The sequence below is a fragment of the Streptomyces sp. NPDC001002 genome, assembly GCF_053599215.1.
The window spans coordinates 1-52060 of the sequence record NZ_JBSFLV010000064.1; the positions used below are offsets into that span (position 1 = coordinate 1).

The window sequence follows — 52060 nt, forward strand, 5'->3', positions numbered from 1 at the left end:
CGCGAGGTTGGCCTCCAGGTGCTGGAGTGTGCGCGGGCCGATGAGGGTGGAGGTGATGCCGGGGCGGTTCTGAACCCAGGCGACGCCCGCTTCGAGAGCTTTGGTGACGGCCGGTGTCAGCCGACGCCGGCGTTGAGGAAGATGCCGCCGTCGACGACGAGGGTCTGCCCGGTGATCCAGTCGGACTGGTCCGAGGTGAGGAACGCGGCGGCGCCGCCGATGTCGGAGGGCACGCCGAGCCGGGCCAGCGGGTAGGAGGCGGCGGCCTCCGCCTCGCGGCCCTCGTACAGGGCGGCGGCGAACTTGGTCTTCACCACCGCAGGGGCGATGGAGTTGACCCGCACACCGGGCGCGAACTCGTGCGCCAGCTGGAGCGTCAGGTTGATCATCGCGGCCTTGCTGACACCGTACGCGCCGATGAACGGCGAGGCGGAGACACCGGCGAGGGACGCGATGTTGACGATGGCGCCGCCGTTGTCCTTCTGCCAGGCGTGCCAGGTCTTCTGGGCGAAGCCGAGCGCCGAGATCACGTTGGTCTCGAAGACCTTGCGCGCCACGTTCAGGTCGAGGTCGGCGATCGGGCCGAACACCGGGTTCGTACCGGCGTTGTTGACCAGGAAGTCGATGCGGCCGAAGGCCTCCATCGTGCGCTCGACGACGACGGCCTGGTGGGCCTCGTCGTGGGCCTTGCCGGCCACGCCGACGACACGGTCGGCGCCGAGGGCCTCGACGGCCCCCTTGAGGGCGTCCTCGTCGCGTCCGGTGATGCAGACCCGGTCGCCGCGGGCGAGCAGCGCCTCGGCGACGCCGTAGCCGATGCCGCGGCTGGCGCCGGTGATCACGGCGACCTTGCCGGAGAGTTCAGGCAGTTCAGTCATGTTCCCGCGTTCCCTAGTCGAGCGGTCCGCCGGCGACGTACAGGACCTGGCCGGAGACGAAGCCGGCGGCCTCGTTCGTGAAGAAGGCGATGGCGTTGGCGATGTCCTCGGGCTCGCCGACGCGGGCCACAGGGATCTGGGTGGCGGCGGCGGCCTTGAACTCCTCGAAGCCCATCTTGACGCGCTCGGCCGTGGCCTTGGTCATCTCGGTGGCGATGAAGCCGGGGGCGACGGCGTTGGCGGTGATGCCGAACTTGCCGAGCTCGATGGCGAGGGTCTTGGTGAAGCCCTGCATACCGGCCTTCGCGGCCGAGTAGTTGGCCTGCCCGCGGTTGCCGAGCGCCGAGGAGGAGGAGAGGTTGACGATGCGGCCGAAGCCCGCGTCGACCATGTGCTTCTGGACGGCCTTGGCCATCAGGAAGGAGCCGCGCAGATGCACGCCCAGGACCGTGTCCCAGTCGGCGACGCTCATCTTGAACAGCAGGTTGTCGCGGAGAACGCCCGCGTTGTTGATCAGGATCGTCGGCGCGCCCAGCTCGTCGACCACGCGCGCGATCGCGGCCTCGACCTGCGCCTCGTCCGAGACGTCGGCACCGACCGCGATCGCCCGGCCACCGGCCGCGGTGATCTGCTCCACGGTGTCCTTGCAGGCGGCCTCGTCGAGGTCGATCACGGCGACCGCGCGACCCTCGGCGGCCAGTCGTACGGCGGTGGCGGCGCCGATGCCGCGCGCGCCGCCCGTCACAACGGCGACCCGCTGCTCAGTGGTGGACATTGCTGGTTCTCCTCGCCCTGGGGAAAGTACGCCGGCCGGGGTGCCCCGGGTCGCGCTTCGGTGAGCGACCGCTTAGTACCTTCGGCAGACGTGACGCTAGAAGCCCTGGCACTCGGTGTCAACGGCACACGAGGCAGGTGTGATCCATTACCTCACCAGCAGGTCGAGCAAGCGCTCCGTGTCGGCCACCGGATCGACGGTGAGCCCGGTGTGCACCGGCCCCGGCTGCACGACCGTGGAGCGGGGCGCGGCGAGCCAGCGGAACCGCTGCCCGGGGTCGTCGCCCGCGGCCTGCCCCGCCGCCTCGCCGCCCCCGCAGACGCGCTCCACGGCCCCCAGGGCGGCCCGGATCCCGGCCACGTCGGCGTCCGGGTCGAGAGCGAGCAGCCGGGCCTCGTCGAGGTGGGTGCGGGCGCCGACGTAGGCCTGGGCACGGCAGTACACAAGCACCCCGGCGTTGATGCACTCGCCGCGCTCGACGCGGGGTACGACACGCAGCAGGGCGTACTCGAAGACGTCCCGGCCGCCGCCCTGGCCGGCCCGGGTGATGTGGCGCTCGGTGACGTGTCCGGCCATGTAGATGCTGGTCTCGCTCACTTGCCCTCCTCGGTGCCGGTGCCGGGGATGCCGGTCACGCGCGCGTGGATGTCGGCCGCGCGGGTGAGCAGGGGCCGCGCGTAGGCCCGTCGCAGGTCGTCCGGGGTGTCGAAGCCGGGTTCGCCGGTCAGCCAGGCGTCGGGGATCTCGGCGGTCACCTCGGCGAGGAGCTCCTCGGTGACCAGCGGCGCGAGCGCTGCGGCGGCCGCGGTGACGTCCGGCGCGAAGCGGGCGAGGGCGTGGTCCGAGGCGTCGTAGGGGCGGGCGGCGGACTTCTCGACGCCGGGCCAGTTGTGGTGCCAGATCATGGTGGCGCCGTGGTCGATGAGCCACAGCTCGCCTTGGTGCATCAGCAGGTTGGGGTTGCGCCAGGAGCGGTCGACGTTGTTGATCAGCGCGTCGAACCAGACGATCCGGCCCGCCTCCTCGGGGCCGATCGTGAAGGCGAGCGGGTCGAAGCCGAGGGCGCCGGACAGGAAGTCCATGCCGAGGTTGGCGCCGGCGCTGGACCTCAGCAGCTCCTGCACCTGCTGCTCGGGCTCGCCGAGGCCCAGCACCGGATCGAGGTCGATCGTCACCAGCCGGGGCATCCGGAAGCCCAGCCGGCGGGCCAGCTCACCGCAGACCACCTCGGCGACCAGCGTCTTGCGGCCCTGGCCCGCGCCGGTGAACTTCATGACGTACGTCCCGAGATCGTCGGCCTCGACGAGCCCCGGCAGCGAGCCGCCCTCACGCAGTGGCGTGATGTAGCGGGTGGCGGTGACTTCCTTGAGCATCGCCCCAGGTTACTGGGGTGTTGGCGGGCCCCGGAGACGGCCCCTGGGGCGCGGCGCGCCGACACCGACAGCAAAGCGACAGCGCGGCTTTACCCACCTCTGGGCCCACCCGCGTCAGGATCGCGACACCCATGAACAACGGGTGGTCGACGCCCGTACCCCTGTACAGATCTACGAAACATGCCATGGAAGGGAACGTCCGCATGACCAGCGAATCGCTCCACACCGCCCCGACCCCCACCCGACGAACAGTCGTGGCGGCGGTGGGCGCGGCGGGTCTCGCCGCCGCGCTGACCGCGTGCGGATCGAGCGACGACTCGTCCTCCTCCGACTCCTCCAACACCCAGGCCGGAGACAACGCGAGTGGCGGCTCGGACTCGAGCAGCAGCGCCTCGTCGGGCGCGGGTGGCGCCGCCCTGGCGAAGACGACCGACATACCCGAGGGCGGCGGCAAGATCTTCAAGGACCCGGCCGTGGTGGTGACCCAGCCGACGGCCGGCACCTACAAGGCCTTCTCGTCCAAGTGCACCCACCAGGGCTGCGCGGTCACCCAGATCACCGGTGACGTCATCGTCTGTCCGTGCCACAAGAGCGAGTTCTCGGTGGCGGACGGCAGTGTGAAGAAGGGACCCGCCACACAGCCGCTGCCCGAGCAGACGATCACCGTGACCGGGGACTCCATCACGCTGGCCTGACCCGCGCGCGCCGGGGCCCGAGCAGACAGCCCAGCACCTCGTCCGTGGTCGCGACCGTAGCGACCAATGCGAGGGTGTGGCGGATCATCGCGGGGGTGTAGTCGGAAGGCACTCCCGCGATGGCGTCGGCGGGCACGACAGCGGTGTAGCCGCGGTTCACGGCGTCGAAGACGGTGTTGGGGATCGCCACGTTGGCGGAGACCCCGGTCACCACCAGCGTGCGGCAGCCGAGGTTGCGCAGCAGCGCGTCGACATCGGTGCCCTGGATCGGAGACAGCCCGTGCAACCGTCGTACGACGAAGTCCTGTTCGGCGACCTCGATCGGGGCGGCCACCCGAACCGCCGTGGTGCCGGACAGCTGTTGGACGGGGAGCCGTTCGACGGCCCGGAACAGCCGTGCGTTGTGGTTGGCGCCGCGGCCGTCCGGACGGCGCTCGGCGATCGCGTGGATCACCTGGACGCCGCTCTCGTGGGCGGCGGCCACCAGCCGGGCGACGTTGGCGAGGGCTCCCGACGAGCGTGCCTCGTGGGCGAGTTGGGGCAGGGCACTGTCCGGTCCGACGACCCCCTGCTGGCACTCGACGGTGAGCAGCACCGTGGTCGCCGGGTCGAGCAGTTCACTGAGCTGTTCGTGCGACGGCACGGTTCCCCCTCGACGCGGCGGGCGGTGTGGAGCGAGCGGTGTTGAGCGGGCGAGACTAGCCACCATTGCGCATGGACGGAAGACGACCCATCCTTTTCTGACGTGATGTCAGAGGATCACTGGAGTTCCTCTGACACGACGTGAGAGAAGAGGGGGCCGCATGACCGTCACTCAGCGTCGGGGCCGGAAGATCATGATGACGCCTGGGGAACTGGACGAGTTCCTCACCAGCCAGCGCACCTGCCGGGTGGCCACGGTGTCGGCGGGCGGGGCACCGCACGTCAGCACGTTGTGGTTCGCCTGGGACGGGACCTCGATGTGGCTGTACTCCGTGGTGCGCAGCAAGCGGTGGACCGACCTGCGCCGCGACCCCCGGGTCGCGATCGTGGTCGACACCGGCGAGGAGTACGACGAGCTGCGCGGCGTCGAGCTGTCCGGGGCCGTGGAGTTCGTGGGCGAGGCCCCTCGCACCGGGGAGCTGCGCGCCGAACTCGACGTCCCGGAAACCCTGTTCGCCCGCAAGAACTTCCGTCTGGAGGAGATGCCGCACGACGGCAGGCATGCCTGGATACGGCTGACGCCGGACAAGATCGTGTCCTGGGACTTCCGCAAGTTGGGCGGGCGGTAGGGGACTTGCGGCGCCGGGCCGTCCCGAACGACAGCCCCGGTCAGCCCACCTTCCGCGCCGCGTCCTGCAACGCCCGTACCGCCGCCCTGATCGAGGGGCGGCGGTCGGCGTCCGCCCGCCAGACGACGTACACATGCCGGCGCACCCGCTGGACGAGCGGGACGGTGACGACGCCGGCCGGCATCGGGTGGCGGCCGAGCAGCGGGGCGATGCAGACACCCAATCCAGCCTGGACGAGGCCGAGTTGGGTGTGGGTCTCGGCGGCGCGGTGCGCGACGATCGGCTCGATCCCGCGCGAGCGCAGGGTGAACATCAGCCACTCGTGGCAGAACTCGCCCTCACCCCAGGTGATCCACTCGTCCTCGGCCAGCTCCCCGAGGTCCACCTCGTCGCGCCCGGCGAGCCGGTGCCCGGACGGCATCGCCAGGTCGGCCGGGTCGTCCAGGACGGACGCCTTCACCAGGCCGTCGGGCAGCGGCATCGGCTTGTTGTACCAGTCGAGACAGACCGCGAGGTCGAGGTCGCCGCGGACCACCCCGGCGATACCGGCCTCCGGCTCCAACTCCGTGGAGCGCACCCGCAATCCCGGATGTTCGGAGCGCAGATCGGCGAGCGCGAGGGGGAACAGACCGCGTGCGGCCGTGGGGAACGCCGCCACCCTCAACTCGCCGACCACCTGCCCCCGTTGTGCCTCCAGATCGGACTGGGCGAGCTCGACCTGCGACAGAATCCGCGCCGCGTGCTCCGCGAGCAGCCGTCCGGCATCGGTGAGCCGCACCCCCCGCCCGTTCTTGGCAAGCAACTGCTGACTCACCTCTCGCTCCAGCTTGGACATCTGCTGCGAGACCGCGGAGGTGGTGACATGCAGCGCGTCGGCCGCCCCGCTGACCGAGCCGTGCCGGGCCAGGGCGTCGAGGGTGCGCAGGCGCTCCAGATTCAACATGTAAGCGATACTACGAGATACCGATGCCGAAATCTCGATGGTGCTACGAGATCGGGTGCGGCATCGTTACGGCCATGACCACCACCGCCACTGCCAAAGCGACCGCCACCGGACCCCGCACCGACTGGCGCCTCCGCTTCGGCGTCCTCTCCCTCATCTGGGGCTTCAGCTTCCTCCTCATCAAGGTCGGCACGGACGGCTACGCCCCGTTCCAAGTGACCCTGGGGCGGCTGGTGTTCGGTACGGCGGTCCTGGCGGCGGCGATGGCCGTGAAGCGGGAGTGTCTGCCGCGCGGCGGGCGGACATGGCTCCATCTGACGGTCGCCGCCTTCCTGTTGAACGCCCTGCCGTTCTCGCTCTTCGCCTACTCCGAGCTGACGATCCCCTCCACGCTCGCGGGTATCTGCAACGCGACCTCACCGCTGTGGGGCATGGCCCTGTCCCTGGTCGCCCTCTCCGAGGACCGGCCGACCCGGGTCCGTGTGGCAGGTCTCGGCATCGGTTTCCTCGGCGTCCTGACGGTCCTCGGAGCCTGGCAGGGCTTCCATGGCCTGGACGCCACCGGCACGGCGATGGCCCTGCTGGCCTCGCTCAGTTACCCGATCGGCTGGATCTACGTCCGCCGCACGCTCGCCGGCACGGGCCACTCGCACCTCTCCCTGACGGGCGCCCAGTTGCTGCTGGCGACGGTGCAACTGGCCGTCGTCACGCCCCTGTTCACCTCGCTCCCGGACCACTTCTCCCCCGGCCCGCTCCTCGCGATCGCGGCCCTGGGCGCCCTCGGCACGGGGCTCGCCGTCCTCATCCAGTACGGCCTGGTCGCCGAAGTCGGCCCCACCACCGCGCAGATGGTCACGTACTTCATCCCGGTCATCGCCACGGCCGCCGGCGTCACGCTCCTCGGCGAGTCCCTGACCTGGTCGACACCGGTCGGCGCGGTGGTCGTGCTGGCGGGGGCGGCACTCACGCAGGCGCGGCCACGGCCGCGGGGACGCGGGCGGAGGGCGGGCCTGGCCGGAGCGGGAGGACCGGCCGGGGCGGGTGAGCCGGCGAGCGCGGCGAGCAATGCTGATCCCGTGGCCAGGGCTGCGGCCACTGCCGGTCCGGCGGTCAAGGCCGCGGGCAATGCTGGCGGCGCGGTCGACACCACGGGCAATGCCGGTTCCGCTGTCGAGGCTGCCATCTCGGTCAACACCGGCGAATCCGCGGCTACTTCGAAGGCCTAGGCACCTCCGCGCCCGCCCCCGCTACACGTACCTCCGCCCATACTCCGCCCCCTCCGCCGGCCCCACCGCCGACGCGATCGCGTCGGCCAGCGGAGCCGTCTCCGCATCCGTCAGGGTGGAGACGGTGACCCGGATGCCGGGAGGCGCGTTCAGGCGGAAGCGGGCGCCCGGGGCCACCGCCCAGCCCGCGTGCAGGAGTCGGGACACCGCACCGGTCTCGTCCGGTACCGGGATCCAGACGTTGAGCCCGCTGCACCCGTGCGCCGCCACTCCGCGTTCCGCGAGCGCGTCGATCAGCAGGTCGCGCCGCCGCCGGTAGGCCTTCGCCACCGCCGCCGTGTCGAGCGCGCCGTCGGACCACAGCCGCACCACCGCCCGCTGAAGGATCCGGCTGACCCAGCCGGGACCGAGCCGGTGCCGCCCGTTGACGCGGTCGACGGTGACCGCGTCCCCGGTGAGCACGGCGAGCCGCAGATCGGGCCCGTAGGCCTTGGCGACCGAGCGCACGAAGGCCCAGTGGCGGGTGATGCCGGCCAGCGGGTGCAGGGGCAGGTCGACGATGCCGAGTCCGTGGTCGTCCTCGATCAGCAGGACCTCCGGATGCTCCCGGAGCACGGCACGCAGGGCACGCGCACGCGTGGCGGTCACCGCGGCGCCGGTCGGGTTCTGCGCGCGGTCCGTGACGATCAGAGCGTGCGCCCCGGCGCCGAGAGCCCGCCGTACGTCGTCGGGCAGTGGCCCCTCGTCGTCGACGCCGACCGGCACGACCCGCAGCCCGAGCGCCGGGACCAGGTCGAGCAGGCTGCCCCAGCCGGGGTCCTCGACGGCGACGGTGTCCCCCGGCTTGAGATGGGCCGCGAGCACCCGCTCGATGACGTCGAGCGAGCCCGAGGCGACGGCGATGGGCCCGTCCGGCACCCCGTCGGCGTCCAGTTCGGCGCGCGCGATCCGGGCCAACTCCGGTTCCACGAGGGCGTCGCCGTACAGCACCGGCTCCCGGTCCCCCTGCGCTGCCGCCGCCGCGAACGCCTCGCCCAGGGGCGGCAGCAGTGCCGTGTCCGGGTTGCCGTTCGCCACGTCCCGGACCCCTTCGGGCACGTCCGTGCGGACGTACTCCCGTCCGGTGGTGGCCGGCTTCGACCGCACCCGGCTGCCCCGGCGCCCGGCGGTCTCGATGACCCCGCGCTCGCGCAGGATCCGGTACGCGGACGCCACGGTGTTGGGATTCACCCCCAGCTCGACCGCCAACTCCCGCATGGGTGGCAGCACTTCACCCGGCTCCAGCGCCCCGACACCCACCGCACGCTCGACGCTCGCCGCAATATCCGCTGCGCGTCGCCCTTCGATCCGATATCCTTCTAGCACAAAGCAGATTATGCACTAGCGCAATATCGGACGCAACACGCCACGAACGCCTACGGAGAACGCCATGCAGGGGACCGCCCAGCCGACGACGTCGCAGCCCGCCGCCTACACGCCGACCGACCGCACCGTCCCCACCCGCTCCGCGGACCGGGCGTCGTACGACAAGGAGTTGGTGCACTCGATACTCGACGAGGGGTACGTCTGCCACCTCGGCTTCGTCCGCGACGGCGCGCCCGTCGTGCTGCCCACGCTGTTCGCCCGCGTCGGCGACCGGCTCTACGTGCACGGTTCGACCGGCTCGCGCCCGCTGCGGATGACCGGTCAGGCCGACCCGGGGCTCGCCGTCTGCCTGACGGTGACGCACGTGGACGCGCTGATCCTGGCCCGCTCGGCCTTCCACCACTCGATCAACTACCGGTCCGTGGTCGTGCACGGCATCGCCTACGACGTGACCGACCCGGAGGAGAAGCGCGCGGCCCTCGACTCCCTCGTCGACCACGTCGTCCCGGGCCGCGCGGCGGACTCCCGGCCCGCGAACAAGAAGGAGCTGGCCGCCACCGCCGTGATCCGCCTCGACCTGAACGAGGTCTCGGCCAAGCTCCGCACCGGCGGGGTCAACGACGAGCCCGAGGACCTGTCACTCCCCCACTGGGCCGGCGTGGTCCCGCTCCGCAAGGGCTACGAAACCCCGGTGTCCGACGGCGACTTGACCCCCGGCATCGAGCTGCCCGACTACTTGACGACGCCTGCCGGGTGACCGGCCCGAACGCCTTCTCGGTCGCTCGGGAGAGCTGACTCCGCAGTCCTCCCGACTGGTCGGGGGAGCTGACTCCACCGTCCTCCCGACCGCTCGGGAGAGCCGACTCCGCCGCCCTATCGACCGCTCGGGTGGCCGACTCGACCACCCCATCGGCCGCTCAGCGACCGGTTCCGCCGCCCCCTCGACCGCTCAGGTGGCCGTCCCCCTGGCCGACAGCTCCCGTTCCGGGCCGCCGCTCGCCACCGGGTCCGGGGAGCCCTTGGCCGGGGCGGTGGACTGGGCGATGAACGCGCCGAGGAGGACGATCGCGCCGCCGATGATCTGCGGAGCGGACAGGTGCTCGCCGAGCAGCACCCAGGCCAGCACGGTCGCGATGACCGCTTCGAGACACGCGACGACGCCCGCGACCTGCGGAGAGAGCCGGCGCACGGAGACCACTCCGGTGACGTAGGCGAGGACGGTGGCGATCAGGACGATCCAGGCCAGCAGGACGGCGGCCGAGACGGAGGTGCCGTTCATGTCGGCGGAGCCGCTGAGCAGGGACCAGTCCATGGTCCACGGGCGTGCCACGACCGTCAGGACGAGGGCGCCGATCAGCAGCCCGAACGCGATCACGCCCAGCGGGTCGGGCGCGTCCTCGCCGGCGTCGCTGCCCTGGTCGGACAGGACGAAGTAGCCGACCTGGCAGCAGGCTGCGGCGAGGGCGAGCAGCAGGCCGACCGCGTCGAAGCTCAGGCCCGACCAGACCTCGACGACACAGGCGAGGCCGCCCACCGCGAGGACCACACCGAGTGCGGCGGCGCGCGTCACCGGCCGTCGCTGCACGAACCGCACCCAGCCGAGGACGAGGGCGGGCGCGAGGTACTCGACCAGCAACGCGACCCCGACGGGTATCCGGGATATCGCCGCGAAGTAGCAGGCCTGGACGCCGGCCACGGCGAGCAGTCCGAACCCGGCGAGCAGCGCGGGGCGGCGGCGCACCAGCGCGCGGTGGCGCACGGCGACCGGCAGCATCACCAGGGCGGCGCCCGCCACCCGCAGCCACACCACGTGGAGCGGGTCGAGGCCCGCCTCGATCAACGGTTTGGCCGCGACCCCGGATCCTCCGAAGGCGATCGCGGACCCGACCGCGAGACCGAGCCCGACGCCCTTGCCGGGACTGCCCTGACTGCTCTTCGACGTCTGCACCCGGACATGATGACAGGGCACGACAGGAGCGTCACCCCTGATGACTCCTGTCTCACCGGCTGGACGAGCCGACCCGCCATCACCGGCTGGACGATGCGAACCGCCGTCACCTGCTGGACGAGCCGGACTGCGGCAGGAAGTCCTCGACGCGGGCGGCCACCTCGTGCCGGTCGATCCCGGCCCGGTCCAGCACCTCGACGGCGCGCGCCTGCGGGTCCACGACGAGCGCGGCGAGCAGGTCGACCCCGCAGGCCGGTGCGTCGCCGCGACGGGCGGCTCGGTCGCAGGCGTACCCCATCGCACCGGCGGCCAGCGGCGACAGCCCCTCGCTCTCCTTCACCACGGGTACCGCGCCGGAGTCCTCGACGCTGCCCTGCCAGCGCAGTCCGTAGCCGATGCTGCGCTGCACGAGGTAGCCGAGCAGCCGGGCGATCTCGGGGCCGTCGTCGAAGACGGCGCGCACGTCGGGGTCGTACTCCAGGAGGGAGTGCAGCAGATGGGCGGTGTCGATCTGGCGGTCCCCGTCCCGCACCGCGCGGCGGCGGGCAGCGGTGACGACCGCAGCCAGCTCCGCGGTGAGCGTGGCGGCGGTGTCCGCGCGAGGGCCGAGGGCCTGCTCGCCGACCGACTGCCGAGGGATCCGGGGTTGCACATCCCCACCCCATCAGTCCCAGGGCATTCGGTCATCCCCGGACGGAAGCATCTTCCCGTCCCACGCAGAGTGGACTCAGGCGGCCGAAATCTCCTCCTTACGGATGAGATCAGGCCGTTCCCCACCCGGGGGCGCGCGCCGCTGTACCGTGCGCCGGTGCGCAACCACGGCGCCCGGGTCGCTCGTCCCCATGGGACGTGGAGAGCAGGTGCTGGCTGGTCGCGCTGCCGGCCGTCGACGGCAAACAGTACGTGTACCGGGTGTACGCCCCGGAGGACGCACTGCCCGCCGACCTGTTCTGGGACGCCTGGCACTGCCACGACGAGAGCGCACTCCCGCGCGCGTGGGACCTGTTCGACGCGGCGCTGATACGACGGGTCGGCTGAAGCGTTTCCCACGATCTCCTTTGTCCGGTTCATTTCTGACGGTTCATCAGTCTTGAACATTGCGGTCCGTGCGGCTACGTTCCGCGACACCGGAGCCCGAATCGAAGGGGTGGTCGCATGGCCGAAGTCAGCGCGGAGGCACGCATCGGTGCCCCCGCCGAGAAGGTGTGGGCACAACTCACCGACTGGTCCGCGTACGGCGAGTGGAACGCGACCCACACCAACTTCCCCAAGGGCGGCCCCGAGACGCTCGCGGTGGGCGGGACCTTCCAGGAGAACATGAAGCTGATGGGCTTCCCGGCGGAGGTCGACTGGACCATCGAGGAGCTGGAGCCGGCCCGGGTGTTCGCGATTCGCGGCAAGGGTCCGATGCAGGTGACCGTGGCCACGCGCTACACGCTCATCCCGGACGGCGACGCCACGACGGTGCGCATCGACGGCGAGTTCACCGGTGCCGCCGTCTCGTTGATGGCGGGCAAGCTCAAGGACTCGGCGACGGCCGCGCTGGACGAGTCACTGCGGAAGCTGGACGGGCTGGTGGCCTGAACGATGGCCGGGCCGGCGACCTGACTGTCGGCCTGACCGGCGCCGGACACGCGAAGGCGCCCCGCGGATCACTCCACGGGGCGCCTTCCTCACGGCGGGGAGGCCGTCAGCACGTACCGGTTCTCATCGCTTTCGTAGACCTTCGTCAGTCCTCGTCGGCGAGGATCAGGTACAGCTTCTTGCGGGCGTCGTTGATGACGCTCAGCGCCTTCTCGCGCTGCTCCTTGCTGCCGGTCTTCCAGACCTGGCCGAAGGCCTCCATCAGGCCGAATCCGGCCTGCCGGATCTCGCCGAGGGCCTCCCAGTCGACGCCGCGGGAGGCTTCCTCCCAGGGCGCGTCCGGGCCCTCGTCGGCCGCGGTGCGGCCGGCCTCGGTGAGCGAGAACAGCTTCTTGCCGCCCTCGGACTCACTGGTGATCAGGCCCTCGTCCTCCAGCAGCTGGAGGGTGGGGTACACCGAACCGGGGCTGGGCTTCCACGCCCCGCCGCTGCGCTCGGCGATCTCCTGGATCATCTCGTAACCGTGCATCGCACGGTCCTTGAGCAGGGCCAGGATCGACGCGCGTACGTCGCCTCGCCGTGCCCGTCCGCGCGGTCCGCCCCGACCCCTCGGCCCCCAGGGCCCGGGACCGAACCCGGGTCCACCGAAACCGAAGCCGGGACCGGGACCAGGTCCACCAGGACCCCCCGGCCCGAAGGGCCCGAAGGCACCACGCCGACCGTCGAAACCGCCTCGGCCGCGAGAGCCGGGGCCACCGAATCCATGCTCATGTCCATGGGAACGCATCGCAATCACTCCATTCATTCGTTGATCTGTCGCGATGCGTCAACGATATATCGGAACCGATCGCCTGGCAAGCCCCCTCCTCAATATCTCGGTGGATCCGGAGCCCGGCGTATGAATACTGACTGTTCATGCACGCTGACCAAGTGGATGTGACCAGCGAGATCGTCGCGTCCCTGATCCAGGAACAGTTCCCTCAGTGGAGCGGCGAGGCGATCCGGCTCCTGCCGTCGACCGGGACGGTCAACGCCATCTTCCGGATCGGGAACGGCCTCTCGGCGCGTTTCCCGCTGCGCCTCGCCGATGCCGCCGAGGCGCTGGCGGTGCTGGAACGGGAAGCCCGGGCGAGCGCGGAGCTGGCGCAGGTGTCCCGGTTCCCCGTCCCGGAACCCGTCGCCCTGGGGAAGCCCGGAGCGGGTTTCCCCATGCCGTGGTCGGTCCAGACCTGGCTGCCGGGAACGGTCGCCGTTGATGCCGACCCGAGTGGGTCGGACGCTTTCGCCGAGGATCTCGCGGCCTTCATCGCGGCCCTCCGGGACGCCGAGACGCATGGGCGGCTGTTCGACGGCGACAATCGCGGCGGCGTTCTCGCGGACCACGACGACTGGATGGCGAAGTGCTTCGTGGAGAGCGAGGGGCTGCTCGACGTGCCCCGGCTGCGCCGGGTGTGGAGCCACTTCCGGGAACTGCCCCGCACGGCTGCCGACGTGATGAGCCACGGTGACCTGATTCCCGGCAACGTACTGGTCGCGGGAGACCGGCTCAGCGGGGTGCTGGACACGGGCGGCTTCGGCCCGGCCGACCCCGCGCTGGACCTGGTCGGTGCCTGGCACCTGCTGCGGCCGGGTCCGCGGGAAGTGCTCCGGCGGACCCTGGCCTGCGACGACCTGGAGTGGGAGCGCGGCAAGGCGTGGGCCTTCGAACAGGCGATGGGTCTTGTCTGGTACTACGTCGACACCAACCCGACGATGAGCAGCCTGGGACGCCGGACGCTCGACCGCATTCTGGAGTCGACGGAGTGACGGCGAGCGGGCTTCAGCGCCGCCGCAGGCGCTTGTCGGTGATCGGCGGGGTGGGGTCGATGTAGAAGTCGCCGGGATTCACGTCGACGCCGGGTGGGACGATCTCGTCGATGCGGTCGAGGACGTCGTCGCCGAGTTCCACGTCGGCCGCGGCGAGGAGGTCGGTCAGCTGCTCGGGGCGGCGCGGGCCGATGAGCACCGCGGTGACCGCCGGATGGGCCCGCACGAAAGCGATGGCCAGATGCGGCAGCGGCAGCCCTGCCTCGGCGGCCAGAGCGGTCAGTTCGCGCACGGCGTCGGCCTTGGCCCGTACACCCGGCTGGTCGAGATCGAACATCTTCGCCCCGAGACCGGCGTTGCGATGCCCGGCGGTGGGATCCGAACGCCCCGAGAGCCAGCCGGAGTTGAGCGGCCCGAAGGTCAGCACGCCCATGCCGTAGCGCTGGGCGGTGGGCAGCACCCGGCTCTCCACACCGCGGGTGAGGATCGAGTACGGCGGCTGCTCGGTGCGGAACCGGTGATGGCCGCGGCGCTCGGCCGTCCACTGGGCCTCGACGATCTCCTCGGGCGAGAAGAACGAGCCGCCGACGGCACGGATCTTCCCGGCCCGGACCAGGTCCGACAGGGCGCCGAGGGTCTCGTCGATGTCGGTGTATGGGTCGGGGCGGTGCATCTGGTACAGGTCGACGTGGTCGGTGTCCAGGCGGCGCAGGCTGTCGTCCAGCGCACGTCGGATCCAACGGGCCGAGCCACCGCGCCTGTTGGGGTCCTCGCCCATCGGCAGCCCGAATTTTGTGGCCAGGACGATGTCGTCGCGGCGGCCCTTCAGCGCCTTGCCCACGATCACCTCCGACTCGCCGCCGGAGTACACGTCGGCGGTGTCGACGAGGTTGATCCCGGCGTCCAGTGCCGTATGGATCATGCGGACCGACTCGTCGTGGTCGGTGTTGCCCATCGCGCCGAACATCATCGCGCCGAGTGCGTACTCGCTCACCGACATGCCCGTGCCGCCGAGAATCCTGCGCTTCATCAGGGGTACCTCCAGGTGCGTGCTTGCTCCCCACCAGACGAGCACGTCTCCCGGCCGGGGCGGGAGACCCGCTCCGACCGGGGGTCCAGCAGACCCCCTTTGGCACGGCCGCTCCCCAGGTCAGCCGGTCTACCGTGGTGGCATGGCCCAGGAACCGAACAGCGAGCTGCGGGACTTCCTCCGCTCGCGCCGCGCGAAGATCACCCCCGAGGAGGTAGGCCTGGCACCCCAGCCCGGCGCCCGTCGCGTTCCGGGCCTGCGGCGCGAGGAGGTCGCCCAGCTCGCCGGCGTCAGCGTCGACTACTACGTCCGCCTGGAGCGCGGCCGCCACCTCAACGTCTCCGCGTCCGTCCTGGACGCCATCGCCCGCGCCCTGCGCCTCGACGAGCTGGAGCGGACCCACCTGTTCCGGATCGCCAGGCCGGCCCGCACCCGTCCTCGCCCGCTGCCGCCGCAGCGCATCCGCCCCGGTCTGCGCCTGCTGCTCGACAGCCTCACCGACGTACCCGCCCTGGTGTACGGCCGCCGCATGGACGTCCTGGCCGCCAACGACCTCGCCCGCGCCCTGTACACGGACTTCGAGGCCCTGCCGGCCCGTGACCGCAACATGGCCCGCCTGGTCTTCCTCGACGACAACTTCCGGACCCTGTACGCCGATTGGGAAGGCGCCGCCCGCGGCATCGTCGCGTCACTGCGCCTGTACGCGGGACGTCACCCGCACGACCCCGCGCTGGCCGAGCTCGTCGGCGAACTCTCCGTCCAGGACGCGGACTTCCGCCACTGGTGGGCCGACCACGACGTGTTCCAGCGCACCCACGGCACCAAGCACTACCACCACCCCGTCGTCGGCGAACTCGTCCTGGGCTACGAGGCGTTCGCCCCCACCGACGACCCCGAGCAGATCCTGGGCATCTCCACCGCCGAACCAGGATCCGCCTCCGCGGAGCGCCTGAAACTGCTGGCCAGCTGGTCCCGGTCCCCGCAAGACCCGACACCGGCCGCCCAACCGGACACCCCACGCCCCTGAAGCCGCTCGGCTCAGTGGCCCCGGAACGCCTCCTCCAGCCACCAGGCGCCGTGGTCCCGGGTCACCTTGGCGTCGATGAGCAGCGGCGCCGTACGCGGACCGGAGAGCCAGTCCCCGACCGTCTTGAGGTCGGCCCTCGTACGGACGGTGACCGCCTCGAAGCCGTACCCGCGGGCGATCGCGGCGAGGTCCGTCTCCGGGAAGGTGACCGTGTCCAGCGGATGGCCCTCGGGCCCGAAGTGGTGGACCTCCGCCCCGTAGGCGTCGTCGTTGTAGACGACGACCACCATCGGCAGTCCGAGCCGACGCACGGTGTCCAGTTCCACGGCGCTCATGAGGAACCCGCCGTCGCCGAGGGCGGCCACCGGCAGCCGGTCCGGGCGGGCCAGGGCCGCACCGATCGTGGTCGCGAGACCCAGGCCGATCGACTGGAAGGCCTGCGTGAAACAGAACCCCTCGTGGTCCGGCACGGACAGATAGGCGCTGGGATAACCCATGAAGTTCCCGGAGTCCACGCCGACCACCCGCTCGGCCGGCAGCAGGTCGTCCAGCGCGATGCTCAGCGTCCGCGGATCGATCCGCTCCCGGGTGCCCTCGTCCTCGTACGGCACGTCCCGCCACCGCGCCCGCGCGGCGAGGGCGACCCCGACCTCGGGCGTCCGATACCCCTCGCGCCGCTCGCCGCCGCCCGACTCCAGCGCCCGCCGCGCGGTCCGTGTCACGTCACCGGTGACACCGAGATCGACCTCGCGGTGCACGCCGAGCGCGGCCGGATCGTCGTCGACCTGTACGACGGTGGCGTCGGCGCCGATGAGGTTGCCGTGCCGCATGGTCCACATGTTCAGGGCGCAGCCCCAGCCGACGATCAAGTCGGCGCCCTGAATCAGTTCCGCGGCCAGGGGTGAGGCGAAACCGCCGGACACGTCGAGGGACCAGTCGCCGCCCTGGAACAGGCCCCGGGCGACGGCGGATGTGGCCAGCAACGCGCCGTACCGGTCGGCGAGTTCAGCGAGGGCGTCCCGGCTGTCCGGCGTCCGCGCGCCTCGCCCCGCCACGAAGACCGGGCGGCGCGAGCGGTCCAACAGCCTTACCAGCTCCGCGAGTTCGCCCGCCGAGGGCTCGACCAGCACAGGTTCGGGCTCGGGGCTGAAAGCCCGTACCGCATCCAAGCCCTGCGCCTCGCCCAACGCCCGTGCCACTTCGTCCGGCACGTCCAGGGCCTGTACCTCCAGCGGGAGGTCGAGCAGCACCGTGCGCCGCTCGTGCCGGGCCCGGTGCAGCGCGGCTAGGGCCTGGGCGACCGCGTCGTGGGCCGTCGTCAGGCGCGCGGTGACGGCGCCGACCGAGTGCGCGATGACCGCCTGGTCGATACGGAAGTTGGAGTTCGGCTGCGTCGCCTCGGCGGCCAGGACCAGCAGCGGCGTACGGCTCTTGGCGGCCTCGGCGATGCCGGTGACGGCGTTGGTCAGCCCTGGCCCCTGGTGCACGCTCACGGCGGCGACGATTCCGCTGGTGCGGGCGTACGCGTCGGCCATGGTGGCCGCGCCGCCCTCGTGCCGGGCGGCGACGAAACGGGCGCCCGCCGCGACCATGGCGTTGGTGAGGTGGAAGTTGCCCGAGCCGACGACGCCGAAGACGTGGTCGACCCCGGCCGCGGTCAGCGCCCGTCCGACGGCCTCGGCGACCTTCACGACCGCTCCACCAGGGCGAGCACGCGCGCGGGGGCGCCGGATCCGCTGACGATGGGCAGCGGCCCGGCGAGGACGACGGCACCGGTGGGCGGCAGCGCGCCGAGGTTCTGCAGCTGGGTCAGGCCGTACTTGTCGCTGCCGAGCAGATACGAGTGACAGGGGAACGCCGGTTCGAACGAGTGCGCCCGGCCCGCGTCCGTGCCCACCGTCTCCACGCCCAAGCCGATGACCGGCGCCTCCTCGGCCACCCAGCGCGCGCACTCCGCCGACAGACCCGGCGTGTGCGGGCCGTTCTCGTCGGCGTTGAGGAACGCCTCCTGCGACTCGGAGCGGGCGTCCCAGCCGGTGCGCAGCAGCAGCCAGCCCCCGTCGGGCAGCGGCCCGTGCTCCGCCTCCCAGGCCTTGATGTGATCCACCTCGACGAGGAAGTCGGGGTCCTTGGTGGCCTGTTCGGAGAAGTCCAGCACGGCTGCCGGCGCGATCAGCCGGCCCGCCGGCACCGACGCCACGTCCGTGAGGTCCTTCCCGGTGACCCAGTGGACCGGCGCGTCGAAGTGGGTGCCGGTGTGCTCACCGCTGCGGAAGTTGTTCCAGTACCAGGCCGGGCCCCGGTCGTCGTACCGGCTGATCTCCTCCAGCTCGAACACCTGGGTCTGCCCGAACTCCGGCGGCAACTGGATGACCGGTGTGGACGACGACAGTGGCGACGTGAGGTCGACGACCTCGATCGAACCCCCGCGCAACCCGGCGAGCAGCGCGGCGAGAACGGACGGCTGGGACATGACGGCCTCCTGGGACGGTGCTGAACTCACGACCGCGCACAACACGCTGACGCGCGCCTGCGCCTCCACGTTAGAGCCGAATACGAGCCTCCCCCTGGGCAGCCCGCCTCAAAATCGGTCCAGCGAACCCGAATTGGCCTTGGCCGACCGGTCCACTCGGCCCATACCGTCAACCGCATGCCTATCCGAATCGTCGATGCCTTCACCGACCGTCCCTTCACCGGCAACCCGGCCGGGGTCCTGCTCCTCGACGCGTTCCCGGACGACGAACGGCTCCAGCAGGTGGCCCTGGAGGTGAATCACGCGGAGACCGCGTTCGCGCAACCGCTGCCCGAGGGCGGCGCGGCCGACTGGGCGCTGCGGTGGTTCACGCCCACCACCGAGGTCGACATGTGCGGTCACGCGACGCTCGCCACGGCCCACGTCCTGCACGTCACCGGTACCCACGAGGGTCCGGTGCGGTTCGCCACCCGCAGTGGTGTCCTCGGGGCGACGCCGGAGGCGGACGGCTCGATCACCCTGGACTTCCCGACGGCCCCGCTCACCCCGGTCGAGGTCCCGGACGGTGTCGCCGACGCGTTGGGCGCCGAGCCGCTCGTCGCCTTCGACACCGGTCCGAACGTCGGTGACCTGGTGCTGGAGCTGGCGGACGAGAAGACGGTGCGCGCGCTCGCGCCGGACCATCGGGCCCTGGCCGCCTTCTCCGAGCGCGGGATCATCGCCACCGCTATCGCCGAGGACCCCACCCGCGGCTACGACTTCGTCTCCCGCTGCTTCTTCCCGCGCATCGGCATCGACGAGGACCCGGTCACCGGCAGCGCCCACACGGCCCTCGCGCCTTTCTGGTCCGAGCGCCTGGGCCGCCCCGACCTGACCGGTCTGCAGGCCTCGCCCCGCTCCGGCCGCGTCGGCACCCGGCTGCGCGGCGACCGCACCCTGCTGAACGGCCGCGCGGTCGTCGTCATCGAGGGCGAGCTGCTCGCCTAGGGCTTTCGAAAACCCCGCCGAAACCCAGGGCCAAAAGCCCCTGCCGACGGTCACGCCGTCGGCAGCCAGCCCACCTTCCCCGCCAGCAGCGCGTACCCCACGAACGCCCCGATGTCGAGCAGGGAATGCGCCACCACCAGGGGACCCACCCGGCCCCACCGGCGGTACAGGAAGACGAACACCAGGCCCATCACCATGTTGCCGAGGAAGCCGCCGATGCCCTGGTAGAGGTGGTAGCTACCGCGCAGTACGGAACTGGCCACCAGCGCGGCCCCCGGCGTCCAGCCCAACTGCCCCAGTCGGCGCAGCAGATACCCGACGACGATGACCTCTTCGAGGATCGCGTTCTGCATCGCCGACAGGATCAGCACCGGGTACTTCCACCACACGTCGGGCAGCGCCTCGGGCACCACCGTGAGGTTGAAGCCGAGCCCGCGGGCCGCCAGGTAGAAGGCGATTCCGGTGCTGCCGATCACCGCCGCGATCCCCGCGCCCCGGCCGAGGTCGGGCCACGGCCGGGTGCGGTCGAAGCCGAGTGTGCGCAGGCTCTGCCCCTCCCGCAGCAGGAAGTGCGCGACGAGCAGCACCGGCACCAGGGCCGAGGTGATCCCGAACAGCTGCCAGGCGAGATCGAGCCAGGGCCGGCCCGGCGCGGCCGAGGCGTTGAGCGTCGCGGCCTGGTCCTTGAGACCTCCTGGTTTCGTAACCGATCCGACAAAACTGATCAGGGCGGACACTCCACTCGCACCGAGCGAAAGCCCCAGAACGAGCAGTGTCTCGTCACGCAGGATCCGTCGTGAGGGCCCCTCCTGAGGAAAAGAATCGGCCACCGGACCCGCCTCTGCCTGCACACCTGCCTCCAGTTGTTCAATCCCGCCTCATGCCCATCTTCGCCCCGCTAGGGTCTCGAAAGAACATACGAAGATCGTGCGTGACAGGCCGTCGGGGGGACGGACGCCGTACGGGCGTGCCTCCCCCGTTCCATGCCGTACGGCTGTAATCCGGCACGAGGTTCAACAGGGAGGGGCACCACCGTCATGGGACGTCACAGCTTGCCCACTCAGTATGGGGCGGGCGTCAGCGACCCCCGTCCCCGCGCCCGCCGCCGCACGGTCGCCGTCGCCACGGCCCTGGTCCTCACCGTCGCCGGCGGCACCGCGGCCGCCGCCAAGAGCGGCCTGCTCTCCTTCGGCACCTCCTGCCAGGACGACCCGGTACGGATCTCGCTCGCCGCCTCCCCCGACATCGCCCCCGCCCTGACGGCCGCCGCGAAGCGGGCCCGCACCGAGGACATCACCTCCGACGGCCGCTGTGTCGCCGTCACGGTGAACGCCCGCGAGTCGTACAAGGTCGCCGACACGCTGGGCGCCGGCAAGAAGATCGACGAGCAGGTGTGGGTGCCGGACGCCGACCTGTGGATCCAGCGGATCACCGCCGACAGCGGCGCGACCGACGTGACCCCGTCGGGCGCGGTGGCCTCCACGCCGGTCGGCGTGGCCATGGTGCCGGCCGCGGCCAAGTCGCTGGGGTGGCCGAAGAAGACGTACAGCTGGATCGAACTGGCCGGTGCCACCCTGCAGAGCGACTCGCTCAAGCTCGGCGCGGCCGATCCCTCGCGCAGTGCGACTGGGCTGCTCGCGCTGACCCAGATCGGGACGGCCGCCTCGGGGCTCAAGGACGGCGACACCCAGGCGGCGGCGATGATGAAGACGCTGTCGCAGCGCACCTCGGACACCGACGGCCAGGTCCTGGACACGCTGCCCCGGGACTCCTCGGGCACCGAGCAGGGCAACCCCAAGCGCAACCAGGCGCTGATCCTCACCGAGCAGGCGGCGTACACGTACAACACGTCGAACGACACCGACGGCAGCCTGGACATGTTCTACCCGAAGGACGGCTCGCCCCGGCTGAACTACCCGTACGCGATGGTCGACCAGCTGACCACCGACCAGAGCCGGGCCGCGCTGCGGTTCATGAACTACCTGCGCCAGCCGGAGCAGTTGACGCTGCTGGAGAAGTACGGCTTCCGCACGGACGACGACCAGGCGCCGGGGGCCGTGGTCGCCAAGGCGGGCGGCGCCGGCCCGCAGCCGTACGCGGCGGCCGCGCCGCAGCCGGCCGACGACACGGCGCTCCAGGAGGCGCTCGGCACGTGGACGATCACCGTGCAGAGCGCGCGGATCACCACGGTCGTGGACGCCTCCTCGTCGATGTCGGAGCCCGTGCCGAAGACCGGTCAGTCGCGGATGGACGTCACCAAGGCGTCCCTGCTCCAGGCCCTCGCCACCTTCACCCCGGAGGACGAGATCGGCCTGTGGGAGTTCTCCACCAAGCTGGACGGCAAGAAGGACTACCGCATCCTGGTGCCGACCGAGCGGCTCGGCGACCAGAAGGCCGCCGGCACCCAGCGCGACAAGCTGTCGGCCGCGTTCAGCGCCCTGAAGCCGGTCCCGGACGGGGCCACGGGTCTGTACGACACCACGCTCGCCGCGTACCGGGCGGCCACCGAGTCGTACTCCCCCGGGAAGTTCAACGCCCTGGTCATCCTCACCGACGGCGTCAACCAGGACCCCGGCAGCATCTCCCGCACCAACCTGATCACCGAGTTGCAGAAGCTCACCAACCCCGAGCGCCCGGTGCCTCTCATCGTGATCGCCGTGGGCCCCGACGCCGACAAGGAGGAGGCCCAGGAGATCGCCGAGGCCACCGGCGGCTCGGGCCAGTCGGTCAGCAACCCGGCCCAGATCCACACGGTCATCCTCAAGGCGATCGTGGCGGCGGGCGCCCAGGGCGACACCGCCGACTGACCGCCGCCTCACCCCAGCGGCACGGGCTCCGGAAGCCCCACCGGCCAGGTGTGCACGGGATCTCCCTTGTGCATGAGCTCGCTGTAGCGCCGAGTCGTCGCGGCGAACGCGGCATCCCGCGCGAGCCCCGCCTCCAGCGCCCCGTGGAAGGTCGCCGCCTGCCAGGACGCACCGTTGACCCGACGGCGGCAGCGCTCCTCGATGACCCCCAGATACAGATCCCGATCGGCCGGCTCCACCCCCCACGCGTCCAGCCCGACCTCGGCCAACGGCAGCAGTTCGTCGCGTACGAGGGTCACCGCGTCGATCGGCGCAGTGCCGCCGTACCGGCCGCGGGGCCACTCCAGGCGGGCGTCGATGCCGTGTCGGCACGCCTCGTCGAAGTTGGCGGCGGCGGCCTCGAAGGGCAGCCGGCTCCACACCGGGCGCGATTCCTCGGCGAGGGCGCGGACGACGCCGTAGTAGAAGGCCGCGTTGGCGATGACGTCGGTGACGGTGGGGCCCGCGGGCAGCACGCGATTCTCCACGCGCAGGTGCGGGACGCCGTCCGCGATGCCGTAGACCGGGCGGTTCCAGCGGTACACCGTGCCGTTGTGCAGGACGAGTTCGGCCAGGCTCGGGATGCCGCCCGCGTCGAGGACGTCGAGGGGCTCCTCGTCGTCGTGGATCGGCAGCAGCGCGGGGAAGAAACGCAGGTTCTCCTCGAAGAGGTCGTAGGCGGAGTCGATCCACCGCTCCCCGAACCAGGTGCGCGGGCGCACTCCTTGGGCCTGGAGCTCGGGCGGACGGGTGTCGGTGGACTGCTGGAAGAGCGGCGGCCGGGACTCGCGCCACAGCTCACGGCCGAACAGGAAGGGCGAGTTGGCGCCGACGGCGACCTGGACGGCGGCGACGGCCTGCGCGGCGTTCCACACGTCGGCGAAGCGGCCGGGCGTGACCTGGAGGTGCAGCTGCACCGAGGTGCACGCGGCCTCCGGGGCTATGGACTTCGAGGTGCAGGTGAGGCGTTCCACGCCGTCGATGTCGAGGACGAAGTCCTCGCCGCGGGCGGCCACGATCTGGTCGTTGAGCAGCGTGTAGCGGTCGACGTCGGAGAGATTGGAGGAGATCAGATCGTCCCGGTCGAGGGTCGGCAGAATACCGATCATCACGATTCCGGCGTCGAGTTCCCCCGCTTTCCGGTGCGCATATGCCAGGGACGTACGGAGTTCCTCGGCGAGCTGGTCGAATACCCGGCCGCCCAGCCGATGTGGGGCTATGTTGACTTCCAGATTGAACATGGCGAGTTCTGTTTGGAAATCTCGGCTCGCGATCCGTTCCAGCACCTGCGCATTGAGCATTCTCGGCATGCCGTCGGGCCCCGCGAGATTCAATTCGATCTCGACCCCCATGAGGTTCTGGGGGCGGTCGAACAGCTTCTGCTCCAGCAATCGCTCCAGCCCCGTCAGACACCGTCGGAGCTTGGCGCGGTAACGCTGCCGATCGGACAGATCGAACCCACCTGCGACGACCTTCTCCCCCATCGGAGCATCCCTCCTCTCACGGACGGGCCGAAGATCGGCCGCCGGCGTCCCGGTCACGTGGGATGATGCCCAGCCGAGCCGATCGATAACGTCCCCGTTCCGGCCCACCGACCGCTACTCTGGCCAGATGTGACCGGCGGCACATTCACCGGGCATGGGGCAGCACGCAGTTTCGAGTTCCCGACAGACTCGTGAAAAACGCCGACGAGAATGGGCCGACCGCTTCCCCGACATTTTCCGAGGTCACCGCCGTAAGGCTCGATCGGAAACGGGATGTTCCCCGCGAATCTCCGACCGAATGCACTCTTGCCGGGTACACCGGAAGCGGCTAGACGAAACATCGTCAGAACACACCTCGTATAAACTCCGCGAACAAGGCAGAGGGGTGGCGCCCGCGGTCCTGGAACCTGCCGTCGAGGTGACGTGCGGCAGGCCTCACCCACACTCCTCGTTCCCAGACCCGGCCCCGCCTCTCTGCCCCCGCGAGCAGACAGCGCCGTCCGCCCCCGCCCTCGCGCCACCGTGCCTGTCGAATGAGAGGCGACCCACCATGCCGCTGCATGTCCCCCCGGCTCCCGCGCCCGCCCTTCGCACCGTTCTCACCGCACTCGCCTCGCCCACCGCGGTCCGCGAGGCCAGGACCCCTGCCCTGCTGTGCTCCCAGGGGCCCGCGACCCCCGAACTCCCCCTGCCCGTATACGTGTTGGACGACATCACCCCGGCAGGCGCGTCCGCCACCCGGCTGGCCGGGTGGCGTTTTCTGATCCGCTGCGGCGAGCGCGCGGTGGCCGCGGCCGAGACCCGGCTGACCCCGGACGGCTGGGCCTTCTCGCACTTCTTCGAGGGGCCCTACATCGCCGCCACCGAGCGCGCCCTGCGCCAGGCCGACACCATGACCCAGCACTACCAGCCCCGCCTGCTCTCCGTGCCCGCCCTGTACATGCTCACGCTGTGGCTGCACGGGGACTGCGGCGCGGACGGCGCCACCGGCCACCCCGCGGCCACCGACCTGCTCGTCCCGCTGGCGCCCGCCCCGCCCGGTATCGCGGCCCACCGTCCGCACCGGGTCGCCGAACTGCTCCCGGTGCTGACCCATCGGGTGACTCCCGCACCTCTCCTGGGCTCGCCCGCCTGACAGAACCCTTTCGCGACGGCACTCGTACCCCGCCCCGGAATTCCGGGTGACGGGGTACGTCGCATTTCCCGGCCGCATTGTGCTCGTACGAGCAATTCAACGCTCGTACGAGCCTGAAGCGCGCTCTGACCTGGACGGACTAGCCCCATCCGACCACCGGGAACCATCCAAAGTGACAGTGCAGTTGGAATGAACCGTCCGGCCGGGTGATGCGTCATCAACCTGTGAGGAAGCGGTGCCGCTAAATCCCTGCGGATTGACGTCCGTAGGGCAACACTGGGTTCTGACCGACTTATCACAACGGGGGGCGGCCATGGACGAGACTTCCAGCCGCGAGACAGACACAACAGCCAGCACACACCTCACGACACAGCGAAAGATCCCACCAATGTGCCAGCACCAGCAACCGTGCCCCTCAGCCGACTCGGCCGACCGGGAATCCGCCCGCCTCATGGCGCACCACCCGGAGCAGGGCTGGAGCCTGCTGTGCAACGGCGTCCTGCTCTTCGAGGACACCGGTGAGCTCCTGCCGGACGGCCAGATCATCGCCCCGCACCGCCCTGAGGGCACCAACCCGGTGATGACCGCCGCCTGAGCACCACCGGGCGGTATGGCGCACCGCCCGGAGACTTGAGGGGCCGGTCGCAGGAACACTGCGAGCCGGCCCCGACGCATGTCCGGGGTCGATCACTGCGTGTAGTGCCACGTGTGCGTGCGTGTGCGCCCAGGGGTTTCCCTGCGATTGTCGAGCGATCTCCGCGCCTCTTCCGGAAGACTTCTGGACGTTTCGAGAACCGTCGGCGAGGGTGGGCGAATGGACAGCACACGAGGTCGTCAACGGCCGTTCCGACGTGTCGCCCACGACCCGCGCCCGCGTCGAGGACCTGCTCCTCAGACACGGCCACCGCAGACGCGCCACCGCCTCCGGCACCCGTGCCGCCCTGCTGGACCTGGTCTTCGACTGGTGCACGAGGAGTTGCGCACCCTCGGCGTCCCACTGGTGGTCGTCGACCCGGCGGGCTCCCCGGCCCTCGACGTGCCCGCGGTCGGCGCCGCCAACTGGTCCGGTGGCATGGCGGCCACCGAACACCTGCTCTCGCTCGGCCACCGCAGGATCGGCCTGATCGCGGGCCCGCCCCGGCTGCTCTGCTCCCGCGCCCGCCTCGACGGCTACCGCGCGGCGCTGCAGGGCGCCGCATCGAGCCCGACGACACGCTCGTCGTCCCCGGCGACTTCCACGACGACCTCCCGGAAGTCCTCTGGTCCGCTCCCCCGCTCACCACGGTCCGCCAACCGCTCGCCGACATGGGCAAGTTGGCCGTCCACACGGTCCTGCGCCTGGCCCGCGGCGAACAGCCGGACTCGCCCCGCGTGGAGCTGGGCACGGAGCTGGTGGTGCGGTCCAGCACCGCACCACCGTCACCCCGTCGCGCTACTTCAACGCGTCCCTGATCGCGAAGTACGCGGGCTTGGGCAGGAGTTGCTCGTCCCACGGCAGCGCGGCGCCCTCACCCGGGAAGAAGGCCGGGATCCACGAGTACTTGTCGGTGTAGTCCCACACCGTGATGCCCACACACCGGCGCACCGCGAGGCACGCCTCGGTGAGATCCCGGTACCAGTCGGCCTGTTGGGCCAGCTTCTCGTCGGTCGCCGGCAGGATCATCCGTACGTCGACCTCGGTGAGCGCGGTGTCCAGGCCGAGCCGGGAGAAGCGCCGGAGGTTGTCCTCCAGGGTCGTGGGATAGCCGTACTGCAGGGCGAGATGGGCCTGGAGGCCGATGCCGTCGAGCGGGACGCGCTGGGCCTTCAGCTCCTTGGCCAGGGCGTAGTAGGCATCGCTCTTCGGGCCGACCGCCTCGATGTTGTAGTCGTTGAGGTACAACTTGGCGTGCGGGTCGGCCTGGTGGGCCCAGCGCAGCGCGTCCGCGATGTAGCCGGGGCCGAGCGTCTTGTACCAGAGGGTCTCGCGGTAGGTGCCGTCCTCGTTGAACGCCTCGTTGACGACGTCCCATGAGTAGACCTTGCCGCGGTAGTGCCGTACCTCCGTCTGGATGTGCTTCTTCAGTACGGCCCGCAGCTCGTCGGCGCTCCACTCGCGGCCGGTGAGCCAGTTCGGCAACTGGCTGTGCCAGACCAGCGTGTGGGCGCGGACCCGCTGGTGGTTGGCGCGGGCGAGGTCGACGATCTCGTCGCCGTTGGTCCAGTCGAAGACGCCCTGCTGCGGTTCGGTGGCGTACCACTTCATGCCGTTGCCAGGGGTGATCATGTCGAACTCGCTGCCGAGCAGGGCCTTGTAGGCGGTGTCGGTGAGTTCGGGGTTGTCGGTGGCGCTGCCGAAGTAGCGGCCGTGGCGCTGGGCCAGGTCGGCGAGGGTCGGCTGTTTGTGGCTCGCCTGGGCCGGTGAGCCGGTGCCGATCCCGGTGGCGACCAGGGCGGCGGCGAGGACGCCGACGAGTCTGAGCCTGTTCTTGCGCATGGTGCGACTCCTCACGTGCGGGTGTGTGGGTGAGCCGTACGACCGCGGTCAGCCCTTGGTGGCGCCGGCGGTGAGGCCGCCGACGAGCTGGCGCTCGGCGACCGAGTAGAAGGCGAGGGCGGGGACCATCGCGAGGACCAGGTAGGCGAAGACGCGGGCGTACTCCGCCGAGTACTGGCCCTGGAACTGCTGGACGCCGATCGGCAGGGTCCACCACTTGGCGTCGGTGAACACCAGCAGCGGCAGGAAGAAGTTGTTCCAGCTGGTGACCACGGCCAGCACGGAGACCGTGCCGAGCGCGGGCCGCGCCATGGGCAGCAGGATCCGCCAGAAGAACCCGAAGGCGCTGCACCCGTCGAGCGTGGCCGCCTCCTCCAACTCGCCCGGGATCTGCCGGAAGAAGCCGCGCAGGATGATGATCGTCATCGGCAGCGCGAAGGCGGCCTGCGGGAGGATCACACCGAGCGGGTTGTCGAGCAGACCGAGCGAGCGCAGCAGCAGGAACAGCGGCAGCACCGCCACCGCGAAGGGGAACATCAGCCCCATCGTGAACACGGTGAACAGCACCTCCCGCCCGCGGAAGGCGAATCGGGCGAAGGAGAACGCGGCGAGCGCCGACACGGCGACCACCAGCACGGTCGTACCCACCGCGATCAGCGTGCTGTTGCCGACCAGACGCCAGAAGTCGCCCGAGCCGAGGATGTCGGTGTAGTTGCCGGTCAGCCAGTGCTCGGGCAGTCCGAAGGGGTTGCGGGAGAGCTCGTCGGTGGACTTGAAGCCGGACAGGGCCGCGTACACCAGGGGTACGACCATCACCGCGCCGACGGCGAGGAGGATCACGTGCAGCGGCAGGGTCCGTACGGCGCCTGCTTTGCGGGTCACTTGCCGTCTCCCCTCATCGTGGTGGTCGCCCCTTCGAGGTCGCGGCGGAGCACGAACCGCTGGTAGGCGAGGGCGAAGACGAGACAGATGCCGAACATGACCACGCTGATCGCGCTGGCGTAGCCGACCTGGTAGCGCTTGAAGCCGTACTGGAACATGGTCACGGCCATCGTCTCGGAGTGGTGGTCGGGGCCGCCCTGGGTCACCACCCAGACCAGGTCGAAGAGTTGGATCGACCCGATGACGGACAGGAAGACGCTGATGCGCAGGGTGGGCGCGAGCAGCGGCAGGGTGACGTTGCGGAACCGCTGCCACGCGTTGGCCCCGTCGATCAGCGCGGCTTCCGTCAACTCGGCCGGGATGGACTGGAGTCCGGCGAGATAGAGCATCATGTGGAAGCCGAAGTACTTCCACGTCATGACGAGGAACAGCGTCGCCATGACGTACGAGGGATCGGCGAACCACTCCCCGCCCAGACCGTCCAGACCGATCCCGCCGAGGACATGGTCGGCGAGCCCGGCGTCCGGTGCGAAGACCATGCTGAACAGCACGCCGGTGATGGCCTCGGACAGGACGTACGGCGCGAAGAACAGCATCCGGTACACGGCCCGTCCGCGCAGCCGCTGGTTGAGCAGGACCGCCATGGCGAGCGCGAACGGCAGTTGGAGCGCGAGCGACAGCAGCACCAGGACCAGGCAGCGCCACAGGTCGCCGAGGAACACCGGGTCCTGGAAGAGCCGGGTGAAGTTGTCCGCGCCGGTGTAGTCGGAGGGCATCCCGAAGCCGCCCCAGCGGAAGAAGGCCGCGTACAGCGCGAACAGCATCGGCAGCAGTACGAGGCCCACGAACAGGACCAGCGCGGGCAGTTGGAAGCCGACCGCGGTGAGCCAGTTCAGCGTGCGCCGCCGGGCCCGCCCCCGGGCCGAGGCCTTGGTCGGAGGCGGAGGCAGGACGGCGAGTTCGGGACCGTTCCGCTTGTCCGGAAGGAAAGTTGAGGTCATGGGCGGTCCGGGAGGAGGGGAGAGGTCCGGCTTTCCAGGAGAAGAGTGGGGATCATCGGCGGCTACTGCTCTTCCTTCGCGACCTTGGTGATCGACTGCGCGACCTGCTCGGGGGACTTGGAGCCGGCGATGAGCGCGCCGACGCTGTCGTTGACCTCCTGGCCGACGGCGGGGGCGTAGGCCTGGTCGAGGTAGAGCTGGAAGCCGGTGGCGCCCGTCAACTGGGCTTGTACGGCCTTGGTGTTGGGGTCGGAGAGGGCGCTCGCGGCGGCAGGCACCACGGGCAGCACACCGGTCTTCTTGACGAGTTCGAGGTCGGTCGTCTCGGAGGCGAAGAACTTCAGGAAGTCGACGGCCGCCTGCGGGGCGCCCCTGCGCAGAGCGTGTCCGCCGCCCCCGCCGAACACCTCGGTGATGACGCCCTTTCCGCCCTCGACCGCGGGGAACGGGAAGAAGCCGAGGTTCGCGCCGAGCCCCTTGCCGGCATCCGCCTCGACCACCGGGGCCCACTGGCCCATGAGTTCCATGGCCGCCTTGCCGTTACCGACAGTCGCGGCCTGCCCGGTCGGTGTGGAGTACGCGGCCCCGAGGAACCCCTTCTGGAACGGCTGGAGTTGGATGAGGTCCTTGAAGTGCTGCCCGGCCTCGACGAACCCGGCTGCGGTGAAGTCCTTGTCCTCGTCGGCCTTTTGCAGGGCGTCGATGCCGGCGGTGCGCATGGCGAGGTAGGCCCAGTAGTACATGCCGGTCCACGTCTCCTTGCCCGCGAGGGCGAGGGGGGTGATGTTCTTGGCCTTCAGCTTGTTCACGACGTCGAGGAAGCCGCCCCAGGTGGTGGGGGGTTCACCGATACCGGCCTGCTTGAACAGCGCCTTGTTGTACCAGAACCCGATCATGCCGATGTCGAACGGGATCCCGTACACCTTGTCGTCGATCAGATACGGCTGCTTCGCCACCGGCAGCAGTCCGTCGGCCCACGGCTTGGTCCGGTCGGTGAGGTCCTCGACGAGCCCGGCGTCGATCTGCTGCTTGAGGACGCCGCCGCCCCAGGTGTGGAAGACGTCCGGGAGCTTCCCCGAGGCGGTGAGAGCCGTCATCTTCGACTTGTAGGCGTCGTTCTCCAGCTGGACGATCTTCAGCTTCACCTTGGGGTTCTGCGCCTCGAACTTCTTGGCCAGGGCGGCCCAGACGCTCTTGGTCGGCTGGGTGGTGGAGATGTTCCACCACTCGACGGTGGTCGTCCCCGAGGACGACCCTCCGTCCGAGTCCCCGCCGCATCCGCTCAGTGCCGTCACGCCCAGACCGGCCGCGGCGGAGGCCGCGAGGAAGCCGCGGCGGGACAGTGCCCGGTCGCCCATCATGCGCTCCTTGGGGGTACGGGACGGCGTGTCCACGACCGTCCGGTGTGACCGAAAGTTTCGAAGAAGATTCAGAAAGATGCGTTGTTGCCGCACCCTAGAGACAGCCCCCAAAGGGTGGCAACCCTTTGAACACGGCGAATCCTCCGGCACACTCGATCTGCGGCCTGGCTCCGTAATATTCGTGCGCAAGGGCGAATGTTTCGCCAGCTCAGACGGCGCGGCCCGCAGCGCAGCCGGACCGGCCCGCGACCCAGCCAGTCTTAACGGAAGCTTGACGCCTCCGTCGCCGTCCTGCCCGGGCCCTGACGTCACTCTCCGCTTACGCTGGTTCGGCCGTCCGCGTGATGGCCAGAACCCACACGCCGCGACGCATCGGGAGCACACCCATGGCCACCACCGAGCACCCTCCCAGTCGCCTGCGCGAGTGGATGCTGGAGGGACTGTCCGACATGGGGAAGGCCGGCCGCGCGCGCCCGGCCGCCGAGGCGCAGCCCGCCCACAAGGGCCAGCGCTGGTACCGCGTGATGTGCCTGACCGGCGTCGACTACTTCTCCACGCTCGGCTACCAGCCCGGCATCGCCGCCCTGGCCGCCGGGCTGCTCTCGCCGGTGGCGACCATCGTGCTGGTCGTCGTCACGCTCGCCGGCGCCCTGCCCGTCTACCGGCGCGTGGCCGAGGAGAGCCCGCACGGCGAGGGCTCGATCGCGATGCTGGAGCGGCTGCTGTCCTTCTGGAAGGGCAAGCTGTTCGTCCTGACGCTGCTGGGCTTCGCGGCGACCGACTTCCTGATCACCATCACGCTCTCGGCAGCGGACGCCTCGACCCACCTGGTGGAGAACCCGCACCTCACCGACGCGCTGCACGACCACCGGATGCTGATCACGCTCGTCCTGGTCGCCCTGCTCGGCGCGGTGTTCCTCAAGGGCTTCCTGGAGGCGATCGGCGTCGCGGTCGCACTGGTCGTGATCTATCTCGGGCTGAACGTCGTCGTGGTGATCGTCGGCATCTGGCACGTCGCCACCGCAGGTCACGTGGTCACCGACTGGTCCAGCGCCCTGACCGCCGAGCACGGCAACGTCTTCGCCATGATCGGCGTGTCCCTGGTGGTCTTCCCCAAGCTCGCCCTCGGCCTCTCCGGCTTCGAGACCGGCGTCGCGGTCATGCCGCACGTCCAGGGCGACCCGGAGGACACCGAGGAGAACCCCAAGGGCCGCATCCGCGACACGAAGAAGCTCCTCACGGCCGCCGCCCTGATCATGAGCGTCTTCCTGATCGCGACCAGCTTCATCACCACGGTGCTGATCCCGGAGAAGGAGTTCGAGGCCGGCGGCCAGGCCAACGGCCGCGCCCTCGCCTTCCTGGCCCACGAGTACCTGGGCAACGCCTTCGGCACGGTCTACGACGTCTCGACCATCGCCATCCTCTGGTTCGCCGGCGCCTCCGCGATGGCGGGCCTGCTCAACCTGATGCCGCGCTATCTGCCCCGCTACGGCATGGCACCGCACTGGGCCCGCGCCGTGCGCCCCATGGTCATCGTCTTCACCCTGGTCGCCTTCCTCGTCACCTGGATCTTCGACGCGAGCGTCGACGCCCAGGGCGGTGCCTACGCCACCGGCGTCCTGGTCCTGATGTCCTCGGCGGCGATCGCCGTGACCATCGCCGCCCGCCGCGCCGGCCAGCGCAACTGGACCATCGCCTTCGCGGCCGTCTCGGCGGTCATGCTCTACGTCACCGTCGTGAACGTCATCGAGCGCCCCGACGGCGTCAAGATCGGTGCCTGCTTCATCGCCGGCATCATCCTGGTCTCACTGCTGTCCCGGCTGGCCCGCGCCTTCGAGCTGCGCGTCACCCATGTCGAGCTGGACGTGATGGCGGAACGATTCATCCGGGACATGGCCAGCCGCAAGATCCGCTTCATCGCCAACGAACCCGACCAGCGCGACAAGGCCGAGTACCGCGACAAGATCGAGCAGATCCGCAACGACAACGACATGCCGGAGCAGGAGGACTTCGTCTTCGTCGAGGTCACGGTGACGGACCCGTCCGAGTTCGAGTCGGGTCTGACGGTCCGGGGCGAGGTCCTGCACAACCGCTACCGGGTGCTGACCCTGGAGTCGTCCTCGGTCTCCAACGCCCTGGCCGCCCTGCTCCTGCACGTCCGCGACGAGACCGGCTGCACCCCGCACATCTACTTCGAGTGGACCGAGGGCAGCCCCTTCGCCAACTTCCTCCGCTTCTTCCTCTTCGGCCAGGGCGAGGTCGCCCCGGTCACCCGAGAGGTCCTCCGCGAGGCGGAACCGAACCGGGACCGGCGGCCGCGGGTGCACACGGGCTGATGCGGGTGCGCGGGGGCTGACGCGGGCGCAGATGGGCCGACTCGGGTGCGCAGGGGTTGAGCTGAACAATCGCCGCCGACCGCGGGTGCACATGGGCCGACCCGAACCGCGACCGCCGGATCGCGGGTGCGCGGGGGCTGACCTAAACAATGACCGCCGACCACGGGTGCACCCCGGCCGACCCGCACCACGCAGGCCCGACGAGCGGGCCCTACCCGGCGAACCCCCGCCGCCGCGGCCGTACCACCACCCGGCCATAGCTCTGGCGCCCGCCGACCTCGACCCGGAGTTCGACCGGAGTCTCCGCGTCCCCCGCCGTACGCACCTTGATCTTGGCGAACTCGGTCGCCAGGGAGTCGGTGTCCACCACAACCCCCGGCCGAGTCACCAGCCGCAGCGTGCCGCCCCGCATGTCGAGGTCGATGCGCAAGGTCTCGTGCGTGATCACGGCCTGGGTGAAGTCGAGCGTCACATCGCCCCAGGCCGACTCGATCTCCAGCACCCGGGGAACCAGCCACCGGTCCCCGCGCCGGACGGATCCGCCCTGCTGCTCGATGCGTACGACGTCCTTCACCTCGGCCACGACCGCCCGGGCCTCCGCCGGCAGGTCCAGCGTCAGGACGGCGAGCTCGCCCAGCGTGCGGGCGGTCAGGGCGGCCTCCACGCGCTCGTCGAGCTCCTCCGAGGTCAGCCGACCGTCACCGGCGGCGACGCGCAGCACGTCCACAACCCGGTCCCGGTCCATGTGCGAGGCCCGCAGCTCGTCCGCCATACCCTCACCCGCTCCGATCACAGTCACCCCACTAACGCTATATCGCGATACACCCGACGCTCAACCCCACGTCCGCCAAAGCGCGTTCACGGCCCTATCGTGATCCGCATGCAGTCCTACACAATCGGCCAGGCAGCGCGGCTGCTCGGCGTGAGCCCCGACACCGCGCGCCGCTGGGCCGACGCCGGCCGGGTGACCACCCACCGCGACGACAGCGGACGCCGGCTCATCGAGGGGCGCGACCTGGCGGCGTTCTCGGTCGAACTCGCCAAGGCGGACGGCGAGGAGGAGGCCCCGTCCCACACCTCCGTACGCAACGCCTTCCCCGGGATCGTCACCGCGATCAAGCTCGGGGACGTGGCGGCCCAGGTCGAGATCCAGGCGGGCCCGCACCGGCTCGTCTCGCTACTGACCCGCGAGGCTGTCGAGGACCTCGGCCTGGAGGTGGGCATGGAGGCCACGGCCAGGGTCAAGTCGACAAATGTCCACATCGACCGCACCTGACCAACTCACCTCGCCCGGCACACCACTCTCGTGCGACCGAATCCCACCTCACCCGACACACCACTCCCGTGCGGCCGAATCCCACCCACCCGGCACATCACTCCCGTACGAACGCACATGCCACCCCACACCGGCATCGCTCCAGCTCATGCGATGCGACAGGAGACTTACGCCTCGCAAATGCGCCAGTATGATCGGCGCACGGGAGGCGCCCGACGGGTTCCTCCACGAGAAGACAGAGGGAGTGGACCCGTGATGACCCGTTCCGCGCGCAGGACCCGCCGGACCCTGCAAGTGGCAGGTGCGGGAGCCGCCGCGCTGCTGGCCCTGAGCGCGTGCTCCTCCGATTCGGACTCGGACTCCACCAAGTCGGATTCGTCGGCGTCGGCGTCCTCGTCGCCGAAGCTGTCCGGCACGGTCACCGTGTTCGCGGCCGCCTCGCTCCAGGAGAGCTTCTCGACGCTGGGCAAGGAGTTCGAGAAGCAGCACCCGGGCACCAAGGTCACGTTCAGTTTCGGCGGCAGCGACTCGCTGGCCGCGAGCATCACGGGCGGTGCGCCGGCCGACGTGTTCGCCTCGGCCAGCCCCAAGACGATGGCGATCGTGACGGACAAGGGCGACGGGGTCGGCACGCCCGCCACCTTCGTCCGCAACCAGCTGGAGATCGCCACCCTGCCGGGCAACCCCGACAAGGTCGCGTCCCTCAAGGACCTCACCAAGTCGGGCCTCAAGGTCGTCCTGTGCGACAAGACGGTGCCGTGCGGCGCCGCCGCTCAAAAGGCCCTGGACGCCAGCAAGTTGAAGCTCACCCCGGTCTCCTACGAGGAGGACGTCAAGTCCGCCCTCAACAAGGTGGTCCTGAAGGAGGCCGACGCGGCGGTCGTCTACAAGACGGATGTGAAGGCGGCGGGTGACAAGGTGGAGGGCGTGGACTTCCCCGAGTCGGCCGACGCCATCAACGACTACCCGATCACCCTCCTCAAGGACGCGCCCAACGCGACGGCGGCCAAGGCGTTCATCGCCCTGGTGCAGTCCGCCGAGGGCCAGAAGGTGCTGACCGAGGCCGGATTCCTCAAGCCGTGACCCCGAGCGACACGTCCGACGCCGCGGCCGAGACCTTGGAGTCCGCCCCGCGGCGAAGGCGTGTCCGCAAGGGAGCAGTGGGCCGAGGCGTCCCACTCCCCCTCCTGCTCCCCGCCCTCCTGGGCCTGGCCTTCCTCCTCCTCCCGCTGATCGCCCTGCTGGTCCGAGCCCCGTGGAGCACCCTCCCGGACCAACTCACGAGCACGGAGGTATGGCAGGCACTCCGCCTCTCCCTCCTCTGCGCCACAGCGGCGACGGCGGCAAGCCTGGTGATCGGAGTCCCCCTGGCCTGGCTACTGGCCCGCACGGACTTCCCGGGCCGAGGCTTGGTACGGGCCCTGGTGACCCTCCCCCTGGTCCTGCCCCCCGTGGTGGGCGGCGTAGCCCTGCTCCTCGCCCTCGGCCGCAACGGCATCGTCGGCCAGTGGCTGGACTCCTGGTTCGGCATCACGCTCCCCTTCACCACGACGGGCGTCATCGTCGCGGAGACCTTCGTGGCGATGCCGTTCCTGGTCATCAGCGTCGAAGGCACCCTGCGCGCGGCGGACCCGCGCTACGAGGAGGCGGCCACGACCTTGGGCGCCTCCCGCTTCACGGCATTCCGCCGAGTGACCCTCCCTTTGATCGCCCCAGGCATCGCGGCAGGCGCGGTCCTGGCCTGGGCCCGAGCGTTGGGCGAATTCGGAGCGACGATCACATTCGCCGGCAACTTCCCCGGCCGCACCCAAACCATGCCCCTGGCGGTCTACTTGGCCCTCCAGAACAACCCAGAAGCAGCCATCGCCCTGAGCCTGGTCCTCCTGGCCGTCTCGATCACCGTCCTGGCGGCACTACGGGAACGGTGGGTGAGCCCGGCGTGACCGCGTTGAAGTACCGCGAGCGGAAGGCGTGTTGGCCCGACGTGGCTCGAAGCGAAGACGCCTCGCCAGCGGCTGGCGTCGACTGGATCAACGGCACCGCGATGGAGGCAGGCATCTGTTGGACAGGCGGCGCCTCGACGAACACCCGCTGGATGACTGCCTGATGACGAACACTCCGCCCGCAGCCGCCGACGGCGCGAACCCCCCACAGGGGCCACCCGCACCCAACAACGAATCCAGCACGGGTGGTGCGGGTGGGAACTCTTTCCCGGCCGAAGGCCGGGCACTACCCACACACCCGCACCCGACCACCGGCCTGGACGCCCACCTGATCGTCGACCTAAAAACCTTCCACCTAGACATCACCCTCAAGGCCGCCCCAGGCGACGTCGTAGCCCTCCTAGGCCCAAACGGCGCAGGCAAAACCACAGCCCTACGAACCCTCGCCGGCCTGACCAACCTCACCTCCGGCCACCTCCACCTCGACGGCACCCCCCTACACCGCACACCCCCCGAATCCCGCCCCGTAGGCGTCGTATTCCAGGACTACCTCCTCTTCCCCCACCTCACCGCCTTGGACAACGTCGCCTTCGGCCCCCGCTGCCACGGCGCCACAAAAAAAGAAGCAAGAGCCCAAGCAACAACTTGGCTGACCCGCATGGGCCTGAAGACCCACACCACCACGAAACCCCGCCACCTCTCCGGCGGCCAGGCCCAACGCGTAGCCCTCGCAAGGGCCCTCGCCACCAACCCTCGCCTACTCCTCCTCGACGAACCCCTCGCCGCCCTGGACGCCCGCACCCGCCTTGACATCCGCACCCAACTCCGCCACCACCTGGCCGAGTTCGAGGCAGTAGCAGTGCTCGTCACCCACGACCCCCTGGACGCCATGGTCCTGGCCGACCGCCTCGTGGTCATCGAGGACGGCCGAGTGGTCCAGGAAGGCACCCCCACAGACATCGCCCGCCACCCCCGCACGGACTACATCGCCCAACTCGTAGGCCTCAACCTCTACAAGGGCCAGGCCGACGGCCACACAGTCACCCTCGACACAGGTTCCGGTACCGAGATCACCACCGCGGAACACCTCACCGGCGAGGCCTTCGTCGCGTTCCCACCCAGCGCCGTCACCCTCCACCGCACCCGCCCCACCTCCACCAGCGCCCGCAATCTCTGGCACTGCGAGGTCGCCGGCCTGGAAACCCACGGCGACCAGATCCGCGCCGATCTCACCGGCGAACTCCCCCTCGCCGCCGACCTCACCACGGTCGCCGCGGCCGAACTCGACCTCCACCCCGGCGCCTCGGTCTGGGCGACGGTCAAGGCGACGCAGACGCACGCGTACCCGGCATAAAGCCTCACAGGGCCCCACAAGGCCTACGGTGATGGCCATGACCCTCAGCATCCGCAACCAGCTCCCCGGCACCGTCACCACCGTCACCCCCGGCGAGGTGATGGCGACCGTAGGCATCCGCCTCACCGGCGGCCAGAACCTCACCGCCGCGATCACCCGCGAAGCCGTCACCGACCTCGCCCTCGCCCCGGGCACCCTCGTCCGCGCCCTGGTGAAGTCGACCGAGGTCTCCCTCTCCACGGGCCCGGTCGCGGGCCTCTCGATCCGCAACCAACTCCCCGGCACGATTACCGAGATCACCACGGGAGAGGCGATGGCCTCGGTCAAAATCGACGTCGAGGGCGGCGCCCTGACCGCCGCGATCACCCGCGAAGCGGTGGACGACCTCGCCCTCAAGACCGGCGACCCCGCGGTCGCGTTGATCAAGTCGACGGAAGTCTCCCTGTCGACGACCTGACGCGAAAAGGGCTCCCGCCGGCATGCACCCGGCAGGAGCCCTTCTCTTCAACCTGTCTCAGCCATTGCAGCCGATCCAGCGCTGTCAGTCCTCGTACGCATCCAGCGGCGGGCAAGAACACACCAGGTTCCGGTCCCCGAACGCCTGGTCGATCCGCCGCACCGGCGGCCAGTACTTGTCGGCCACCGAGACCCCGCCCGGGAACACGGCCTCCTCGCGCGTGTACGCGTGCTCCCACGCACCGCCCAACACACGCGCCGTATGCGGAGCGTTCCGCAGCGGGTTGTCGTCCGCGGGCCATTCCCCCGCGCCCACCTTCTCGATCTCCGCACGAATGGCGATCATCGCCTCGCAGAACCGATCCAGTTCGATCAGATCCTCGGACTCGGTCGGCTCGATCATCAACGTGCCGGCCACCGGGAAGGACATCGTCGGCGCGTGGAACCCGTAGTCGATCAGCCGCTTGGCGACATCGTCGACGCTCACCCCGGTCGCCTTGGTCAGCGGCCGCAGATCGATGATGCACTCGTGCGCGACCAGCCCGCCAGGCCCGGTGTAGAGCACCGGGAAGTGCGGCTCAAGACGCTTGGCGATGTAGTTGGCGCTGAGCACCGCCACCTGCGTGGCCCGCTTCAGCCCCTCGCCGCCCATGAGCCGGACGTAGGCCCACGAGATCGGCAGAATGCCGGCCGACCCCCAGGGCGCGGCCGAGATCGGCCCCACACCCGTCTCCGGCCCAGCTGCGGGCTGCAGCGGGTGGTTCGGCAGATACGGCGCCAGGTGCTCGCGCACACCGACCGGCCCGACACCCGGACCGCCGCCACCGTGCGGGATGCAGAACGTCTTGTGCAGATTCAGGTGCGAGACGTCCCCGCCGAAGTGCCCCGGCTTGGCAAGCCCCACAAGGGCGTTGAGGTTGGCGCCATCGACGTACACCTGCCCGCCGGCCTCGTGGACCTGCGCGCAGATGTCCGCGACATGCTCCTCGAACACACCGTGCGTCGACGGGTACGTGATCATCAGCACCGACAGCTCGTCCCGGTACTGCTCGATCTTCGCCCGCAGATCCTCGACGTCGATCTCGCCGTCCTCGGCGGTCTTCACGACGACGACCTTCATGCCCGCCATCACGGCGCTCGCGGCATTGGTCCCGTGCGCGGACGACGGAATCAGACACACGGTCCGCTGCTCGTCCCCGTTGGCCCGGTGATACCCGCGTACGGCGAGCAGCCCGGCCAGCTCCCCCTGTGACCCGGCGTTGGGCTGCAGCGACACCTTGTCGTACCCGGTGACCTCGGCGAGCCGCTCCTCCAGCTCACGGATGAGCGTCAGATACCCCTGCGCCTGCTCGGCGGGCGCGAAGGGGTGCAACTGCCCGAACTCGGGCCAGGTGACCGGCTCCATCTCCGTGGTCGCGTTGAGCTTCATCGTGCAGGAGCCCAGCGGGATCATGCCGCGGTCGAGCGCGTAGTCACGGTCGGCCAGCTTGCGCAGGTAGCGCAACATGGCCGTCTCGGAACGGTGCTGCTGGAAGACGGGGTGGACCAGGAACTCGTCGCTCCGCAACAACGCCTGCGGAATCGTCTCCCCGGCGACCGCGTCCAGCGCGTCCACGTCCCCCGCGACCCCGAACGCGGCCCACACGGCACGCAATTGGGCCCGCGCGGTCGTCTCGTCACAGGCGATCGACACGTGATCGGCGTCGACCAGGTACAGGTTGACCCCGTTGTCCCGCGCGGCGGCGACGACCTCGGCGGCCCGCCCCTCCACGCGCACGGTGAGTGTGTCGAAGTAGGTACCGTGCACGACCTCGACCCCACCGGCCCTGAGCCCCTCGGCCAGGATCGTGGCGTACCGGTGCGTGCGCCGCGCGATCACCCGCAGGCCCTCGGGCCCGTGGTAGACGGCGTACATACCGGCCATGACGGCGAGCAGCACCTGCGCGGTGCAGATGTTGCTGGTGGCCTTCTCCCGGCGGATGTGCTGCTCACGCGTCTGCAGCGCGAGCCGGTAGGCCTTGTGCCCGTCGGCGTCCACGGACACACCCACCAGTCGCCCGGGCAGGCTCCGCGCGAACTTCTCGTGCACGGCCATGTAGCCCGCGTGCGGCCCGCCGAAGCCCATCGGCACACCGAACCGCTGCGTCGTACCGACGGCGATGTCCGCACCCAGCTCACCGGGCGACTTCAGCAGCGTCAGCGCCAGCAGATCGGCGGCGACGGTGACGAGCGCACCGAGCTCGTGTGCCTGGTCGATCAACGGCTTGATGTCCCGTACGACACCGGAGGCGCCGGGGTACTGGACGAGAACGCCGTTGATCTCACGCCCCACGACCTCGGCCGGGATGCCGTCGGCGAGGTCGGCGACCACGACCTCCACGCCGGCCGGCTCGGCCCGCGTCTGGATCACGGCGATGGTCTGCGGCAACGCGTCCGCGTCGACCAGGAACAGACCCTTCTTGTTCTTGCCCATCCGCCGGGACAGCGCCACGGCCTCGGCGGCGGCCGTGCCCTCGTCGAGCAGCGAGGCACCGGAGGTCGGCAGCCCGGTCAGGTCGGCGACCATGGTCTGGAAGTTGAGCAGAGCCTCAAGGCGGCCCTGCGAGATCTCCGGCTGGTAGGGCGTGTAGGCCGTGTACCAGGCCGGGTTCTCCATCACGTTGCGCAGGATGACGGGCGGCGTGAAGGTCCCGTAGTACCCGAGGCCGACCATGGAGTCGAGCACCTGGTTCCGATCGGCGAGCGACCGCAGCTCGGCCAGCACCTCGGCCTCGGTGCGCGCACCGGGCAGGTCCAGGGCATCGGCGTTCTTGATCACATCGGGCACCGCGGCGGCGGTGAGCTCGTCCAGCGAGCCGTAGCCGACCTGCGCGAGCATCTTGGCCCGCGCCTCCTGGTCGGGCCCGATGTGGCGCTGCTCGAACGGGATTCCCGCTTCGAGCTCGGAGAGCGGAGTGCGATGGGCGGTCATTGCGGAGGCCTCCTGGTCGGTCACGACGACCTTCGAGGGGCACCACGGCACGGGTACCCCGACGGCCTCCCCCTCTGTCATCTCAACCTGAGAGCTTCACCGGACATCCCGAGGGCGCCCGGCTTTCACCGTCGGTGAGAGCGGAGGCCTTCGACACCCGCCCTGCTTTCCAGAGTGACCTCGTCCGTGCGGTACGTGGGCCTGAGAGATTCCGGGGAGGATTTGCTCCTTCGGCGCCTCCGATGATGTCTGGAGGACTCTCCCGCACGGGGTCAGCAGCCGCTGCCAGCCTACCAGCGAGCGCTCCGCACGGGCCTTCGAGTGGCCACCATCACCAATGTGCTCTTTTGTAGAGTTTACGAGTGCGTCGCGACCACGTGGAGGCCCCGTGCAGACCGACATCGATCCACGCAACCTGATCGGCCGCAAGGCGTTCGACCGCAACGGCACCAAGATCGGCACGATCGACGAGATCTACCTCGACGACGCGACCGGCGTGCCGGAGTGGGCCGCGATACGCACCGGCCTCTTCTCCCGCGACGCCTTCGTCCCCCTGGAACCCAGCGAACTGGTCGAAGGCACCCTCCACGTCCCCTTCGAACGCGCCCTCATCAAAGACGCCCCCGACTTCGGCGTGGGCCGCCACCTCTCCCCCCAACAAGAACTCCAGCTCTACCACCACTACGGCCTCGACACAGCACCCCCACCAACGTTCCCAGACAGAGACTTCGGCAAGCTGGCAGGCACGGAGGAAGCGGACGCTTGAGGCCACCGGCCACCGGCCACTGAAACCCGCCTGGCCTGCGGGCAGTCCCACGCCGCCCCAGCCCCCCCAACCGCCTAGCCTGCGGGCAGTCGTGCCGCTGGGGCGGCACGGGTGGGCGCAGGCGGCACCCCGCAAGCGCCGGGCCGCGCGACCCACCGCTCACCCCCACCGACGGTCACGTCCGAACCCCGTCCACAGAAACCCCGGCCCCTCCACCCCCGCTTCCCTCCACCAACGGCAACGGCTCAGCCGGCGACAACTCAACGTCATCGACACGAAACGTCCGCACCCGCCCCGGCTCAGACCCCGGCGTCTCAAACCGCACAGTCACCCGCCCCAGCCCACTCCCCTGCACCCACCCATGCCCGAACTCGGCATGCCGCACATCATGCCCAGAAGGCCACCTCCGCTCAGCGGCGACAACCACCTGCTCCTCACCCGCCTCTACTTCCCCCACCTCAACCTCCACATCCGAGTACTCCGCCCCCACCCCACCCTCCACTTCGGCCGCCTGCGCAAAAAGATCCTCCTGCGTGAAGTCGGCAAGCCCACTCACCCCCACCCCCAACAACCGCACCCCACCCGTCGTGTCCACGGCCTCCAACAACCGCAAGGCAGCCTCCCGCACCACCCCCGGATCATCAGTGGGCCCCCGCAAGGTCTCGGACCGAGTCAACGTCGAGAAGTCGTACCGCCGCACCTTCAACACGATGGTCCGCCCCGACAACCCCGCCGCCCGCAACCGCCGCACACACCGATCCGCCAACCGCTGCACCTCAAGACCCACCCGCACCCGGTCATGAATGTCCACGTCGTACGTGTCCTCGACCGACACCGACTTGGTCTCCCGCTCAGCCACGACAGGCCGATCATCACGCGCCAACGCCATCGCGTAGAGCCCGTGCCCGTGCGCCTTCCCCAACAGCCGCACCAGCTCGTCCTCCCCCGCCTCGGCCAGATCGTCGACCGTGCTGATCCCGGCCCGCCGCAGATGGTCCCCCGTCGCCGGTCCCACCCCCGGCAGGATCCGCACCGGCATCGGCCCGAGCATCGCCCGCTCGGTCCCCGGCTCGATGAGCACCAGCCCGTCCGGCTTGGCCTCCTCGGAGGCGATCTTGGCGAGCATCTTGGACGCGGCCAGACCGACGGACCCGGTCAGCCCCGTGACCGCCCGTATGTCCGCACGCAGCTTCTCCCCGACCAGCCGCGCCGACGCCCGGTCCCAGGCCGCCCCCTCGGTCTCCAGGTCCACGAACGCCTCGTCCAGGCTCAGCGGCTCCACCAGCGGCGACAACGAGTGCAGGAGCCCCATGACCTGCTCACTGATCGCCCGGTAGAACCCGAAGCGCGGCACCAGATACGCCGCGTTCGGCGCGAGCCGCCGCGCCTGGGCCATCGGCATCGCCGACCTGACCCCGAACACCCGGGCCTCGTACGAGGCGGTCGCCACCACCCCACGCGGCCCGAGCCCGCCCACCACGACGGCCTTCCCGCGCAGACTCGGCTTGGACGCCTGCTCCGCCGAGGCGTAGAAGGCATCCATGTCGAGATGCAGGATCGTGGGCGCGTTTCTCACATCTCCGATGCTGCACTACGCCACTGACAACGCACCCGTACGACCGCCGGGTGCCGCCCCGAGCCGCTCAGACGGCCCGGTTCCGGCGCCGCGCCAGCTCGTCCGCGGGATTGTTGCCGACCAGCGTCTCGCCGGTGTCGATGCGCTCGCCGTGCAGCTGCGAGAGGGCGCTCTCGACGTCCCGCCACACCACTCCGACGGCGATCCCGAAGATGCCCTGGCCGCCCTGGAGCAGCGCGTGGACCTCGTCCGGCGAGGTGCACTCGTAGACCGTGGCGCCGTCGCTCATCAGCGTCATGCGCTCCAGGTCGCGGAAGCCGCACGCGCGCAGATGCTGGACCGCGGTGCGGATGTTCTGCAGGGACACGCCGGTGTCCAGGAACCGCTTGACGATCTTCAGGACGACGACGTCCCGGAAGCTGTACAGCCGCTGCGTGCCCGACCCGTGAGCGGGCCGCACGCTCGGCTCCACGAGCCCGGTGCGGGCCCAGTAGTCCAGTTGGCGGTAGGTGATCCCGGCGGCCGCGCAGGCCGTAGGACCTCGGTAGCCGATCTGCTCGGACGCCATGGACGTCGCCCCTCCGCTGCTCGGCACGGCCGCCGGCCGCTGCGGGACGTGACCGGGCGCGCTGCTGTGATGGGGATCCCCCCAACTCGAACGCAGTTGAGAGCTTGGGGGAGGGTACGGACCGCTCTCCCCGAGACCGTGTCCCGGGGCACCCCCAGCCGTACCGTCGCCGCTGCTTCTCACGCCGACCTCCGTCCTTGACCTGCCTTCACGACGGTAGGCAGTCACCAGGGGTGCGTCAACGATCGCCACACTCGGCACGCCGGGTGATAATCACCCTAGGAGTGGTTTCCCGCACCCAACCGCGGGGAAAGGCTAGCCGAATGTGCCCGGAGCAAGGCCCAGGACGCTCGCAGTGGCCTCCGGCAATTGCCGGCATTTCGTCCGCGCCCCGCGCCTCACTGGCTGCTGGTGCCGAAATCCTCGGGTGAGATCTGGTCGAGGAACTCGCGGAACTTCTCCACCTCGTCCTCCTGCTCGTCCGGGATCGCGATGCCGGCGTCGTCGAGCACCCCGTCGCTGCCGTAGATCGGCGTGCCCGTGCGCAGCGCCAGCGCTATGGCGTCGGACGGGCGCGCGCTCACCTCGACCCCGCTGGCGAAGACCAGTTCGGCGTAGAAGACGCCTTCACGCAGATCAGTGATGCGCACTTCGGTGAGCTCCTGGCCGACGGCCTCCAGCACGTCCTTGAACAGGTCGTGGGTCAGCGGTCGTGCGGGGGCCATGCCCTGCTGGGCGAAGGCGATCGCCGTCGCCTCGCCCGGCCCGATCCAGATGGGGAGGTAACGGTCGCCTCCCACTTCACGCAGGAGCACGATCGGTTGGTTGGAGGGCATTTCGACCCGGACACCTACGACATCGAGCTCGTTCACACAGCAACCCTAGGACGTGCCCGGGACGTTTGGGTAGTCGGGCAGGGAACGGGGGGATGATCCGGCCGCCGCGCGGGCGCCCGGCTCAGGGCAGGCGCACGCCCAGCGCGGTCTGCACGAGCGCGGCGTGCAGCCGTACGGTGAGCGCCGCCAGCTCCTTCGTACGGGCCTCCGCGTGGGCCCTGGTCTGCGGATTGCGATGGCGCTTCAGCGGGGCGACCACCTGGTCCACGAGCCCGGCCTCACGATCGGCGGCCGCCTTCATCACCCGAAGGTGGCGCGGCTCGATCCCGAACCGGCCCAGCTCGACCACGAGCACGGCCACGGTCGCCGCCTCCGCGTCGTACGCCCCGTCCGGCAACGGCCCGACGAGCCCGTACGACTCCCACTCCTCGAGCTCCTGCTCCCCGATACCGGCCGCCGCCAGCAGCTCGTCCCGGCCGATCCGCGCGGCCGTGGGCCCCTCGGGGACCTCCAGGACGGTCTCACCGTCCCGCTGACGCCCCACCGCGGGCAGCAGTACGGCCTCACCGCGCTCCATGGCGTCCAGGTGCTCGCGGATGACCTTGAGCGGCAGATAGTGGTCCCGCTGCATCCTCAGGACGTGACCGAGGCGCTCGACGTCACCAGGGCTGAACTTGCGGTACCCCGACGGGGTCCGCTGCGGCTCGATGAGCCCCTCCGACTCCAGGAAACGGATCTTGGAGATGGTGACTTCGGGGAACTCGTCGCGCAGCACGTTCAGCACCGTGCCGATGCTCATCAGTCCACTGTCCGCGGCGGCGGCGCCGTGTCCGGCCCCGCCGCTCGGTGTATGAAGCATGGACCTTCTCCGGGGAGGGTCAGTAGCCTCGCTGGCTCGCGTAGAACACCAGCCGGTACTTGCCGATCTGCACCTCGTCGCCGTTGTTGAGCGCGACCGAGTCGATCCGCTCGCGGTTGACGTACGTGCCGTTCAGGCTGCCCACGTCGGCCACCGTGAACGAACCGTCCGCGGCGCGGCGGAACTCCACGTGCCGGCGCGAGACCGTCACGTCGTCCAGGAAGATGTCGCTCTGCGGGTGCCGCCCGGCCGTGGTCAGGTCGCCGTCCAGCAGGAAGCGGCTGCCCGAGTTCGGCCCTCTGCGCACCACGAGGAGCGCGGAGCCCAGCGGCAGCGCGTCCACCGCGGCCTGCGCCTCGGGCGAGAGCGCCGGAATCTGCGTCTGTCCGGTCACCTCGGCGTCGTACGCCTCAAGACCGGAGATGGAGATCGTCGAAGTCGTCTCGGACGGCCGCTCGGCACCGCCCCGCAACGGCGCACCGCAGTTGGAACAGAAGCGACTGTTCTCCGCGTTGCGGTTGCCGCACCTCGTACACACCAGGGCCGACATAGGGGAAAACCCTCCACCCGTACTTGAGGTTGACGGCTGCCCGAAACCTATGCCGCCGGACTGCGCAGGGTCAACAGACGGCGCGCCCTGACCTCCGGAAACGTCACCGCCCTGACCGCCCACCTGGTCCCGGAACAGCGGACGCTCCCCTTCCGCGTCTGGCTGTGCGCGATGACGAGCGGTCGCGTTCGCATTGTCGCTACCCTCTCGCGCGCTCTTGCCGAACAACTTCGCAAACAACTTCACGGGCGATTCCCCTTGACCGAAACAGACCCGCCCGTGGGGCAGGACGAACCCTGATTGCATACACCGGCCGACCCGGACATCCTCACAACGTCCGTATCCACCAGACAGTTTCCACCACGCACCACCCATTCGGTGCGCCGACCCCCCGCAACCTCATGCCCCTGCCAGACGGTCCCCATGCACCGCCGGTTCACTGAGAGGACGACCGAGCGTAGTCAGGCTGCTTCGCCGCCCGCAAGGCGTCCACGACGATCTTGGTCGATCGCTCGACGGTAACGGTGGCCTGCTCCTTCTCAAGAGTCTGCACCACGCCTCCAGGGATGTTGAGCGCCGGCTCCAGGTCCTCCGGCTTGCCGATGACCTTGAAACGATAGGGCGCGTTGATCTTGTTCCCGTCGACGCTCACGCTCTTGTCGGAGTCCGACAGGTAGGTGCCCGCGACGACTCGTACGCCGTTCACCTGGATCGCCTCCGCGCCGGCCGCGCGCAACTCCTGGATCGCGTCGAGCAGCATGTCCGCCTCGACCGTTCCCTTCGTGTCGTCGATGGTCATCGTGATGCCTGGTCCCTGCGCGGCCACCGTGCCCGCCAGAATGCCGAGTTGCCCCTCCTTCTCGACGGTCTGCTTGCGGGCCTCCTCGGCCTGGTCGGAGCTGTTCTCCAGCTCGTCGCGCTGCTTCTCCAGTCCCTGCTTCTCGTCCTCAAGACGCTGTGTACGGTCGTCCAGTTCATCGAGAATGCGAACGAGATCTTCCTGACGTGCTCCGCGCAGGGCACTGTCGCTGTCACTGTTCGAGGCGACCTGCACGGCCAGCCCGAAGCCGAGGCCGAACAGCAGCACGGCGACGATGAGTTGAGCCCGGGTGACGCGGGGCGGCCAGACGCCCTTCGCCAGCCGCTGCCGCCCGGTGAGCCCCGGCGTCTGCTCGGAGGGCGTCTCCGCAGTCTCCGCGGAGTCCGCTGCGGCCTCGGAGGCCGTCGGGGGCACCTCTTCGGGCAGTTCCTTGCGCAACCGGTGCTCGGGGGTCGTCTCGGGTGTCTCTTCGTTCTCGCTCATCGGCATCACGCCCGGAAGACGTGCCGGCGGATCGCCGCGGCGTTGGAGAAGATGCGGATCCCCAGGACGACGACGACACCGGTCGACAGCTGGGCGCCCACGCCCAACTTGTCGCCCAGGAAGACGATCAGCGCGGCCACGACCACGTTGGACAGGAACGACACCACGAAGACCTTGTCGTCGAAGATGCCGTCGAGCATGGCCCGCAGACCGCCGAAGACGGCGTCCAGCGCCGCCACGACGGCGATCGGCAGATAAGGCTCGACGACCGCCGGAACCTCGGGCCGGACCAAGAGGCCGGCCACGACTCCCACGACGAGGCCCAGTACGGCGATCACGATGTGCCCTTCTCATTTTTCTCGGTGTTCGGCTGTGCGGTACGTACGATCACACTCGGTGCGGCGGGCAACCGGACGTCGTCCTCGGTGGAGATGGCGGTCCGGATGCCGTAGTTCTCCTGCAGCGCATGCAGATACAGCCCGTCGGCACTGTTCTGGAACCTGGTGCTCAACCGCTTACCGTCCCCCACGGCGAGCACCGTATACGGCGGAACAAGTGGCTTGTTGTCGACCAGTATCGCGTCACCCGCGGCCCTGATCGCAGAAAGCGCCGTCAGCCGCTGCCCGTTGATGGAGACGGCCTCGGCCCCGGACTCCCACAGCCCGTTGATCACACGCTGCATGTCCCGGTCGCGCACCCGACCGGTGTCGGAAAAGCCGTTGGTCTCACGCGGGTTGCCGTCACCGCCGGTGGTGGCTTCCTTGGCGTCGTTCACGACGAGCTTCACGCCAGGACCATGGACAGCGACGGCGCCCGACAGGAGGCCGACGAGCTCCGACTGGTCCTCGCCGCCGCTCTTCTTGAGGGCCGCCCGCTGTCGATCGCTCACGTCGTCACGCAGCTTGTCGACGGAGCCCTCCAGCTTGTCGGCCGCGTCGGTCTCACGGTCGATACGGTCGATCAGTTCCTCGCGCTCCTTGGCCACGACGGGAGCCGCCACGCGCGCCTGTGCCGCACCCACGGTGACGACCAGCGCTGCGAGCACCAGCCCGGCGGCGAGACCCAGCCTCGCGCGAAGGGTCTTGGGCATACCGCCGGCCCCTGCGGCCTTCTTCCGGTCGGCCGCCTCGGCATAGCCGTCATCGAGGCTGTGATCCATGACGTTGGTGAGCAGCGACATGGACGCATCCGGCCGGGAAGGGCGCGTGGGTGTCCTCCGAATGGGGGGCTGCTGCGGCATGCCGCACATCGTCGCACGTCGTGGCCGCTACCTCCGAATGGCCCCACCGGCGTGCCGGACAGGCCCCCTTGGGGACACTTGTCCGGCACGCACGCGTGCTTCCGCTTTCAGCGACCGGCGCTGTCCACGACCGCCGACCACTCGTCGAGCAGCGCCTGCGCGGACGCGTCGTCCGGTCCCTCGGCCCACAGATGGGTGACCGCCTCGGCCGGGTCCGGAAGGACCATCACCCAGCGCCCGTCGGTCTCCACCACACGCACACCGTCGGTGGTGTCCACGAAGCGCTCTCCGGCCGCCTCGACGACCCGGCGCATCACAAGTCCCTTGACCGCCCACGGAGTCGCCAGATCCCGCTTCAGGACATGCGCCCGCGGAATCCGCGCGTCGATCTGGCTGAGCGTGAGCTGCGTCCGCGCCACCAGCCCGATCAACCGTACGAAAGCCGCCGTACCGTCGAAGACACTGCTGAACTCCGGGACGATGAAGCCGCCCTTGCCGTCGCCCCCGAAGATGGTGGTCTCGTCACGCCCCACCCTGGTCAGGTCGTCGGGCGAGGTCGTCGTCCACTCCACCTGAGTGCCGTGGTACGCCGCCACCTGCTCGGCGATCCTCGTCGTGGTCACCGGCAGCGCCACCCGACCGCTGCGCCGCTCCGCGGCCACCAGGTCGAGCATCACGAGCAGCGCCCGGTCGTCCTCGACGATCCGGCCCTTCTCGTCGACCAGCGAGAGCCGTTCACCGACCGGGTCGAAGCGCACTCCGAACGCGGCCCGCGAGGACGCCACGATCTCACCGAGCCGCACCAGCCCCGACCGTCGCACATCCCCGGTCTCGGTAGGCCTGGACTCGTCCAGACCCGGGTTGATGGTCAGCGAGTCCACACCCAACTTGCCGAGCAGGCTGGGCAGCACAAGCCCGGCACTACCGTTCGACGCGTCGACCACGACCTTCAACCCGGAATCGGCGACCCCCGTGGTGTCGACATTCCGCAGCAACGAACCCGTGTACGAGTCGAAAACACTGCCCGGGAAGTACAGATCCCCGATCTCACCGGGGAAGGCACGCCGGTACTCCTGCCTCGCGAACACCCGGTCCAGCTTCCGCTGACTTCCCTGCGACAGGTCGGCTCCCCGCCCGTCGAAGAACATGATGTCCACGGAGTCCGGCACCCCGGGAGTGGTCCGGATCATGATCCCGCCGGCACTACCCCGAGCGGTCTGCTGCCGAGCCACGGGCAGCGGTACGTTCTCCAGGTCGCGTACGTCGATGGCGCTGGCCTGCAGCGCGGAAATGACCGCCCGCTTGAGCGCACGAGCACCACGCGAGTGATCGCGGGCGGTCGTGACGGTCGAGCCCTTCTTCAGGGTCGTCGCGTAGGCGCCGGCGAGACGCACGGCGAGTTCGGGCGTAATCTCCACGTTCAGGATTCCGGAGACCCCGCGTGCCCCGAAGAGGTGCGCCTGTCCTCTGGACTCCCAGATGACAGAGGTGTTGACGAAGGCGCCGGCCTCGATGGTCTTGAACGGGTAGACCCGGACATTTCCCTGGACGATCGATTCTTCACCGATCAGGCACTCGTCACCGATGACCGCGCCGTCCTCGATCCGCGCGGCCCGCATGATGTCGGTGTTCTTCCCGACGACACAGCCACGCAGATTGCTGTGCTGCCCGACGTAGACGTTGTCGTGCACAACGGCCTTGTGCAGAAAGGCCCCGGACTTCACGACGACGTTCGATCCGACGACGGTGTGCTCACGGATTTCGGCGCCGGCCTCGACCTTGGCGTAGTCGCCGATGTAGAGCGGCCCGCGGAGAACGGCATCGGGATGCACCTCGGCGCCTTCAGCCACCCAGACACCCGGGGAGAGCTCGAAGCCGTCGATCTCCACATCGACCTTGCCCTCAAGGACATCGGCCTGGGCCTTCACATAGCTCTCGTGCGTGCCGACGTCTTCCCAGTAGCCCTCGGCGATATAGCCGTAGATCGGCTTGCCTTCCTTCATCAACTGCGGGAAGACATCGCCTGACCAGTCGACGGACACATCGGGTTCGACATAGTCGAAGACTTCGGGCTCCATGACGTAGATGCCCGTGTTCACGGTGTCGGAGAAGACCTGTCCCCAGGTCGGCTTCTCCAGGAAGCGCTCGACCTTGCCTTCTTCGTCGACGATCGTGATTCCGAATTCCAGTGGATTCGGCACCCGGGTCAGACACACGGTGACGAGCGCACCCTTTTCCTTGTGGAAATTGATGAGCTCAGTGAGGTCGAAGTCGGTCAGGGCATCACCGGAGATGACGACGAAGGCATCGTCCTTCAACGCTTCTTCCGCGTTCTTGACGCTCCCGGCGGTACCGAGTGGCTTCTCCTCGTTGGCGTAGGAGAGCTCCATTCCGAGCTCTTCGCCGTCACCGAAGTAGTTCTTGACCAGGGACGCCAGGAACTGGACAGTCACGACGGTCTCGTTCAGCCCGTGCCTTTTGAGCAGCCTCAGCACATGCTCCATGATCGGGCGGTTGACCACTGGCAGGAGTGGCTTGGGCATGCTTGAGGTCATGGGGCGAAGGCGTGTGCCTTCACCTCCGGCCATCACGACGGCCTTCATGTCGGAAGCGTCCTCCTCGAAGAGACGACGGTCTAGCCGACTTCACCCGTCAGATTGTCCCGCACTTTTCCGCCGGGGGCCATCGAGCGACGAGCAGCACCAAACGGCGGGGTCAGTCGGCCATGGTGTCCGCACGGATCAGACGGCGGACTTGTACCACGTAGAGGACTCCTGCCCACCAATACAGCGTTGTACCCCATCCTGCGAACGCCCATCCGAAAATAGCACCGAGTGACGAGATCCATCCACTTCCGTCACTGAGCAGGAGTAGCGGGAAGGCGTACATCAGGTTGAAGGTGGCCGCCTTCCCGAGGAAGTTCACCTGCGGCGGCGGATAGCCGTGCCGCCTGAGGACGCCCACCATCACCAGGAGAACCAGCTCACGCGCCAGCAGCGCAGCGGTCAACCAGATTGGCAGAATCTCGCGCCAGGTGAGACCGACCAAAGTCGAGAGAATGTAGAGCCGGTCGGCCGCGGGATCGAGCAGCCGGCCAAGGCTGCTGATCTGGTTCCAACGCCGTGCCAGCTTGCCGTCCAGATAGTCGCTGATCCCGCTCAGCATCAGGACCAGCAGGGCCCAGCCGTCGCTCTTCGGACCACCGAACTCGGGCCTCAGGATCAGCCACAGGAAGAGCGGCACACCAGCGAGCCGCGCCATGCTGAGGATGTTGGGGATGGTGAGCACCCGTTCCGTCTGGACACGGGTCTCCTGGACCTCCACCCGGGGGCCTCCTGTGGGAACGTTCCAACGATGCCCCCTGACCCTACCTCAACACAAAAAAGCTCCGGTGCCCTGTCCTCGGGGGCGGGGTCGCGATCCCTCGCGGTCTTCTCCCCGGTGACGGCGTCGAAGAGGC

Annotated in this window: 50 protein-coding genes, 1 pseudogene and 1 riboswitch; of the genes and pseudogenes, 20 read left to right on the forward strand and 31 right to left on the reverse strand. The window is 69.8% G+C overall.

All coding sequences use genetic code 11. The annotated features are described in order from the left end of the window. Positions 1 to 116: 116 nt before the first annotated feature. The 4 genes from ACWDR3_RS26790 to ACWDR3_RS26805 all read right to left on the reverse strand — a co-directional run bounded on the left by ACWDR3_RS26790 (position 117) and on the right by ACWDR3_RS26805 (position 3026). A complete protein-coding gene (locus tag ACWDR3_RS26790; protein WP_450355128.1) occupies positions 117 to 878 on the reverse strand; it encodes an SDR family oxidoreductase in 762 nt (253 codons plus the stop codon). Positions 879 to 891: 13 nt separating this feature from the next. Next, a complete protein-coding gene (gene fabG, locus ACWDR3_RS26795; RefSeq protein ID WP_124000521.1) occupies positions 892 to 1653 on the reverse strand; it encodes a 3-oxoacyl-ACP reductase FabG in 762 nt (253 codons plus the stop codon). Positions 1654 to 1800: 147 nt separating this feature from the next. Beyond that, the gene (locus tag ACWDR3_RS26800; protein WP_450355169.1) at positions 1801 to 2229 is read right to left on the reverse strand and encodes a DUF3037 domain-containing protein; all 429 of its coding nucleotides are present in this window, start codon (positions 2227 to 2229) and stop codon (positions 1801 to 1803) included. Positions 2230 to 2246: 17 nt separating this feature from the next. After that, positions 2247 to 3026 (reverse strand): HipA family kinase, encoded by a 780-nt coding sequence (locus ACWDR3_RS26805; RefSeq protein WP_450355129.1) that lies wholly within the window; start codon positions 3024 to 3026, stop codon positions 2247 to 2249. Between the two features lie 203 nt (positions 3027 to 3229). On the opposite strand from ACWDR3_RS26805, the gene ACWDR3_RS26810 reads away from it, so the two are divergent. Next, positions 3230 to 3721: a Rieske (2Fe-2S) protein gene (locus ACWDR3_RS26810; protein ID WP_450355130.1), complete on the forward strand. Its 492-nt coding sequence runs from the start codon at positions 3230 to 3232 to the stop codon at positions 3719 to 3721. On the opposite strand, the gene ACWDR3_RS26815 is transcribed toward ACWDR3_RS26810, so the two are convergent. Beyond that, on the reverse strand, positions 3708 to 4364 hold the full coding sequence (locus ACWDR3_RS26815) for a cysteine hydrolase (RefSeq protein WP_450355131.1): 657 nt from the start codon (positions 4362 to 4364) through the stop codon (positions 3708 to 3710). The two genes, ACWDR3_RS26810 and ACWDR3_RS26815, sit on opposite strands and share 14 nt — an antisense overlap. Before the next feature lie 160 nt (positions 4365 to 4524). Between ACWDR3_RS26815 and ACWDR3_RS26820 the strand changes: the two genes are divergently transcribed. Then, entirely contained in the window at positions 4525 to 4992 is a 468-nt protein-coding gene (locus tag ACWDR3_RS26820) for a pyridoxamine 5'-phosphate oxidase family protein (protein ID WP_124000516.1), read from the forward strand. A 40-nt stretch (positions 4993 to 5032) separates the two neighbouring features. Here ACWDR3_RS26820 and ACWDR3_RS26825 read toward each other — a convergent pair whose 3' ends face one another. Then, positions 5033 to 5935: a LysR family transcriptional regulator gene (locus ACWDR3_RS26825; protein ID WP_450355132.1), complete on the reverse strand. Its 903-nt coding sequence runs from the start codon at positions 5933 to 5935 to the stop codon at positions 5033 to 5035. A gap of 74 nt (positions 5936 to 6009) precedes the next feature. Here ACWDR3_RS26825 and ACWDR3_RS26830 point away from each other — a divergent pair, with 74 nt between their 5' ends. Next, entirely contained in the window at positions 6010 to 7161 is a 1152-nt protein-coding gene (locus tag ACWDR3_RS26830) for a DMT family transporter (protein WP_450355133.1), read from the forward strand. 21 nt (positions 7162 to 7182) lie between these two features. Here ACWDR3_RS26830 and ACWDR3_RS26835 read toward each other — a convergent pair whose 3' ends face one another. Continuing rightward, a complete protein-coding gene (locus ACWDR3_RS26835; protein ID WP_450355134.1) occupies positions 7183 to 8526 on the reverse strand; it encodes an aminotransferase class I/II-fold pyridoxal phosphate-dependent enzyme in 1344 nt (447 codons plus the stop codon). A 64-nt stretch (positions 8527 to 8590) separates the two neighbouring features. Between ACWDR3_RS26835 and ACWDR3_RS26840 the strand changes: the two genes are divergently transcribed. Then, a complete protein-coding gene (locus tag ACWDR3_RS26840; protein WP_450355135.1) occupies positions 8591 to 9283 on the forward strand; it encodes a pyridoxamine 5'-phosphate oxidase family protein in 693 nt (230 codons plus the stop codon). Positions 9284 to 9475: 192 nt separating this feature from the next. Here the strand turns inward: ACWDR3_RS26840 and ACWDR3_RS26845 are convergent, their stop codons facing one another. Continuing rightward, complete coding sequence (locus ACWDR3_RS26845; protein ID WP_450355136.1) at positions 9476 to 10474, reverse strand: EamA family transporter; 999 nt, start codon at positions 10472 to 10474, stop codon at positions 9476 to 9478. Positions 10475 to 10580: 106 nt separating this feature from the next. Next, positions 10581 to 11126, reverse strand: a complete 546-nt coding sequence (locus ACWDR3_RS26850; RefSeq protein ID WP_450355137.1) for a Clp protease N-terminal domain-containing protein — start codon at positions 11124 to 11126, stop codon at positions 10581 to 10583. A gap of 197 nt (positions 11127 to 11323) precedes the next feature. Here ACWDR3_RS26850 and ACWDR3_RS26855 point away from each other — a divergent pair, with 197 nt between their 5' ends. Together ACWDR3_RS26855 and ACWDR3_RS26860 are read left to right on the forward strand one after the other, a co-directional pair. Further along, complete coding sequence (locus ACWDR3_RS26855; protein WP_124000509.1) at positions 11324 to 11512, forward strand: hypothetical protein; 189 nt, start codon at positions 11324 to 11326, stop codon at positions 11510 to 11512. A gap of 117 nt (positions 11513 to 11629) precedes the next feature. Then, positions 11630 to 12058: a type II toxin-antitoxin system Rv0910 family toxin gene (locus tag ACWDR3_RS26860; RefSeq protein WP_450355138.1), complete on the forward strand. Its 429-nt coding sequence runs from the start codon at positions 11630 to 11632 to the stop codon at positions 12056 to 12058. 145 nt (positions 12059 to 12203) lie between these two features. Here ACWDR3_RS26860 and ACWDR3_RS26865 read toward each other — a convergent pair whose 3' ends face one another. After that, positions 12204 to 12845 (reverse strand): PadR family transcriptional regulator, encoded by a 642-nt coding sequence (locus ACWDR3_RS26865; RefSeq protein WP_450355139.1) that lies wholly within the window; start codon positions 12843 to 12845, stop codon positions 12204 to 12206. 128 nt (positions 12846 to 12973) lie between these two features. On the opposite strand from ACWDR3_RS26865, the gene ACWDR3_RS26870 reads away from it, so the two are divergent. Next, positions 12974 to 13864: an aminoglycoside phosphotransferase family protein gene (locus ACWDR3_RS26870; RefSeq protein ID WP_450355140.1), complete on the forward strand. Its 891-nt coding sequence runs from the start codon at positions 12974 to 12976 to the stop codon at positions 13862 to 13864. A gap of 13 nt (positions 13865 to 13877) precedes the next feature. Here ACWDR3_RS26870 and ACWDR3_RS26875 read toward each other — a convergent pair whose 3' ends face one another. After that, complete coding sequence (locus tag ACWDR3_RS26875) at positions 13878 to 14894, reverse strand: aldo/keto reductase (RefSeq protein WP_450355141.1); 1017 nt, start codon at positions 14892 to 14894, stop codon at positions 13878 to 13880. A 142-nt stretch (positions 14895 to 15036) separates the two neighbouring features. Between ACWDR3_RS26875 and ACWDR3_RS26880 the strand changes: the two genes are divergently transcribed. Further along, on the forward strand, positions 15037 to 15921 hold the full coding sequence (locus ACWDR3_RS26880) for a helix-turn-helix domain-containing protein (RefSeq protein WP_450355142.1): 885 nt from the start codon (positions 15037 to 15039) through the stop codon (positions 15919 to 15921). Between the two features lie 11 nt (positions 15922 to 15932). On the opposite strand, the gene ACWDR3_RS26885 is transcribed toward ACWDR3_RS26880, so the two are convergent. Continuing rightward, on the reverse strand, positions 15933 to 17612 hold the full coding sequence (locus ACWDR3_RS26885) for a thiamine pyrophosphate-binding protein (protein ID WP_450355143.1): 1680 nt from the start codon (positions 17610 to 17612) through the stop codon (positions 15933 to 15935). Next, on the reverse strand, positions 17609 to 18394 hold the full coding sequence (locus ACWDR3_RS26890; RefSeq protein WP_450355144.1) for a cyclase family protein: 786 nt from the start codon (positions 18392 to 18394) through the stop codon (positions 17609 to 17611). The genes ACWDR3_RS26885 and ACWDR3_RS26890 overlap by 4 nt, the downstream gene beginning before the upstream one ends. Before the next feature lie 177 nt (positions 18395 to 18571). On the opposite strand from ACWDR3_RS26890, the gene ACWDR3_RS26895 reads away from it, so the two are divergent. Beyond that, a complete protein-coding gene (locus ACWDR3_RS26895; protein WP_450355145.1) occupies positions 18572 to 19381 on the forward strand; it encodes a PhzF family phenazine biosynthesis protein in 810 nt (269 codons plus the stop codon). 50 nt (positions 19382 to 19431) lie between these two features. Here ACWDR3_RS26895 and ACWDR3_RS26900 read toward each other — a convergent pair whose 3' ends face one another. Further along, the gene (locus ACWDR3_RS26900) at positions 19432 to 20232 is read right to left on the reverse strand and encodes a CPBP family intramembrane glutamic endopeptidase (protein ID WP_450355146.1); all 801 of its coding nucleotides are present in this window, start codon (positions 20230 to 20232) and stop codon (positions 19432 to 19434) included. A 186-nt stretch (positions 20233 to 20418) separates the two neighbouring features. Here ACWDR3_RS26900 and ACWDR3_RS26905 point away from each other — a divergent pair, with 186 nt between their 5' ends. Further along, a complete protein-coding gene (locus tag ACWDR3_RS26905; RefSeq protein ID WP_450355147.1) occupies positions 20419 to 22188 on the forward strand; it encodes a substrate-binding and VWA domain-containing protein in 1770 nt (589 codons plus the stop codon). Positions 22189 to 22196: 8 nt separating this feature from the next. Here ACWDR3_RS26905 and ACWDR3_RS26910 read toward each other — a convergent pair whose 3' ends face one another. Further along, positions 22197 to 23711 (reverse strand): glutamate-cysteine ligase family protein, encoded by a 1515-nt coding sequence (locus tag ACWDR3_RS26910; protein WP_450355148.1) that lies wholly within the window; start codon positions 23709 to 23711, stop codon positions 22197 to 22199. 550 nt (positions 23712 to 24261) lie between these two features. On the opposite strand from ACWDR3_RS26910, the gene ACWDR3_RS26915 reads away from it, so the two are divergent. The 3 genes and pseudogenes from ACWDR3_RS26915 to ACWDR3_RS26925 form a co-directional block, all read left to right on the forward strand. Further along, a complete protein-coding gene (locus ACWDR3_RS26915; protein ID WP_450355149.1) occupies positions 24262 to 24846 on the forward strand; it encodes a hypothetical protein in 585 nt (194 codons plus the stop codon). 388 nt (positions 24847 to 25234) lie between these two features. Then, a complete protein-coding gene (locus ACWDR3_RS26920; RefSeq protein ID WP_450355150.1) occupies positions 25235 to 25441 on the forward strand; it encodes a DUF5999 family protein in 207 nt (68 codons plus the stop codon). A 223-nt stretch (positions 25442 to 25664) separates the two neighbouring features. Next, a pseudogene (locus ACWDR3_RS26925) lies at positions 25665 to 26298 on the forward strand (substrate-binding domain-containing protein); the annotation flags it as partial. Here ACWDR3_RS26925 and ACWDR3_RS26930 read toward each other — a convergent pair. From ACWDR3_RS26930 to ACWDR3_RS26945, 4 genes are all read right to left on the reverse strand, one after another. After that, positions 26279 to 27322 carry an endo-1,4-beta-xylanase gene (locus tag ACWDR3_RS26930; RefSeq protein ID WP_450355151.1) on the reverse strand — a complete coding sequence of 348 codons (1044 nt, stop codon included), beginning with the start codon at positions 27320 to 27322 and terminating at the stop codon, positions 26279 to 26281. The pseudogene ACWDR3_RS26925 and the gene ACWDR3_RS26930 sit on opposite strands and share 20 nt — an antisense overlap. Positions 27323 to 27370: 48 nt before the next feature. Continuing rightward, the gene (locus ACWDR3_RS26935) at positions 27371 to 28135 is read right to left on the reverse strand and encodes a carbohydrate ABC transporter permease (protein ID WP_450355170.1); all 765 of its coding nucleotides are present in this window, start codon (positions 28133 to 28135) and stop codon (positions 27371 to 27373) included. Positions 28136 to 28200: 65 nt separating this feature from the next. Then, entirely contained in the window at positions 28201 to 29205 is a 1005-nt protein-coding gene (locus ACWDR3_RS26940; RefSeq protein WP_450355152.1) for a carbohydrate ABC transporter permease, read from the reverse strand. A gap of 62 nt (positions 29206 to 29267) precedes the next feature. Continuing rightward, entirely contained in the window at positions 29268 to 30563 is a 1296-nt protein-coding gene (locus ACWDR3_RS26945) for an extracellular solute-binding protein (RefSeq protein ID WP_450355153.1), read from the reverse strand. A gap of 389 nt (positions 30564 to 30952) precedes the next feature. Between ACWDR3_RS26945 and ACWDR3_RS26950 the strand changes: the two genes are divergently transcribed. Next, positions 30953 to 32902, forward strand: a complete 1950-nt coding sequence (locus tag ACWDR3_RS26950) for an APC family permease (RefSeq protein WP_450355154.1) — start codon at positions 30953 to 30955, stop codon at positions 32900 to 32902. 211 nt (positions 32903 to 33113) lie between these two features. On the opposite strand, the gene ACWDR3_RS26955 is transcribed toward ACWDR3_RS26950, so the two are convergent. Next, on the reverse strand, positions 33114 to 33674 hold the full coding sequence (locus tag ACWDR3_RS26955; RefSeq protein WP_450355171.1) for a DUF1707 SHOCT-like domain-containing protein: 561 nt from the start codon (positions 33672 to 33674) through the stop codon (positions 33114 to 33116). A gap of 108 nt (positions 33675 to 33782) precedes the next feature. On the opposite strand from ACWDR3_RS26955, the gene ACWDR3_RS26960 reads away from it, so the two are divergent. From ACWDR3_RS26960 to ACWDR3_RS26980, 5 genes are all read left to right on the forward strand, one after another. Further along, on the forward strand, positions 33783 to 34178 hold the full coding sequence (locus ACWDR3_RS26960; protein ID WP_124000491.1) for a TOBE domain-containing protein: 396 nt from the start codon (positions 33783 to 33785) through the stop codon (positions 34176 to 34178). Positions 34179 to 34433: 255 nt separating this feature from the next. Further along, a complete protein-coding gene (modA, locus tag ACWDR3_RS26965; protein ID WP_450355155.1) occupies positions 34434 to 35261 on the forward strand; it encodes a molybdate ABC transporter substrate-binding protein in 828 nt (275 codons plus the stop codon). Then, complete coding sequence (locus ACWDR3_RS26970; RefSeq protein ID WP_450355156.1) at positions 35258 to 36121, forward strand: ABC transporter permease; 864 nt, start codon at positions 35258 to 35260, stop codon at positions 36119 to 36121. Before modA ends, ACWDR3_RS26970 begins: the two co-directional genes overlap by 4 nt. Before the next feature lie 163 nt (positions 36122 to 36284). Next, positions 36285 to 37475 carry an ABC transporter ATP-binding protein gene (locus ACWDR3_RS26975; protein ID WP_450355157.1) on the forward strand — a complete coding sequence of 397 codons (1191 nt, stop codon included), beginning with the start codon at positions 36285 to 36287 and terminating at the stop codon, positions 37473 to 37475. Positions 37476 to 37512: 37 nt separating this feature from the next. Then, positions 37513 to 37932, forward strand: a complete 420-nt coding sequence (locus tag ACWDR3_RS26980; RefSeq protein ID WP_450355158.1) for a TOBE domain-containing protein — start codon at positions 37513 to 37515, stop codon at positions 37930 to 37932. Positions 37933 to 38016: 84 nt separating this feature from the next. On the opposite strand, the gene gcvP is transcribed toward ACWDR3_RS26980, so the two are convergent. After that, positions 38017 to 40902 carry an aminomethyl-transferring glycine dehydrogenase gene (gcvP, locus tag ACWDR3_RS26985; RefSeq protein WP_450355159.1) on the reverse strand — a complete coding sequence of 962 codons (2886 nt, stop codon included), beginning with the start codon at positions 40900 to 40902 and terminating at the stop codon, positions 38017 to 38019. A gap of 179 nt (positions 40903 to 41081) precedes the next feature. Further along, positions 41082 to 41177: riboswitch (glycine riboswitch) on the reverse strand. A gap of 113 nt (positions 41178 to 41290) precedes the next feature. Here gcvP and ACWDR3_RS26990 point away from each other — a divergent pair. After that, a complete protein-coding gene (locus ACWDR3_RS26990; protein WP_450355160.1) occupies positions 41291 to 41668 on the forward strand; it encodes a PRC-barrel domain-containing protein in 378 nt (125 codons plus the stop codon). A gap of 175 nt (positions 41669 to 41843) precedes the next feature. On the opposite strand, the gene ACWDR3_RS26995 is transcribed toward ACWDR3_RS26990, so the two are convergent. The 10 genes from ACWDR3_RS26995 to ACWDR3_RS27040 form a co-directional block, all read right to left on the reverse strand. Further along, positions 41844 to 43244, reverse strand: a complete 1401-nt coding sequence (locus tag ACWDR3_RS26995; RefSeq protein WP_450355161.1) for a DNA polymerase IV — start codon at positions 43242 to 43244, stop codon at positions 41844 to 41846. A 67-nt stretch (positions 43245 to 43311) separates the two neighbouring features. Continuing rightward, positions 43312 to 43995 carry a MerR family transcriptional regulator gene (locus ACWDR3_RS27000; RefSeq protein ID WP_450355162.1) on the reverse strand — a complete coding sequence of 228 codons (684 nt, stop codon included), beginning with the start codon at positions 43993 to 43995 and terminating at the stop codon, positions 43312 to 43314. Positions 43996 to 44210: 215 nt separating this feature from the next. Next, a complete protein-coding gene (locus tag ACWDR3_RS27005) occupies positions 44211 to 44684 on the reverse strand; it encodes a bifunctional nuclease family protein (RefSeq protein ID WP_004002801.1) in 474 nt (157 codons plus the stop codon). Between the two features lie 85 nt (positions 44685 to 44769). Continuing rightward, a complete protein-coding gene (gene ftsR, locus ACWDR3_RS27010; RefSeq protein WP_450355163.1) occupies positions 44770 to 45507 on the reverse strand; it encodes a transcriptional regulator FtsR in 738 nt (245 codons plus the stop codon). A 19-nt stretch (positions 45508 to 45526) separates the two neighbouring features. Continuing rightward, positions 45527 to 46432 (reverse strand): FHA domain-containing protein, encoded by a 906-nt coding sequence (locus ACWDR3_RS27015; RefSeq protein ID WP_450355164.1) that lies wholly within the window; start codon positions 46430 to 46432, stop codon positions 45527 to 45529. 61 nt (positions 46433 to 46493) lie between these two features. Further along, positions 46494 to 47360 (reverse strand): DUF881 domain-containing protein, encoded by an 867-nt coding sequence (locus ACWDR3_RS27020; protein ID WP_450355165.1) that lies wholly within the window; start codon positions 47358 to 47360, stop codon positions 46494 to 46496. A 5-nt stretch (positions 47361 to 47365) separates the two neighbouring features. Beyond that, positions 47366 to 47698 carry a small basic family protein gene (locus ACWDR3_RS27025; protein WP_003988855.1) on the reverse strand — a complete coding sequence of 111 codons (333 nt, stop codon included), beginning with the start codon at positions 47696 to 47698 and terminating at the stop codon, positions 47366 to 47368. Next, a complete protein-coding gene (locus ACWDR3_RS27030) occupies positions 47695 to 48609 on the reverse strand; it encodes a DUF881 domain-containing protein (RefSeq protein ID WP_450355166.1) in 915 nt (304 codons plus the stop codon). The genes ACWDR3_RS27025 and ACWDR3_RS27030 overlap by 4 nt, the downstream gene beginning before the upstream one ends. 98 nt (positions 48610 to 48707) lie before the next feature. Continuing rightward, positions 48708 to 51203, reverse strand: a complete 2496-nt coding sequence (locus ACWDR3_RS27035; RefSeq protein WP_450355167.1) for a sugar phosphate nucleotidyltransferase — start codon at positions 51201 to 51203, stop codon at positions 48708 to 48710. A 112-nt stretch (positions 51204 to 51315) separates the two neighbouring features. Then, complete coding sequence (locus ACWDR3_RS27040; RefSeq protein ID WP_450355168.1) at positions 51316 to 51924, reverse strand: CDP-alcohol phosphatidyltransferase family protein; 609 nt, start codon at positions 51922 to 51924, stop codon at positions 51316 to 51318. Positions 51925 to 52060: the final 136 nt, after the last annotated feature.

What these genes read in the sequence shown, in the direction of transcription:
- ftsR (WP_450355163.1), bottom strand. Translation starts at nt 45,507, where the DNA reads ATGCTTCATACACCGAGCGGCGGGGCCGGACACGGCGCCGCCGCCGCG.
- ACWDR3_RS26820 (WP_124000516.1), top strand. Translation starts at nt 4,525, where the DNA reads ATGACCGTCACTCAGCGTCGGGGCCGGAAGATCATGATGACGCCTGGG.
- ACWDR3_RS26890 (WP_450355144.1), bottom strand. Translation starts at nt 18,394, where the DNA reads ATGTCCCAGCCGTCCGTTCTCGCCGCGCTGCTCGCCGGGTTGCGCGGG.
- ACWDR3_RS26810 (WP_450355130.1), top strand. Translation starts at nt 3,230, where the DNA reads ATGACCAGCGAATCGCTCCACACCGCCCCGACCCCCACCCGACGAACA.
- ACWDR3_RS26895 (WP_450355145.1), top strand. Translation starts at nt 18,572, where the DNA reads ATGCCTATCCGAATCGTCGATGCCTTCACCGACCGTCCCTTCACCGGC.
- fabG (WP_124000521.1), bottom strand. Translation starts at nt 1,653, where the DNA reads ATGTCCACCACTGAGCAGCGGGTCGCCGTTGTGACGGGCGGCGCGCGC.
- ACWDR3_RS26920 (WP_450355150.1), top strand. Translation starts at nt 25,235, where the DNA reads ATGTGCCAGCACCAGCAACCGTGCCCCTCAGCCGACTCGGCCGACCGG.
- ACWDR3_RS26865 (WP_450355139.1), bottom strand. Translation starts at nt 12,845, where the DNA reads ATGCGTTCCCATGGACATGAGCATGGATTCGGTGGCCCCGGCTCTCGC.
- ACWDR3_RS26860 (WP_450355138.1), top strand. Translation starts at nt 11,630, where the DNA reads ATGGCCGAAGTCAGCGCGGAGGCACGCATCGGTGCCCCCGCCGAGAAG.
- ACWDR3_RS26870 (WP_450355140.1), top strand. Translation starts at nt 12,974, where the DNA reads ATGCACGCTGACCAAGTGGATGTGACCAGCGAGATCGTCGCGTCCCTG.
- ACWDR3_RS26790 (WP_450355128.1), bottom strand. Translation starts at nt 878, where the DNA reads ATGACTGAACTGCCTGAACTCTCCGGCAAGGTCGCCGTGATCACCGGC.
- modA (WP_450355155.1), top strand. Translation starts at nt 34,434, where the DNA reads ATGACCCGTTCCGCGCGCAGGACCCGCCGGACCCTGCAAGTGGCAGGT.
- ACWDR3_RS26825 (WP_450355132.1), bottom strand. Translation starts at nt 5,935, where the DNA reads ATGTTGAATCTGGAGCGCCTGCGCACCCTCGACGCCCTGGCCCGGCAC.
- ACWDR3_RS26955 (WP_450355171.1), bottom strand. Translation starts at nt 33,674, where the DNA reads ATGGCGGACGAGCTGCGGGCCTCGCACATGGACCGGGACCGGGTTGTG.
- ACWDR3_RS26840 (WP_450355135.1), top strand. Translation starts at nt 8,591, where the DNA reads ATGCAGGGGACCGCCCAGCCGACGACGTCGCAGCCCGCCGCCTACACG.
- ACWDR3_RS26930 (WP_450355151.1), bottom strand. Translation starts at nt 27,322, where the DNA reads ATGCGCAAGAACAGGCTCAGACTCGTCGGCGTCCTCGCCGCCGCCCTG.
- ACWDR3_RS27030 (WP_450355166.1), bottom strand. Translation starts at nt 48,609, where the DNA reads ATGTGCGGCATGCCGCAGCAGCCCCCCATTCGGAGGACACCCACGCGC.
- ACWDR3_RS27035 (WP_450355167.1), bottom strand. Translation starts at nt 51,203, where the DNA reads ATGAAGGCCGTCGTGATGGCCGGAGGTGAAGGCACACGCCTTCGCCCC.
- ACWDR3_RS26905 (WP_450355147.1), top strand. Translation starts at nt 20,419, where the DNA reads ATGGGACGTCACAGCTTGCCCACTCAGTATGGGGCGGGCGTCAGCGAC.
- ACWDR3_RS26940 (WP_450355152.1), bottom strand. Translation starts at nt 29,205, where the DNA reads ATGACCTCAACTTTCCTTCCGGACAAGCGGAACGGTCCCGAACTCGCC.
- ACWDR3_RS26975 (WP_450355157.1), top strand. Translation starts at nt 36,285, where the DNA reads ATGACGAACACTCCGCCCGCAGCCGCCGACGGCGCGAACCCCCCACAG.
- ACWDR3_RS26910 (WP_450355148.1), bottom strand. Translation starts at nt 23,711, where the DNA reads ATGGGGGAGAAGGTCGTCGCAGGTGGGTTCGATCTGTCCGATCGGCAG.
- ACWDR3_RS26880 (WP_450355142.1), top strand. Translation starts at nt 15,037, where the DNA reads ATGGCCCAGGAACCGAACAGCGAGCTGCGGGACTTCCTCCGCTCGCGC.
- ACWDR3_RS26980 (WP_450355158.1), top strand. Translation starts at nt 37,513, where the DNA reads ATGACCCTCAGCATCCGCAACCAGCTCCCCGGCACCGTCACCACCGTC.
- ACWDR3_RS26830 (WP_450355133.1), top strand. Translation starts at nt 6,010, where the DNA reads ATGACCACCACCGCCACTGCCAAAGCGACCGCCACCGGACCCCGCACC.
- ACWDR3_RS26915 (WP_450355149.1), top strand. Translation starts at nt 24,262, where the DNA reads ATGCCGCTGCATGTCCCCCCGGCTCCCGCGCCCGCCCTTCGCACCGTT.
- ACWDR3_RS26805 (WP_450355129.1), bottom strand. Translation starts at nt 3,026, where the DNA reads ATGCTCAAGGAAGTCACCGCCACCCGCTACATCACGCCACTGCGTGAG.
- ACWDR3_RS26800 (WP_450355169.1), bottom strand. Translation starts at nt 2,229, where the DNA reads ATGGCCGGACACGTCACCGAGCGCCACATCACCCGGGCCGGCCAGGGC.
- ACWDR3_RS27020 (WP_450355165.1), bottom strand. Translation starts at nt 47,360, where the DNA reads ATGAGCGAGAACGAAGAGACACCCGAGACGACCCCCGAGCACCGGTTG.
- ACWDR3_RS26945 (WP_450355153.1), bottom strand. Translation starts at nt 30,563, where the DNA reads ATGGGCGACCGGGCACTGTCCCGCCGCGGCTTCCTCGCGGCCTCCGCC.
- ACWDR3_RS27015 (WP_450355164.1), bottom strand. Translation starts at nt 46,432, where the DNA reads ATGGGTGGTGCGTGGTGGAAACTGTCTGGTGGATACGGACGTTGTGAG.
- gcvP (WP_450355159.1), bottom strand. Translation starts at nt 40,902, where the DNA reads ATGACCGCCCATCGCACTCCGCTCTCCGAGCTCGAAGCGGGAATCCCG.
- ACWDR3_RS26935 (WP_450355170.1), bottom strand. Translation starts at nt 28,135, where the DNA reads ATGGTCGTACCCCTGGTGTACGCGGCCCTGTCCGGCTTCAAGTCCACC.
- ACWDR3_RS26950 (WP_450355154.1), top strand. Translation starts at nt 30,953, where the DNA reads ATGGCCACCACCGAGCACCCTCCCAGTCGCCTGCGCGAGTGGATGCTG.
- ACWDR3_RS26960 (WP_124000491.1), top strand. Translation starts at nt 33,783, where the DNA reads ATGCAGTCCTACACAATCGGCCAGGCAGCGCGGCTGCTCGGCGTGAGC.
- ACWDR3_RS26875 (WP_450355141.1), bottom strand. Translation starts at nt 14,894, where the DNA reads ATGAAGCGCAGGATTCTCGGCGGCACGGGCATGTCGGTGAGCGAGTAC.